Raw genomic sequence first — 56,669 nt, 5'->3', positions numbered from 1 at the left:
GCTGCTAAGAAGTAATTCTTACTGCTGATACTAAGCCCCGCGCGTCGGGGCTTTTTTGTGCCTTTCGATCCCGGTAACCCGTGCGAATGGGCGCAAAAAAACAACGCCACCTTACGGTGGCGTTGTCGTTTTTCAGAACTGGTCTCTGTCTAACCAGTTACCGCTTTCAATCAGCGTTAACCCGTCGACCGAACGTTGGTACACGTACATCCATGCACTGCCGTAAGGCGTCTGGATCAACTGGCGAGCGTATTCACCGCCCCTGGTGCGCAAGGCATCAAGTTCGGCCAGCGTGGCATTATCAATACGATAAACCTCACCCTGTACCGTTCCGTTCCCCGGAACTGCGCCTGGATAGTGGCCCAGACTGTACAACTGGTAGTTTTCGATTGTGTAATTTCCCAGCAACTGGGCGTTGGTCATCCAGTGGCTGTTGCCTTGCCTGGTTCGTAAACTGCCGTAAACAAATATTCGCATTGCTAAAACTCAAACTGATAGAGCAGATCAAGTGCCTGGTCTACGCCGGACACTGCTTCCAGATATAGCTTAGGCATCAGGCGATAACGTAACGTGAGTGTAGCCAGTGAGTCAAAGATCCCCACGCCATATTTTACCTGTAGACCCGGCAGTACATAGCCGCTGACCACTACCTGCGAAGAGTCACCCACGCCCTGAGTGTCCAGCGCCAGATTGCTTACGCCAAACGTCTCGCCGATTTTACCCACAACCTGACCACTTTGTGCAACCCCCAGACCGACTAACATTGATGTCATTGCCGCACCATCGCCCTGTTGGCTATCCAGACCCTGGCCGCGCAGCAGGTAAGAGAGCGCTTCCTGTTGCGACATGGCCGGGTCAGAGAAGATCTCTGCCTTAGGTTCATCGGCGGAGCCCGTCACGCGCACGCCCGCAATCACATCATCTTCGGTGGCTTCCGGGTTACGTATCGCTTCGATATTGAGTACCGGCTGATCCGGTGGACCGGAGAACAGCAGCTCGCCTTTACGCACAATCAAATCCTGACCGTAGGCATGGAAGCGCCCTTCAGGAATATTGATTTGTCCATTGAGGCCAAGCCCCTGTTGATCCTGCGCCACTTTCAGGTCACCCGTGAGTCTCGCCTTCAGCCCAAACGCGTCCAAACGCACGTTATTCCCCACGTGCACGATAAGATTACTATTGATCGGTATGCCCGCGCTCTTCTGTTCAACAGGTTTCAGATTTTCATTGAGCATAACTTCATCACTGGAGACGCCAACCGCGCTTTCCGGCACTTCGTGAACCACGATGCGCGCCCACGGTACGTCAACACGGCCGTCCAGGGTGAAGAGACTCGGCGTTGCCTCAAAGACCACGTCTGGCGACACGTCCAGGCGCACCATCGGCGGTACCGTGATACGCACCCTGCTGCCCTTGGCCGCAATACGGGCGCGCCAGTTGTCGAGCTGGCTCCAGTCTGCGTCACCGCTCAGGTTGATTTGTCCCTGCTGCGTCAGCACTGAGCCACTGAGGGTTGAGCTTTGGCCGTTAAAGTTCATCGTCAGCTGGCTTGGCTGCATATCGAACGGCATAAAGTTACCGTCAATGTCCACGCCGTTTAACCGCATCTGGCCAAACAGCTGCGGGCTTTGCGCATCCCCCGCCAGACGCAGGTTGGCGCTGAGCATCCCCGCCGCCTTTTCTCCCCGCGAGAAGATCGGATTCACCATCGCCAGGTTGAAGTTGCGAATATTGACGTTGCCGCCGAGATTGCGCCGCCCTTGCGGATCGGTAATTTGCACCTGTCCGTCAAACTGACCGTTGTTGGTCAGGCGGATCAGCCATCCCAGTTCAGCACGATTGTTACGCAGGTCAGCGTTCACATTCAGGGTGTCGAACGCTACCGGCAGCGGCGCGTCATTGACCTCCTGCGTCACCTTCACGTTACGCCCGGAGAGCGTAACGCTGCCCTGCGGCAGCCCCTCTTTGGTGGTGTCCCACGCGACGTCCGCTTTACCGCTGAAGACCCCGCTGGCCTGGGTGGTTTCCGGCATAAACGGTTTCAGCATTGCCAGGTCGAAACGGTTGAGGTTGATCTGCGCGCGTCCTTCCGCGCCCGCATCAATGGTCTGCGGCACGCACAGCTCAGCATTCGGGTTGGTCCAGCAGTGTGGCCCAATGCTTAACTTTTGCTCCGCATTGCGGTAGTCCAGCGCGATGGATCGGGACAGCACCAGCGGGCCGACCGGCGTGCTGAAGCGGGTGTTATCCAGTACGCCCTTCCAGCGCGTTGCCTGGCGGTCAAAACTGCCCGTCAGGTGCAGCTGCCCGGAGACCGGCTCGCCCTGCACGCGCAGCTGGAGATCGTGCTGCTTTTCGTTACCTTTTGCCGCCAGCGTGACCAGACTGATGTTCACGTCCGGCTGGGAGATACGCTCCACGCGCAGATCCAGGTTTCCGCCGATCTGATCGGTCGATTTCACGTCCCCTTCGACGCGCACGCGGGCAATGGAAAGTTCCTGCCAGCGCAGGTTATTAGCGGTGATGTCCGCCAGCAGCTGCGGTGCCTCCACCGTACCGCGAACCTTCACTAACCCCTTCGCCGTGCCGCCAAGACCCGGCAGGGCGTTATCGAGATTTGGCGCGTCGATGGTGGCATCCAGATCGAGATCTTTCACCCCCAGCTCGCCTTTGATATCTGCCGTGTTGCGGCCCAGCGCCACGTGCAGGCCCGGGATCACCCACTGGAGATAGCTGTTGCCCTTAAGCGAGCCCTCTACGTTGACTTTGTTCTGCTTCACGTTGCCGGTGAGCTTGAGTTCCGGCACGTCCATCTGCCAGGTGCCACCGTACAGGCTACCGCGGGTTTTGATCAGGCCATCCAGTTTTGACGGCCAGTCCGGGACCTCTTTAGCGGTGTTGATCCCGGTCAGCTTCAGCTCGCCGCGCCAGCTGATCGCCTGCTGCCAGTCGAGCAGCGCGGTCAGCTCTGTTTTTCCTTCCAGCGCCGCCACGGTCAGCTTGTCGAGGTTAACCTGCAACTCGTTACCCTTCGCATCCAGGGTGATATCGGCGGGCGGTACCCCCTGCCCCTTCACTGCCGTGCGGAACGACAGCGTGTAGTCGGTCATTTTGCCACTCAGCTTCAGCTTCAGATCGTCAGCCTGGAACTGTTTTTCGCCGGTGAACGGCCAGTAAAGCTGCTTGCTGACAACCTCAAGGTTGAGCGGTAAACCGGCCTCTGCCAGCTGGGTTTGCCCGCGCAGCACCATATCCACCGGTCCGGAAAGGTTCACGCCGAACTCCAGCTTCTCACGCAGCGCGCCGCCGACCTTCACCTTCACCTTTTCGCCCTTCAGCGGATCGATGTTCAGGGCGCTGTTCAGCGTAATATCAACCGGCCAGTTGTCGCGCAGCTGCGCGTTGCCTGAGGCGTTCACCGAGCCCTGACTGGAGTCGATATCCAGCGCGTCGAGCTTCATGTTGCCGTCGATGCTGCTGACTTTAAGCAGCATGTTGAAGACTGTCAGATCGGTATCACCCGTCAGACGCAGCTGCTCGCCCTTAAACTCTTCGATATTGAGGTTCAGCGGCAGATGCACGTCGGTCATCTCCGGCAGAACCGGTTTCGAGAAGAGATCTTTCAGCGTTTCGCCCAGCGGTTTTTCTTCCGGCTGCGGGTTCTGGATCTTCGGCTCGACGATCTCTTCCTGCGCCACGTCGGCCACCTTCGGCAGCGCAATCAGCAGCCCTTGCAGGGAGGTTGGGGTCAGGGTGAGGTTTTTCTCCTGCCAGCGCAGACCGGAGGTGAAATCCATCACGGATACCGTCGTATCGTCGATTTTGATATTGACGTTATCCAGCGCAACCCGGTAGAGCGCAATCGGGTACGGCGTGGAGAGATTCAGCGGGCCGCTGTCCTCTTCTTCGACAGGCTCAGACTTCGGCATTTTTTTGGAATCTATCGCCACGTTAACGTCTTTTAGCGACAGATCGTTTACGCACAGCTGGCTGTCACGCAGGCAGCCGAGCTTGACCGCCAGATGAAACTCGCCCGCGTTCACCGCCACGCCGGGCTGTTCGTAACGGATATTTTTCAGGCGCAGATCGCGCCAGCCGCCCGTCACCTGGCCGATTTCCAGCCCCGGCACCCAGCGGTTCGCGGCGTTAAACAGCAGATGCAGGCCCGTGGTGGTGCCCACCAGAAACGCCACCGTACCGAGCAGTAATACGATAAAAATCAGCACCCCGAGGCTTATCTTCTTCCATAAACTCATAATTCAGGCCCCAGACCGATGTAAAACTGTAAACCGTGTTCGTCTTTGTCGCCCACCGGAACGGCGAAATCGAGCTTGATTGGCCCGACCGGTGACTGCCAGCGCACGCCTACGCCCGCGCCGGTTTTGAAATCGCTGCGGCGGATATCGTTCACCGCTTCACCGCCGTCAACGAACATCGCCCCCCACCACTTGCCGCTGACGTTGTACTGGTACTCCAGCGAGCCGGTCGCCAGTTTTGACGCCCCGGTCAACTGGCCTTTGTCGTTTTCAGGTGAGATCGATTTGTACTTATACCCGCGAATGCTGCGGTCGCCCCCGGCGAAGAAGCGCAGATCCGGCGGGACGCGTTCGAAATCACCGGTTTCGATCCAGCCGAGATTACCGCGCATAACAAAGCGGTGTTTGTCGTACAGCGTGCGGATCCAGACGTTTTGCGCCTGAAAGACGGAGAAGTCTACGTCGGAGCCCCACGCAGTGTTGGAGTAATCGATGGAGTAGCGCTGAGAGTCGCCCCAGGTCGGCATCAGGCCACCGCGCGAGCGGGTACGGCTGATCATCACGCCCGGATAAAGCAGCATGGTGGTGTTGGTAACGTTTGCCTGGGTAAAGTGGTCGAGGCTCCAGCGCAGGTTAATGGCGCGCTGCCAGCCGCTGGAGAGATCCCAGAAGCGTGATACCGCAAGCGTCGTCGAGTCCTGCTCGGTATCGTTCAAATCGGTACGCTTAAAGCCGCCCTGCACGAGGTAGTATTGCTCAAGCGGATTTTTCAGCAGCGGCATTTTATAGCTGAAGTCCAGCTGCTGTTCAGGCGCAGACAGGCTCACGCTGGTGGTCAGGCTGTGGCCGTAGGAGTTCATCCACGGTTTTTTCCACGAGGCTTTCACGCGCGGGCCGACGTCCGTGGAGTAGCCGACACCGGTCTCAATGGTGTTTTCGGTGCGCGGAGAGACCACGCCATGCAGCGGTAACACTTTCGTTTTACGGGATTTTTCAAATTCCGGTGCTACCACCACGGAGTTAAACCAGCCCGTCGCGGACAAACGACGGTTCAGCTCGCCCAGATCGCTGGACTGGTAGTAGTCGCCCTTTTTAAACGGCACCAGGTTTTGCAGATACTCATCACGGATTTGCGATCCTTCGAAGGTCACATCGCCAAACCGGTAGCGCTCGCCGCTGTCGTAATCGATATCCCAGAATGCCTGACGTCGCTCAAGCGCAACGCCTAGCTGGCTTTTGTTGAACTGGCTGTCGAAGTAGCCTTTGCGCAGCGAAACGCTGGTTAATGATTTTTTAAAACGATCGTAATCCCCGTGATTGAGCACAGTGCCCACTTTCGGACGGGTGCTGAGCAGATCCAGGTAGTCACGATCCGTGCGCGCGCCGCCGCGCAGCACCACGTTCGTGCCGCCAATCAGGACGGGTTCGCCCGGCGAGACGCGGGCAATCAACACCTGACGTCCTTTTGCCGGCGGCGGGCGTAAATCGAAATCGATGGTGGGTTCGTAGTACCCCAACGCCTTTAAGCCTTCGCGAATGGCGTCATCCACGCGCGCGCGAAAACGCCGATCCGGCGTGACCTCATCGCTCTGGATAGTAGAAAGCTGCGCACGCACGTTTTTTTCCAGCGCCCCGGATAACCCCTCAACCTGCAAACGGACATTCGCCGCGCTGGCAATCCCGCTGGTCAGCAGTAAGCTGAATAAACATAACTGGCGGATCTTTGTCACGTTTTCTCCTGAATATCCCTGTTTCCACCCTGGAAGCAAATGCAGTGCCGCTCCGCGGCAAAATACGGCCTGAAAGCCAAAAACCCAAATTACGGGTTGAAAAAGGGTGTAACACCCAAATATTTCTTATGATTAAATCTAGACTCATTCATCGCATTTATTGTGTTCAATTAAACGCTTCGTGACAACCTTAACCGAAACAACGCTACCCCGGAGGCCCCACCGTGAGTTTATTTGATAAAAAGCATCTGGTATCACAAGCCGATGCGTTACCGGGACGCAACACCCCTATGCCAGTGGCGACATTACACGCCGTAAACAACCATTCAATGACAAACGTTCCTGATGGAATGGAGATCGCCCTGTTTGCCATGGGCTGCTTCTGGGGCGTAGAACGCCTGTTCTGGCAACTGCCGGGCGTGTACAGCACCGCTGCGGGCTACACCGGAGGATATACGCCTAACCCAACCTACCGCGAAGTCTGTTCCGGTGAGACCGGTCATGCTGAAGCGGTGCGTGTGGTGTATGACCCGAGCGTCATTAGCTATGAACAGCTGCTCCAGGTGTTCTGGGAAAACCATGACCCGGCGCAGGGCATGCGTCAGGGTAACGATCACGGCACCCAATACCGTTCGGCCATCTACCCGCTCACCCCAGAGCAGGAGGCCGCGGCCCACGCCAGCCTGACGCGTTTCCAGGAAGCGATGCAGGCGGCCGGTGATAAACGTCAGGTCACGACGGAAATCGCTACCGCGAAACCGTTCTACTATGCCGAAGACGACCACCAGCAGTACCTGCATAAAAATCCGTACGGCTACTGCGGCATTGGCGGCATCGGCGTCTGTCTGCCTCCACAACAGGACTGATTACGGCTTCAGCGCCACGCGAGCCGCGTGGCGCACAGCCTCTCCCTCCGGCCACTTTTTGCCGAAAACGTGACCTCTGGCAGGTTTACACGTCTTTACGCTATACTACCGCTGAAATAATCGGCTCAACGCTACGAGCTGACTTCAATGTGTCTTCACACGAATGGTATCAACTCCCCTTCTGAGGATCTGGCGAGAAGCCGGATAAACTATGTTAAACAGTATTTTAGTAATACTTAGTCTTATTGCCGTCAGTGCATTTTTCTCGATATCGGAGATCTCGCTGGCTGCCTCCCGTAAAATCAAACTGAAGCTGCTTGCCGACGAGGGCAACATCAACGCATCACGCATTCTGAAAATGCAGGAAAATCCCGGCATGTTCTTTACCGTGGTGCAGATTGGCCTGAACGCGGTCGCCATTCTTGGCGGTATCGTGGGTGATGCAGCGTTTTCTCCGGCGTTTTATGGCCTCTTTGTTAAGTACATGTCCGTAGAGCTGGCCGAGCAGTTGAGCTTCATCCTCTCCTTCTCCCTGGTGACCGGCTTGTTCATTTTATTCGCGGACCTGACCCCGAAACGCATCGGTATGATTGCGCCAGAAGCTGTGGCTTTGCGTATCATCAACCCGATGCGCTTCTGCCTTTATGTCTTCCGTCCGCTGGTGTGGTTCTTTAACGGCCTGGCGAACGTCATTTTCCGCATCTTCAAGCTGCCGATGGTGCGTAAAGACGACATTACCTCCGATGATATTTATGCCGTGGTGGAAGCCGGGGCGCTGGCAGGCGTGCTGCGCAAGCAGGAGCACGAGCTGATTGAGAACGTTTTCGAACTGGAATCCCGTACCGTGCCGTCCTCCATGACCGGCCGTGAAAACATCATCTGGTTCGATCTGCATGAAGACGAGCAGAGCCTGAAGACCAAAGTGGCGCAGCATCCGCACTCCAAGTTCCTGGTCTGTAACGAAGATATCGACCATATCATCGGCTATGTGGACTCCAAAGACCTGCTGAACCGCGTGCTGGCAAACCAGAGCCTGGCGCTGAACAGCGGCGTGCAGATCCGCAACACCCTGATAGTCCCGGACACCCTGACGCTCTCCGAAGCGCTGGAAAGTTTCAAAACCGCCGGGGAAGACTTCGCGGTGATCATGAACGAATACGCGCTGGTGGTGGGCATTATCACCCTCAACGACGTTATGACGACCCTGATGGGCGACCTGGTCGGCCAGGGGCTGGAAGAGCAGATTGTTCAGCGTGACGAAAATTCATGGCTCATTGATGGCGGTACGCCGATTGAAGACGTCATGCGCGTGCTCGACATCGACGAGTTCCCGCAGTCCGGAAACTACGAGACCATCGGCGGCTTTATGATGTTTATGCTGCGTAAAATCCCGAAACGTACCGACTCGGTGAAGTTCTCCGGCTTCAAGTTTGAAGTGGTGGATATTGATAACTACCGCATCGATCAGCTGCTGGTAACGCGTATTGATAGCAAACCGACCGTGCTGGTGCCGAAACTGCCGGATGCGGAAGAGAAGGTGTCGGCGTAATTTATGAAGGGCAGCGTTGAGCTGCCCTTTTTGTTTTAAAACGGAAGCTGCCGTTTATGTAATTTAAATAATTTTTTAAGTCCTTAGAAGGGGGACGAATTGAGATAAATAAAGGCAGAGCCTACGATATTATTAAATTTAAAAATATCCCCGCTTACTTTAAGAAAAATCGTTCTGTCTTCAATGCTAACTTTCACGCCAGGATCGGTGGTGACAAGGAAAGGTTCATAACCATTTTTAATGTCTTCTAAAAAAACTTCATCGGTCTTTTGTGCCGTGTAAAGATAATATTTATATACGAAAGAAGTCGTCGCACCCGCGCTGTTTTCCGTGATATACAACATAGACTTATCAGCTACGGCATGCCGATAAACTATAGTCTGTTCAAGGTAAAAAAAGTCACCAAGCATGCGCCAAATCCCATATCCTATGGTAGCTAACATAAATAACACAAATATATTCTTATTTTTAAAAACCAGATCTCGATGCATAATTATTCCATTTATTTTCCATGCGTAACGGCTTCCCTTCTCAGCCAACAGTTAAAGCTGACCTCTTTACAACTCGCTTATAAAAAGTATAGGGGTATTGTTTATGCCATGGATAATAAGTCCAATAGTGATCCAAGTTTTTAATGTTTTATATCAATATTTAGCACTGAAAAAGATTTTAAGAAAAACTTCATCAATTCATGGTTATACCCGTTAATACAAATAACGCCAAGTCAAAACTATCTGCTTCAGGGTATGTCTCTGGACTGGCCCTACAAACATCAACGGCTCCCATTGGGAGCCGTCTTTTTAACAACTACTGCATAGCACGTTGGTTAAGCCATCTCAGTTTGCAGACGCATAACCTGACGGTTGACTTCGGACATCACAGACAAGTGCTGTTTGTCCTTCACTTTCGGGATAAGGATTTTGCCCTTATCGAACTCAAAAGCGCCAACATCCTTGATGTACAACCGTCCACGGAACAGGATCTTCACGTACTTCGCCACCTGAAGCGGGTTGTAGCGTTGGAAAATTTTCATTCTTGTATCTCCTGCGAATCATACGCTCTTGCGGTGCCACAATCGGCCCGACTGTCCTGAGCGCAAATTTTGATGCCCAATGACTATAGACCAGAACCTCGTACTTACCCAGTGTGCATAAGTTTATTTACCGTTTGATTACAATTATTCAGAATAATCTTTGCAAAGCGTGATACAGCGCAGTATATGCCGTCGTTTTTGCATAGATATGTGCGTTCGCCCGCAAACTGGCATCGGGATTGCGGGAAAAGCCTATTGATCGCACTTATGATTAAAAGCGCATGACCAAGTGGTCGGATCACCTGCTAACAATAAGGAAACACCATGACCCTACGTAACCTCCTGGCAGCAGCTTGCCTGTTGCTGCCGCTGATGGCTTCCGCACACAACATTGAAAAAGGACAACGTGTCCCGCCGGTCGGGATTGCTGACCGGGGAGAATTGATTCTCGACAATGATAAGTTTAGCTATAAAGTCTGGAATAGCGCGCAGCTTGCGGGCAAAGTGAGAGTTGTACAACATATTGCCGGACGTACATCCGCTAAAGAGAAAAACGCTACCCTCGTGGAGGCGATCAAGGCCGCAAAACTCCCGCACGATCGCTACCAGACCACTACCATCGTGAACACCGACGACGCCATTCCCGGCTCCGGCATGTTTGTGCGCTCAAGCCTTGAGAGCAACAAGAAGCTCTATCCCTGGTCGCAGTTTATTGTCGACAGCAACGGCGTGACGCGTAAGGCGTGGCAGCTGGAAGAGGAGAGTTCAGCGATTGTCGTGCTGGACAAAAACGGTCGCGTAGAGTGGGTTAAAGACGGCGCGCTGACGCAGGATGAGGTGCAGCAGGTGGTTGCCCTGCTGCATAAGCTGCTGACTCAGTAAAGTGACACCCGGAAGCCCGGATTCAGGAATGACTCGCGCGGGGTGTAGTCCAGTGGCTTACCCTGCCAGTCATGCACATGCGCGCCAGCGGCCGCCGCCACCGCATGCCCTGCCGCCGTATCCCAGACGTTCGTCGGCCCGAAACGTGGGTACAGCTGCGCCTGCCCTTCCGCCACCAGACAGAACTTCAGCGACGAGCCAATCGACGTCGTCTGGTGTTCACCCAGCTGTTGCAGATACTCCTCCAGCTCGCTGTCACTGTGCGAGCGGCTGATCACCACCAGCGGAGGACGGGCATCACGCACCTGGATCTGCTTACGCACGCCGCACTCTTCCTTCCAGGCTTTACCTTCCGCCGCGCTGTACATCACCTTCATCACCGGGGCATAAACCACGCCCAGTACCGCTTTCCCTTTTTCAATCAGAGCGATGTTGACGGTGAATTCACCGTTACGCTTGATAAACTCTTTCGTGCCGTCCAGCGGGTCGACAAGCCAGTAACGCTGCCAGTGCTGACGTTCATCCCAGCTCTGGGGCGCTTCTTCAGAAAGGACCGGAATATCCGGCGTCAGGGCCTGCAAACCTTTCAGGATCACCGCATGCGCCGCGATATCCGCCGCCGTCACCGGGGAGTCATCCGCTTTGCTGACAACATCCATCGGTTTCGCACCGTCGTACACCTGCATAATGGCATCACCCGCATCCCGTGCGAGCTGACAAATTTTATCTAACATTCTCCACCTCTTCGTTAACGCAGTGGGCATAACTTATTGTTTTAGTTATATCGTAATGTGAACAATTCCGCTATCTGTGAAGCAATTCTGGTTTCAGCGCCCTTTTTTCTGGCAGCATTCACACTTCTGTAAGCAACAAATACTACATACATATTCTTTTGTGGCTTGGATCGAAAAAAGGACTCCTCAGATGATTAAGTTTAGCGCAACGCTCCTGGCAACGCTGATTGCGGCAAGCGTTCAGGCAGCGACGGTGGATCTCCGTATTCTGGAAACCACCGATCTGCACAGCAATATGATGGACTTCGATTACTACAAAGATACCCCTACGGAAAAATTCGGACTGGTACGCACGGCAAGTTTGATCAACGCCGCCCGCGGTGAAGTGAAAAACAGCGTGCTGGTCGATAACGGGGACTTAATTCAGGGCAGCCCGCTCGGAGACTACATGGCGGCGAAGGGGCTGAAAAAAGGCGAGATCCACCCTGTCTATAAAGCGATGAACACCCTGGATTATGCGGTTGGCAACCTGGGCAACCACGAATTTAACTACGGCCTGAAATACCTGCACGACGCGCTGGCAGGGGCAAAATTCCCGTACGTTAACGCCAATATCATCGACGTTAAGACGAAGAAGCCGCGCTTCACCCCTTATCTGATTAAAGAGACCGAGGTTGTCGACCAGGACGGTAAAAAACAGACGCTGAAAATCGGCTATATCGGTTTTGTACCGCCGCAGATCATGACGTGGGATAAAGCCAACCTCGACGGGAAAGTAACCGTCAACGACATTACCGAAACCGCGCGCAAATACGTGCCGGAGATGCGGGCGAAAGGGGCGGATGTGGTGGTCGTCGTGGCCCACTCCGGCCTCTCGGCCGACCCGTATCAGGTGATGGCTGAGAACTCCGTGTACTATCTCAGCCAGGTGCCGGGCGTGGATGCGATCCTGTTTGGTCACGCCCATGCCGTCTTCCCGGGCAAAGATTTCGCTGATATCAAAGGCGCGGACATCGAAAAAGGGACGCTCAACGGTGTGCCATCGGTGATGCCGGGCATGTGGGGTGACCACCTTGGCGTGGTGGATCTGGTGCTGAATAACGACAGCGGAAGCTGGAAAGTCACGCAGTCGAAAGCGGAAGCGCGTCCGATCTACGACGCAGCGGCCAAAAAATCTCTGGCAGGGGAAGATAAAAAGCTGGTCGACGTCCTGAAGCATGACCACGACGCGACGCGTGAATTTGTCAGCAAGCCGATCGGTAAATCGGCTGATAACATGTACAGCTTCCTCGCGCTGGTACAGGATGACCCGACCGTGCAGGTAGTCAACATGGCGCAGAAAGCCTATGCGGAGCACTATATTCAGGGCGATCCGGATCTGGCAAATCTGCCGGTACTGTCTGCCGCGGCGCCATTCAAAGTGGGCGGACGTAAGAACGATCCGGCCAGCTACGTTGAGGTGGAAAAAGGCCAGCTGACCTTCCGTAATGCCGCCGATCTCTACCTCTATCCCAACACACTCGTGGTGGTGAAAGCCACCGGGAAAGAGGTGAAGGAGTGGCTGGAGTGCTCTGCCGGACAGTTCAACCAGATCGATCCGCACAGCAGCAAACCGCAGTCGCTGATTAACTGGGACGGTTTCCGCACCTACAACTTCGACGTGATCGACGGCGTGGATTATCAGATTGACGTTACCCAGCCCGCGAAATATGACGGCGAATGTCAGGCCATTAATCCGCAGGCAGAACGCATCAAAAACCTGACCTTCAACGGCAAAGCGATTGATCCTAATGCCACTTTCCTGGTGGTGACCAACAACTACCGCGCCTATGGCGGTAAGTTTGCCGGTACGGGTGACAGCCATATCGCCTTTGCCTCACCGGATGAGAACCGTTCGGTGCTGGCGGCGTGGATCAGCGCGGAGTCGAAAAAGGCGGGTGAAATTCATCCGGCGGTGGATAACAACTGGCGACTTGCGCCGATCCACAGCGACACTAAGCTGGATATTCGCTTTGAGACATCTCCGTCCGATAAAGCAGCCGCGTTTATCAAGGATAAGGCGCAGTATCCGATGCAAAAGGTCGCGACGGATGATATTGGGTTCGCGATTTATCAGGTGGATTTGAGCAGGTAGCGATGATTGTGCCGGGTGGCGGCTTCGCCTTACCCGGCCTACCCGCAATCCTCGATCCCGTAGGCCGGGTAAGCGCAAGCGCCACCCGGCATTTCATGCCGCACGCTCGTCCCTATTCGCCATCACCTGCGGCGTATTGACCTCAATCCAGTCGGCCAGCGCGGCCACCTTCTCGCTTACCTCCCGCCCCAGCGGCGTCAGGCTATACTCCACATGCGGCGGCACGACCGGATACGACACGCGATCGACAAACCCGTCATGTTCCAGCGCCTGTAAAGACTGAGCCAGCATCTTCTCGCTGACGCCGCCCATCTTGCGGCGCAGATCGCTGAAGCGATGCGTCCCCTGACGTAACGCCACCAGGATCAGCACGCCCCAGCGGCTGGTTACGTGTTTGAGCACCTCCCGTGACGGGCACTGTTCCGCAAAGAGGTTGCCATCGCGCATTTGCTCGCTGAGCGTTGGTATTGTTGTTTTCATACTTACCTTTTTGTACGTACTTACTAAAAGTTAGTTATGGTGATAGTGTGCCACAACACCAGACAAACACGAAGGAGATTCATCATGATCGCGATTACCGGCGCAACCGGCCAGCTTGGCCAACACGTTATTGAAGAACTGCTGAAAACCGTTCCGGCCAGCCAGATCGTGGCTATTGTGCGTAACCTGGCGAAAGCCGAAGCGTTGCGTCAGCAAGGGGTCGTTGTGCGTCAGGCGGATTACACCGATGAAGCCGCATTTACCACCGCGCTGAACGGCGTGGATAAACTACTGCTCATCTCCTCCAGCGAAGTGGGCCAGCGCGCCGTACAGCACCAGAACGTGATAAACGCCGCCAAAGCCGCCGGGGTGAAATTCATCGCCTATACCAGCCTGCTGCATGCTGACAAATCCCCGCTGGGTCTGCACGTTGAGCACGTCGAAACCGAAAATGCCCTGGCGGCCTCCGGCGTGCCTTACGCCCTGCTGCGCAACGGCTGGTACACCGAAAACTACCTGGCAAGCGCGCCGCCAGCGCTGGAACACGGCGTATTTATGGGGGCCGCAGGCGAAGGCAAAATTGCCTCTGCGACCCGTGCGGATTACGCGGCGGCGGCAGCGAAAGTGATTTCTGAAGAGGTTCATGCCGGCAAGGTGTATGAACTGGCGGGTGATAATGCCTGGACGCTGAGCGAACTGGCTGCGGAACTGAGCAAGCAGAGCGGTAAGCCGGTAACGTATCAGAACCTCAGCGAAGCCGATTTCGCCGCTGCGCTGAAGGGCGTTGGTCTGCCTGCCGGGCTGGCGGAAATGCTGGCGGACTCCGACACCGGCGCGTCCAAAGGCGGCCTGTTCGACGACAGCCATACCCTGAGCAAGCTCATTGGCCGCCCAACCACACCGCTGGCGGAAAGCGTCAAAGCCATCCTGTAGTTGTTAAAAATTGGTTATTTTTTGTGGCGTCCCCTCGGGTCATCTCTGATAATGAAGCGATGACCCACAAGGAGGCTCACTGTGCAAGGCGTACCGGAACAGTTCACTGATGAGAGAGACAGCGCGCGCTTTCGCCATCTGGCGCAGCTGCCGGGCCTGGAGCTTTATCACGCCCATATCTCTGACTACGCCTTCGAGCCGCACACTCATGAAGCCTTCGGTATCGGCACCATCGAAACCGGTGCCGAACGCTTCCGCTATCGCGGTACCCAGCATCTTGCCGCGGAAAAATCCGTCGTGACCATGAACCCGGACGAGATCCACACCGGGGAATCCGCCACTGAAGGCGGCTGGCGCTACCGGATGGTCTACATCGAACCCGACCTGCTGAAAGAGGTCACTGGCCTGCGTCACTGGTGGTTTAGCGACGTCACGCGTCACGATCCGCTGCGCTCGCAACAGATAGGCCAGTTGATTTATGGCCTGTGGCACACGGACGATCCGCTGGCGCAGAAGGGGCTGCTACTGGATTTGATTCAGACTTTTCAGCCGCTGGCCCACCATGCGCCGGTGGTGCAGGAGGCCACGCACCGCTTCGAACGCGTTCGCGACTACCTGCACGACAACTATATGCGCTCGCTGACCCTGGACGAGCTGGCTAACGTTGTCTCGCTCAGCCCGTACCATTTTCAGCGCCAGTTCAAAGCCCATTTCCACGTTACGCCCCACCAGATGCTGATGGCCATCCGGCTGTGGCGCGCCAAAGCATTCCTCACCCATGGCATGCCTGCCGCCGAGGTGGCCGCCGCGACCGGGCTGACCGATCAGTCGCACCTGACCCGCGCCTTCACCCGTCGCTACGGCATCACGCCCGTGCGCTACCAGAAACAGGTTATGCCGCGCTAATGCGCAACCTCATACAATACGCGCCCGTTTTGCCCTCCTACACTGAGCGCAAAGTGAATCAAGATGGATGGAAAAATGATTAGCGGCGTGTTGTATGCCCTGCTTGCGGGTTTGATGTGGGGGCTGATTTTTGTCGGCCCGCTGATTGTGCCGGAGTACCCGGCAATATTGCAGTCGACCGGACGTTACCTGGCGCTGGGGCTGATTGCCGTGCCGCTGGCGTGGCTGGGGCGCACGCGTCTGCGTCAGCTGGGCCGCCAGGACTGGCTCACCGCGCTGGCGCTGACCATGATGGGTAATCTGATCTACTACGTCTGTCTGGCGAGCGCCATTCAGCGCACCGGTGCGCCGGTGTCGACCATGATTATCGGCACGCTGCCGGTGGTCATCCCGGTTTTCGCGAACCTGCTTTACAGCCAGCGTGACGGCAAACTGGCGTGGTCAAAAATGGCGCCGGCGCTGGTCTGCATTGCCGTGGGGCTGGTGTGCGTGAATATTGCCGAGCTTCGCCATGGTCTGGAAAATTTCAGCGTGTGGCGTTACGGTTCAGGGATCTTTCTGGCGTTTATTTCGGTTGTCTGTTGGGCCTGGTATGCCCTGCGCAACGCACGCTGGCTGCGGGAAAACCCGGATAAGCATCCGATGATGTGGGCCACGGCGCAGGCGCTGGTCACCCTCCCTGTCTCGTTGCTGGGCTATGTGGGCGCGTGTGTCTGGCTGGGTAGCCAGCAACCGGCATTTACCCTGCCCTTCGGACCGCGCCCGTGGGTATTCGTCGGGTTAATGGTCGCCATTGCCGTGCTCTGTTCGTGGGTGGGCGCGCTGTGCTGGAACATTGCCAGCCAGAAGCTGCCGACGGTGATATTAGGGCCGCTGATTGTCTTTGAGACACTGGCCGGGCTGCTCTATACCTTCCTGATGCGCCAGAGCGTGCCGCCGTTGCTAACGGCCTGCGGGATCGCGCTGCTGGTCGTTGGGGTGGTGATTGCGGTGAGAGCGAAGCCGGAAAAACCGATGGTCGTTCCGGCGTCGGAGGGGTGAGCTTTTCGCCCGGCGGCGCTTCGCTTGCAGGGCCTACAAAACCGTAGGCCGGGTAAGCGTCAGCGCCACCCGGCACAGTATCAGAACGTTTCCCAGTTCGCTTCAGACGCCGCCGCGACGGGCTGCGCTTTAGGTGCATAGGTCTTTACCGGCGCGGCTTTCACCGCCTGATTGCGGGTGATCTTAAACACTGCCACCGCGTCGTTCAGGCGTGCAGCCTGATCTTCCAGCGCCGCCGCCGCCGCCGCAGACTCTTCCACCAGCGAGGCATTCTGCTGGGTGACGCGATCCATCTCCGCCACCGCCTGACCCACCTGGTCGATACCGCGGCTCTGTTCGTCGGAGGCCGACGCAATCTCACCCATGATGTCCGTCACGCGCGTAACCGCATTGACGATCTCCGCCATCGTCGCGCCCGCCTCATTCACCAGCTGAGAGCCCGCGTTAACACGCTCGCCGGAATCATCGATCAGCGCTTTGATCTCTTTCGCCGCCTGCGCGCTGCGCTGGGCAAGGGTACGCACCTCGCCCGCGACAACCGCGAAGCCACGTCCCTGCTCGCCCGCGCGCGCCGCTTCTACCGCCGCGTTCAGCGCCAGAATATTGGTCTGGAAAGCAATGCCGTCGATCACGTTAGTAATTTGCGCGATTTTGCTGGAACTGGTGGCGATTTCGTCCATCGTCCGCACCACGCCTTCCACCACGTTACCGCCCTTCTTCGCGGTGGAGGAGGCGTCCAGCGCCAGGCGTGACGCCTGACGCGCGTTATCGGCGTTTTGCTTCACGGTAGCGGTTAACTGTTCCATGCTGGCTGCCGTCTCTTCCAGAGAAGCGGCCTGCTGCTCGGTACGGGAGGAGAGATCGTTGCTGCCCGCCGAGATTTCACCCGCGCCGGTGTAGATGGTATCTGCGCCTTCACGCACCACGCCCACCGTGTTGGCCAGCGCAGTCTGCATCTCCTGAACGTTGCGCGCCAGGATCGCCATTTCATTTTTACCCTCAGCCTGAATCGGCTGGGTTAAATCCCCTGCGGCAATGGCGCGGATATGGTTGATCACCTCTTCCAGCGGCAGCAGCAGCACGCGGCGCATCGCAATCCAGCTGGAAATAATCACCGCGATCACCAGCAGCATCACCGCAGAAAGGATCCACAGAATGCGTTTGTAGTCGCTTTCATTGTCCTGGATACCTTTGGCGGTCAGCGCGGCCTGCGCCTCACGCCACTCGCGATAAACCTTTTGCATCGCGGTCTGCTTCTGTTCGGCATGTTGTTTGAACATATCTTCCAGATTGCCCTGCCCCAGCAGAACGTTCATTTGCGTCAGCGTGGCGGAGTAGACGCGGTACTGCTCTTCCAGGCGATCGGCCAGGTGCTCGTCCATACCCGGCGTTTCCGGCAGCGCATAGTATTTATCGTAATGGGTCTGGGCATCGGCCAGCAGGTTTTTCGCGGTATTGACCAGCTCGTTCAGCTGCCCGCCATTAATCTGCGACGCCATGCTGCTTTGCAGGCGCAGCATGCCGCGGTTGAGGGTGACGCGCGCCTGGTTCAGGCTGATCCAGGCGTCGGTAAACTCCGCAACGTTCTGGCTAGAAAGCTGAGAAACGGTGAAGTTCTCTTTATCGTTATTGAGTGCATTAATGAAAATGCCAGCGGAGATCAGCTGCATGATGCCGAGCACAAGCAGCACCGAAATCAAAAGAGTAATGACTTTTATACGTTTAAACATGCGTTGCCTTATTTATATACAGGTATTGTCTGACCTGTATCTATCGGCACGCGCGGCAGGTTGTTTACTGTTTCTCCACCTTTAAAAACTTTCGAAAGCCCTTTTCTGCATTCAATCAGCAAGTTAAAAGCATGCTTTTTTTGTGATCCCTTTCTCGTTTTCACCCTTGCCTCTAAAGGGTTATAGTATCCACTTAAAGATGCATTTAAAATGCATCTTATATTTCTGATGATGAGGTAACTGCTATGGCCTTCCGCGACCAACCCTTAGGCGAGCTGGCGCTCTCCATCCCTCGCGCTTCTGCGCTGTTCCGTAAATATGATATGGATTACTGCTGCGGTGGTAAGCAAACGCTGGCGCGCGCAGCGTCGCGTAAAGAGCTGGATGTAGAGGCTATCGAAGCGGAGCTGGCTCAGCTGGCTGAACAGCCCGTCGACAAAGACTGGCGCACTGCGCCGCTGGCTGAAATCATCGACCATATCATTGTGCGTTACCACGATCGTCACCGCGAGCAGCTGCCGGAGCTGATTTTACAGGCGACCAAAGTTGAACGCGTTCATGCCGATAAACCTTCCGTACCGCGCGGCCTGGCGAAATACCTGACCATGCTGCACGAAGAACTTTCCAGCCACATGATGAAAGAGGAGCAGATCCTCTTCCCGATGATCAAACAGGGCATGGGCAGCCAGGCCATGGGGCCCATCAGCGTGATGGAAAGCGAACATGATGACGCCGGCGAACTGCTGGAAGTGATTAAACACACCACCGACAACGTCACACCGCCGCCAGAGGCGTGCACCACCTGGAAAGCCATGTACAACGGCATTAACGAGATGATCGACGATCTGATGGAACACATCAGTCTTGAGAATAACGTTCTGTTCCCGCGTGCATTAGCGGGGGAATAAAAAAGCCCGGCGGCGCTAGCGCTTACCGGGCCTACAACGTCCGCGAACGTAGGCCGGGTAAGCGTCAGCGCCACCCGGCAACATGCTTAACGCATGCTCGCCATACGTTTCTTACCAATAAACAGCCAGCCCAGCCCCAGCGCAATAAACCACAGCGGCGTGACGATCAGCGCCTGGCGGGTATCTTCTTCCAGCGTCAGCAGCACCAGCACGAAGACGAAGAACGCCATGCACACCCAGCACATCAGCTTGCCCAGCGGCATCTTGTAGATCGACTTCTCATGCAGGTGTGGACGCTGTTTGCGGTACACCAGGTATGAGCAGAGGATAATGGTCCAGACGAACATGAACAGGATCGCCGACACCGTAGTGATCATGGTGAACGCGCCGATTACGCTCGGGTTGACGTAGAGCATTACCACACCGCCCAGCAGACAGATGCAGGAGAAGGTCAGCCCTTTCGCCGGTACCGCGCGTTTAGACAGTTTGGCAAACGCGCTCGGAGCAACGCCCTCCTGCGCCAGACCGAACAGCATACGGCTGGTGGAGAAGACGCCGCTGTTCGCGGAAGAGGCCGCAGAGGTCAGCACCACGAAGTTAATCAGGCTCGCGGCAGCAGGCAGCCCCACCAGCACGAACAGCTCGACGAACGGGCTCTTGGTTGGCACCACCGAGCTCCATGGCGTCACGGACATAATGACGATCAGCGCGAACACGTAGAACATGATGATACGCAGCGGAATGGAGTTGATCGCGCGCGGCAGGGATTTCTCCGGATCTTTGGTTTCCGCCGCCGTGGTACCGACCAGCTCAATCCCGACAAACGCGAACACCGCAATCTGGAAGCCGGCAAAGAAGCCGCTGATCCCTTTCGGGAACCAGCCGCCGTCATTCCACAGATGGGCAAACGACGCCTGTACGCCGGTTGGCGACTGGAAGTGCGTCAGCACCATCACCAGCCCGACGACAATCAGCGCGATGATGGCGACGATTTTGATCATCGCGAACCAGAACTCCATCTCACCGAACATTTTAACGGTGGCGAGGTTCAGGCTCAGCAGCAGGACAATCACCGCCAGCGAAGCCACCCAGTCCGATAGCCCTGGGAACCAGAATTGCGCGTACGCCGTGATGGCCACAACGTCAGCCATGCCGGTGACCACCCAGCAGAACCAGTAGGTCCAGCCGGTAAAATAGCCCGCCCACGGGCCGAGCAGGTCTGACGCGAAGTCGCTGAAGGATTTGTATTCAAGATTCGAGAGCAGCAATTCACCCATTGCACGCATCACGAAAAAGAGCATAAAACCGATGATCATATAAACGAAGATGATCGACGGGCCGGCAAGACTGATGGTTTTGCCCGAGCCCATAAACAGCCCTGTGCCGATGGCTCCGCCAATGGCAATAAGCTGAATGTGACGGTTCGTGAGATTTCGCCGTAGCGACTGTTCAGACGTCGCCTCTTCTGCGGCGGCGACTTTGACCTGATCTACCATGTGATATTTTCCTGTTTATGCCTGTCTGTGTTGTTAAGGCTCTTCTGGCCTTTATTTACGTCAAATAAATGACGGCCCCTGTGTAAGGACTAATCGATAGTAGGTAAGAATCGGCGGGATGAATACTATGATTTGAATATTATGTTAATAATATGTTGAAAGTGAGTGTCATATCACTCATACAGCGCGAAACAGCTCACAAAAATACACGTAACAGTTTCGTTTGCAATACAAAATGTTGATTCCGTCGTAACTCCGGGTTTTATCGCTATTTTCCTCTCCCCGATCGGAGAGAGGAAAATAAGAAAAACCGATTACAGGATTTCCAGCAGCTCGACTTCAAACACCAGGGTGCTGAATGGCGGAATGGACGCGCCAGCGCCACGCTCGCCGTAAGCCAGGTTGTGCGGGATAGTCAGTTCCCATTTGGAACCTACTGGCATCAGGGTCAGGGCTTCGATCCAGCCTGCGATAACGCCGTTGACCGGGAACTCAGCCGGTTCGCCACGCGCGACGGAGCTGTCGAACACGGTACCGTCGATCAGCTTACCGGTGTAGTGTACGCGAACGTGGTCGGTACGCGCCGGGATTGCGCCATCACCCTGATTGATTACGCGGAACTGCAAGCCGGACTCGGTGCTGTTCACGCCTTCACGCTCACGGTTCTCTTCCAGATATTTCACGCCTTCTGCCGCCATCTCTTCGAAACGCGCGCGACGTACGGCGTCAGCACGTTCGTGGATTTCACGCAGCGCACGGTGCACAACGTCAACCGGCACAGCGGGCTGCTTGCCTTCCAGCGCGTCAGCGATACCCGCCACCAGCGCTTCCGGTAACAGACCTTCCAGGCCGGATTCGCTCAGCTGCTGTCCTACCTGCAAGCCGATGCCGTAGCTTGCCTGCGCTTCGATAGTGTCAAAAGTCGGGGTGGTCATGGGTTTTCCTTCCATCACATTTAAAGTAGCGGGCAGCATATCAGCCATGCCCTTATGGGTAAAACTTTGTCTTAAGTAAAGGTGACAAACTGCGACGAAACGGAAACAATAGTAGCCGTCAGGATTTTCCCTAATATATGTCACGAAAGCTGGCTTTGTTACGCCCATCAGGCAGTTAGCAAACTACACTTCTCAGGACAGGATAAAAAGACGCGGAGCAGGAGGAGAGCCATGCCCGGGCGATTTGAACTGAAACCTACCCTGGCGAAAATCTGGCATGCGCCGGATAACTTTCGCATCATGGACCCGCTGCCGCCTTTGCATCGCAGAGGCATTATCATCGGCGCGTTGCTGATCGTCATCGGCTTCCTGCTTCCTTCCGGCAGTGACAACGTTGATACCGCGCCGGTCAGCCGGAATGCTGAGCTGGATATCCAGTCGCAAAGCCAGCCGCAGCCTGGTTCACAGCCGATGCAGACGCAGCTGGTCACACCGTCTAACGATCCGGGCCAGGTTGCGCCGGTTGAACCTGAACCGGTTCAGGAAGATCAGGAGCTGGCCGCCACCCCTTCAGAGCCACAGGCGCAACAGCCCACCGGCATTGAGCAGCAGTGGCGTTCGTATCGCGTAGAGCCTGGGAAAACTCTTGCCCAGCTGTTCCGCGACCACAATTTGCCCGCAACGGATGTGTATGCCATGGCGCAAGTCGAGGGGGCAGGCAAGCCGCTCAGCAACCTGCAAAATGGTCAGATGGTGCAGATCCGTCAGAACGCCAGCGGCGTGGTGACCGGGTTAACGATCGATACCGGAAACGGGCAGCAGGTACTGTTTACCCGCCAGCCGGACGGCAGTTTCATCAGAGCACGTTAATGGCCCAGGCCGGGTAAGGCGATGCCGCCACCCGGCACTTTTGTTCTCAGGCACGCCGTTTATTCACCCACCAGATCCCCGAGCAGACCAGCACCAGCGCAATCGCGTATTTGATGTCCAGAATGTTTTCGCCGAGGAAGATGGCGGAGAGCACCGTCCCTGCTACAGGTATGACAAAGTTGAACGGGGCAATCATACTCACGCGGTTTACTTTCAGCAGCGCGCTCCACAGGGCGAACGCCACGGATGAGAGCAGCGTCAGATACCCCAGCACGGCGACGGCTTTCATGCTGTGCACCTCCAGCGTCCCGCCCGTGGCATAGCCTCCCGCAACCAGTGCCGCCCCGCCTATCCCCAGCTGCCATCCCGTCATCACCGTCGGGTCAACGGTCTGGGAAATGCGTTTCCCGTAAAGCGTGGCCGCAGAGAGAATAAAGGCGGCCAGCACCACAAATCCGTCACCTTTCCACACAAACTGGAACTCACTTAACCCGCTGTGGAAGTTCACCAGCATCACCCCGGCAAAGCCCAGAACACACCCCAGCGTTTTGTTATAGCTGAGTTTGTCGTTGTGGTAGATAAAGTGCGCCAGCAGCACGCTGAAGAAGGTCCCGGTGGCATTCATGATGGAGCCGTTCACCCCGGTCGTGTAGGCCAGGCCGATATAAAAGAAGGTGTACTGGAGGGAGGTCTGGGTCAGTCCGAGGATCGTGAGCTGGCCAAACTGCGTGGGCGTGAGCCTGCCAATCGGTTTTCGCTGGGCCAGGGCAAAAAGCAGCAGCAACGCGCCGGCAAACAGAAAACGGTATCCGGCAAAGACGACTTTGGAGGGGATATCATCGGTCGCGATCTGAAAGAGTTCGTAGCCACTTTTAATGGCCGGGTACGAGCTTCCCCAAAGCAGACAGCAGAGCGTGGCGCAGGCATAGGCCACATTTCGACGGGCAAAGACGGGCGTGGGCAGAGCAGTATCCATGACAAATCTCATAAATAAAATTGCGTTTCAATTTATTATCAGAGAATGCGTCAGGAATAGCGACCTTACAAGAGCAAAAGATGACGCAGGGTCACGCTAAAAAGCAAAACGCCGGCACAAGGCCGGCGCTTCGACGCGAGCAGAGTAAAAAATTACTCAGCTACTACGTTAACAACCAGTTTAGCGAACACTTCGCTGTGAACCTGGAAGTCAACTTCGTGCTCACCAGTGGTACGCAGAACGCCGTTCGGCAGACGAACTTCGCTCTTAGCCACTTTAACGCCTGCCGCAGTAACTGCATCAGCGATATCGCGGGTACCGATGGAACCGAACAGTTTACCTTCGTCGCCAGCTTTGGACGCGATGGTAACGGTGCCCAGTGCGTTGATTGCTTCAGCGCGAGCGTTAGCAGCCGCCAGAACGTCAGCCAGTTTGGCTTCCAGTTCAGCACGACGTGCTTCGAAAAACTCTACGTTTTTCTTAGTAGCTGGAACAGCTTTACCCTGTGGAACCAGGAAGTTACGAGCGTAACCCGCTTTAACGTTTACCTGATCACCCAGGCTGCCCAGGTTTGCTACTTTATCAAGCAGAATAACTTGCATTACCTTATCCTCTTAAAGTCGTATTAATGGACCGTGCCCGATTACTGATGACGATCAGTGTACGGCAGCAGAGACAGGTAGCGAGCGCGTTTGATAGCGCGAGCCAGCTGACGCTGATATTTTGCACGAGTACCGGTGATACGGCTTGGGACAATCTTACCGCTTTCGGTGATGTAGTTTTTCAGCGTTGCGATATCTTTATAGTCGATCTCTTGAACGCCTTCCGCGGTGAAACGGCAGAACTTGCGACGACGGAAATAACGTGCCATATGGCTAGTCTCCAGAATCTATCAAATCAATCTGCTCGGCATGCAGAACCATTTTGCTCAGGCCGTTCTTTGCCTTGTGGCAAGAAATGAACCCCTGAACGATTACTGCGCTACCGACCGTTAAACTGTGAGTAATGGCCTGGTTTTCGTGTCCGCTAATAATTACGGGCATTTGGCACCACGCCTGCCGGTGAAACCCGGCTTCCTCTTGCACAGAACGATGCTCAAGCACGAACTGGCAATGCGGAATTCCTGATGGGCTGACCTTTCGAAGGGGGGTCCTGCACACGGTGCCGGACAACACCAGACGGTTGGTCATCAGAAATTACTCTTCAGAATCCCCAGCATCAGAATCATCTGCGGTTTCGTTTGCGAAATCATCGCGACGCTCACGGCGCTCGTCTTTCGCTTTAACCATCGGAGATGCTTCGGTCACTGCGTGTTTGGTACGCATAACCATGCTGCGGATAACGGCATCGTTGAAGCGGAAGGTAGTTTCCAGCTCATCGATCACTTCCTGCGGAGCTTCAACGTTCATCAGAACGTAGTGTGCTTTGTGCAGTTTGTTGATCGGGTAAGCCAGCTGACGGCGGCCCCAGTCTTCCAGACGGTGGATCGTGCCTTCTGCACCAGTGATGGCAGCAGAGTAACGCTCGATCATGCCCGGAACCTGTTCGCTCTGGTCAGGGTGGACCATAAAAACGATTTCGTAATGACGCATCGAATTGCTCCTTACGGATTATTCAGCCTCCTGTCTGGGTCAGCCGAGGCCCGGGGAGGCAAGGAACGTGTTAAAGGTCGGCTGAAAAATTGACGCGTCATAATACTTGCGCCCCCCAGGAAACTCAAGCTGATTGCACAAATAATTCGCACAAAGGGTAAAGCTGTTCTAAGTGGGTGATTTAAAATCGCACTCATCAGAAGCGCTGTTTTTTTGAACAACATCATCAGAAATGGTCACCCATCCCAACCCGGGTAGCGATTACACTTTAATCAGAAACCCTGAACAGAGAAGGAGAGCATTCCCCCGTATCACAGCACGCAGTCGTGGAGCGCATATCATGAAAAGAATCGCAATCGCCATTTTGGCTGCGCTTTTGCTCAGTGCAAACGCGATGGCAGCCATCAGAATAGACAGCCAACAGGCCAGAAACATGGATGATGTGCAGAGCTTAGGCGTTATTTACATCAATCATAACTTCGCCACTGAAAGTGAAGCAGATCAGGCGCTTAATGAAGAAACCGATGCGCATGGCGCAAAATACTATCACGTCATGCTGACACGTGAGCCCGGCAGCAACGGTAATATGCACGCCAGTGCAGATATTTACCAGTAACGCTTTATCGCTAGCACCAGGAAAGCCAAAGAAAATCAAAGCCATATATATAATTTGCCCCCTGCCCGGGGGCTTTTTTATGAATGGCTCCGGAATACCACCGGTTACAACTGTTTCGGTATTCCAGAGCACTTATTCACTTCTGCCCGTAATAAGCATTCGGGCCGTGCTTACGCATGAAATGCTTGTTCATCAGATAATCATCAATGCCCTGAAGCTGTGGGTTAATGCCGCGCGCAATCCACGCCATTCTGGCCACCTCTTCCATCACCACCGCGTTATGCACGGCGTCATGCGCATCTTTACCCCAGGAGAATGGACCATGCTGGTACACCACAATACCCGGCGTATGCAGTGGTTCCGTCTCACCCAGCGTTTCGATAATGACCCTGCCGGTGTTAAGTTCGTACTCGCCTTCGACCTCAGTCTGCGTTAACGCCCGCGTGCAGGGAATATCACCGAAGAAGTAGTCCGCGTGCGTTGTACCCAAAGCAGGGATCGCCAGCCCGGCCTGTGCCCAGGCGGTGGCGTGCGTGGAATGGGTATGTACAATCCCCCCCAAGGACGGGTAACGCTGGTACAGCGCCAGATGGGTTGCCGTATCAGAAGAGGGACGCCATTTGCCTTCAACGACCTGACCTTCCAGGTCAACCACCACCATATCGTCCGCTTTCATGGCGTCATAGGCCACGCCGCTCGGCTTAATCACCACCAGCCCCTGCTCGCGATCGATGGCGCTTACGTTGCCCCAGGTAAACGTCACCAGTCCATAGCGCGGGAGATCCATATTGGCTTCAAAGACCTGCTGTTTCAGCTTAAGCATGTTCCGCCTCCATCAGTCCTGCCCGCGCCATGCGCTCGCACACCCAGTCCCGGGCTTTCGCCACTTCTGCCGCCGGATCGTCCGCGGTTTCGCTCCACATCTCAATCAGGTAAGGCCCGCAATAACCTGTCTGTTTGAGCGTCTGGAAGCACCGCTCGAAATCCACCACCCCGGTGCCGAACGGTACGTTTTTAAACACGCCGGGACGGGTATCTTTAACGTGCACCGCCACGATATGCCCGATGCCCGCCTGAAGCTCCATCTGTACGTCGTTATCCCATGCCGACAGGTTGCCGATATCCGGATAAAGCTGGAACCACGGGTTATTCAGATAGTGCGCGTAGCCCAGCGCCTTGCTGATGGAGTTCATCAACGGATAATCCATGATCTCCATCGCCAGCGTCACCTGCGCACGGCTGGCCATCTCAACGCTCTCTTTCAGACCATCACGGAAACGACGGCGCGTTTCATCGTTAGCTTCCTGATAGTAAACGTCATAACCCGCCAGCTGGATCACGCGGATACCCACGTCCTGCGCAAAGCGGATGGCTTTACGCATGATCTCCAGCCCCTGCGCGCGCACGGCATCATCTTCGCTGCCGAGCGGAAAACGACGATGAGCGCTCAGGCACATGGACGGCACGCGCACGCCCGTTTCCGCGATGGCGCTTACCAGTGCCAGGCGCTGGTCGCGGCTCCAGTCGAGGCGAGAAAGACGCTCGTCCGTCTCATCCACCGACATTTCGACAAAATCGAAGCCCAGCTGCTTCGCCAGCTGTAACCGCTCCAGCCAGCACTCCCCCGCAGGGAGTGCCTTTTCATAGATGCCAAGCGGGACCTGTTTTGACAACATACCCGCTCCTTAACCCCAAAGCTGAGCGATTGAGCGTTTAAACTGACGCGCAGCTTCCACCGGAGATTCCGCATCGCGAATGCTACGACCGGCAATAAAGACGTGAATTGGAATCCCCTTGAACAGCGGCAGATCTTCCAGCGCCAGGCCACCGGTTACGGTCACTTTGAAGCCCATATCGGCCAGACGTTTGATCGCGCTGATATCGGCTTCACCCCACGCCACGCCTGCGGCCTGCGCATCACGGCTGCGGTGATAAACCACCTGCTGGATACCTGCTTCGCGCCACTCCTGCGCCTGCTCCCAGGTCCAGAAACCGGTCAGTTCAATCTGCACGTCGCCATTGAACTCCTTCGCCACGTCCAGCGCGCCTTTCGCAGTGTTGATATCCGCACAGCAGATCACGGTGACCCAGTCGGCGTTGGCTTCAAAGCACATGCGAGAGAGAATTTTGCCCGCATCGGCGATTTTGGCATCCGCCAGCACGATTTTATGCGGATAGAGCGCCTTCAGGTCACGAACCGCACGAACGCCTTCGCCCACGCACAGAATGGTGCCGACTTCGATGATGTCCACTTCTTCCGCAATCAGACGGGTGGTTTCGTAAGCGTGAGACAGAGTCTGGTTATCCAGCGCGACCTGCAACATTGGTAATGACATTTTAAATTCCTCTTAAACGGCCGCCGCAGTGGCGTTATCAATTAAATCCAGCACGTCCTGCGCGGTACGGCAGGCGCGTAAACGGTCAAAATTAGCTTCATCATCAAACAGATTGACGATCTGCATGATGCCCACCTCCTGGTGGGTATTGGCATCGACAGCCGCCATAGTGATAAGGATGTCGACCGGGTCGTTATCTTCGTGGTTGAACACCAGCGGGGTTTTCAGCGTCACCAGCGCGAAGCCGGTTTTCTTGACGCCCTCTTCCGGGCGGCCATGCGGCATCGCCAGGCCTGGCGCAATCACAAAGTAAGGGCCATGCTGCGCCACGCCATCCAGAATCGCCTGGTAGTAACGCGGCTCGACAACGTCAGCCTTAACCAGCAGATCCACGCTCAGCTTCACCGCTTCCTGCCAGGTGCTTGCTTCGGCCTGTAAAAGGATGGAGTTATTCTCTGCCAGCGAATCACGTAGTTTCATGTGGCATCCTTACTTCACGTCTTGTGGGAAGTGTTCTTTGATCACTTCCAGCAGCTTTGGTCCGAAATCCGCAGGCGACAGCATGTTGCGTACGCCTACCACGTATTTGTTGCCCGACACGCTAATCTCGCCGGCAATGTGCGTTGAGGCGATGATGATGTCCGCGCCGTTCAGTTCACTTTTGTATTCACCCACTGCGCAGCTGTTCACCGTGTGGTCAATGTTTGACTGGGTTAAAAACTGGTCCACTTTCATCTTCATGATCATGGAGCTACCTTGCCCATTGCCACACACAGCCAGGATACGTACGGTCATAATCGAAACTCCTTAATGAGCAGACACTTCTGCTGTTTGTTTTTCCGCATCTTCTTCAGCCCGCAGCGAACGGCCAGCGAAGAACATATAAGCCAGGGCAATCAGGATGATGACGGCCATAAAGACCAGCCCGACGGACGCAAAGCCCTGCATCATCGGCGGCGCCAGAATTGACCAGTCCGCCATGCCCATCCAGGCGCTCATGCCGGTGAGCTTGACCGCCCACACGCACCCGAAGATTTCAACCATGCCCATCACCAGGCAGATCTTGAGCGCTGCGCGCCATCCGCCGAAGTGGTTAGCAAACACGCCGATAGTGGCGTTGGAGAAGAACATCGGGATAAAGCCAGGAATAATCAGGATTGAGGAGCCACAGCCCACCAGGATGCCGACCGCAATCAGCTGGCCGATGGTGCCCCACATAAAGCCCCAGACGACGGCGTTTGGCGCAAAGCTATAGATAGCCGCACAGTCAATCGCCAGCACCGCGCCAGGGATCAGGCGCTGGGAGATGCCGTTAAACGCTTCCGACAGTTCGGCGACGAACATACGCACGCCCTGGGTGATGATGAAAATAGCAACAGCGAAGGAGAAACCGGTTTGCAGGATATAGACCGTCCAGTGGGTTTTACCCGCCATCGCCTGCACCACGTCAATGCCAAAGGAGAGCAGGATGGCGCCGAAGAAGATGGTCATCACAATTGCCGTGGAGACGATGTTGTCGTGGAAGATATTCAGCCAGCCAGGCAATTTGAGATCTTCAACACTCTCCTCTTTTTTGCCCAGGTACGGCGCGACTTTGTAAGCAATCCAGGAGGCGAACTGCTGCTGGTGACCGATGGAGAAACCGCAGCCGTCCGTAACGTCCTGCGTTGGCTTATACATCATGTTGGAGGTGATGCCCCAGTAAAGTGAGACCAGCACTGCCGTGCAGATGACCGTGGTCCACATTGGGTAGCCGAAGATATAGAGAGAAACGGCAATCAGACCCGCCTGCTGGAACATGATGTGCCCGGTGAGCATGATGGTGCGAATACCGGTGATACGGCGCAGGAGCACGTAAATGATGTTCAGCGCCAGCGCGAGCAGTACCGCATACCCAACCCAGCTGTATGCATCTCCCATGCGATCGATGGTGGCCATCATGGACGCGTAAGTGTCAGAGATGGCGCCGTTAATGCCGTACACCTCTGACATTTTGGCAACAACCGGCTTAAACGTGCTGGTCAGAATGCCAGACCCCGCCTGCAACAGCATAAAACCAATGATGGTTTTGATGGTGCCTTTGATAATCACGCTGACGCTTTTGCGCAGCAGGATGTACCCCAGGCACGTCACGATACCCAGCAACAGCGGGGCGTTGGTCATTACCTGATTAAAGAAAACGGTAAAGACGTTGTAGAGGATCTCCATAACTCTCTCCAGAAAATGAGAACACGAGGGGCAATCCCTGTGTGGTTGGTGTCATCACTCTATTAATCACAAATAATCATCACAAGATTGCATTTGATTATTTGTGACGGATCACGCAATTTATTTCCATGGCGTTAGTAATGATTTTCACTACCAAACCAATCCAATAAATAAATTCTTAATTTTCAGTATATTAATCATTTATAGCGGTTATCTTATCAACGTCATGATGTCTTTTCTGTGATGTGGCGAGGGGAATTTTCCGTAAATAAGCCATTGCAAATCGGTTTAAACAGTGCCAGCATTAATCACAACAAGTCACAGTATGATTACTTTTGATTAAAACCAGGAGTCAAACGATGAGTAAAGTGAAAACCATCACCCGTGAATCATGGATTCTGAGTACCTTTCCGGAGTGGGGTAGCTGGCTGAACGAAGAGATCGAGCAGGAACAGGTTGCTCCTGGCACATTTGCGATGTGGTGGCTGGGCTGCACCGGGATCTGGCTGAAATCAGAAGGCGGCGCCAACATTTGTGTTGATTTCTGGTGCGGCACCGGCAAACAGAGCCACGGCAATCCACTGATGAAAAAAGGCCACCAGATGCAGCGTATGGCCGGCGTTGAAAAGCTCCAGCCGAACCTGCGCACCACGCCTTTTGTGCTTGATCCTTTTGCCATTCGCCAGATCGACGCCGTTCTCTCTACCCACGATCACAACGATCATATCGACGTGAACGTGGCGGCAGCGGTAATGCAAAACTGCGCGGACGACGTACCGTTTATCGGGCCGCAGACCTGCGTGGATTTGTGGATTGGCTGGGGCGTGCCAAAAGAGCGCTGCATCGTGATGAAGCCGGGCGACGTGGTGAAAATCAAAGACATTGAGATTCACGCGCTGGATGCCTTTGACCGCACCGCGCTGATCACCCTGCCTGCCGATCAGAAAGCCGCAGGCGTACTGCCAGACGGGATGGATGAGCGCGCGGTGAACTATCTGTTCAAAACGCCTGGCGGTTCCCTGTATCACAGCGGTGACTCCCACTACTCCAACTACTACGCGAAGCACGGTAACGAGCACCAGATTGACGTGGCGCTTGGCTCTTACGGTGAAAACCCGCGCGGGATCACCGACAAAATGACCAGCGCGGATATGCTGCGTATGGCCGAAGCGCTGAAAACCAAAGTGGTGATCCCGTTCCACCATGATATCTGGTCAAACTTCCAGGCCGATCCGCAAGAGATCCGCGTCCTGTGGGAGATGAAAAAAGACCGCCTCAAGTATGGCTTCAAGCCGTTCATCTGGCAGGTTGGCGGCAAGTTCACCTGGCCGCTGGATAAAGACAATCTTGAGTATCACTACCCGCGTGGTTTCGATGATTGCTTTACGATTGAACCCGATCTGCCGTTCAAGTCCTTCCTCTGATACCGAGGCCCAATCGCCAGACCCTGCGTCTGGCGATGTCATTTTTATTTTAGTAATTTCACGCTATTTCAAATATCATCTTTTCAAATCAATTCTTATCGGAATAGCTCATGACGGAAGCGCAACGGCATCAAATTTTACTGGAACTCCTGGCGCAAACAGGGTTTATCACCGTCGAGAAAGTGATCGAACGTTTAGGGATCTCCCCCGCTACCGCGCGACGGGATATCAACAAGCTGGATGAGAGCGGCAAGCTGAAAAAAGTCCGCAATGGCGCAGAGGCCATCAGCCAGCAGCGTCCACGCTGGACGCCGATGAACATCCACCAGGCGCAGAATCACGATGAAAAGGTGCGGATTGCCAGAGCGGCGTCACAGCTGGTGAATCCCGGGGAGAGCGTGGTGATCAACTGCGGTTCGACGGCGTTTCTGCTGGGCCGTGAAATGTGCGGCAAGCCGGTGCAAATCATTACCAACTATCTGCCGCTGGCCAATTATCTCATTGACCAGGAACATGAAAGCGTGGTGATCATGGGCGGCCAGTATAACAAGAGCCAGTCCATCACCCTGAGCCCGCAGGACAGTGAAAACAGCCTCTACGCCGGGCACTGGATGTTTACCAGCGGCAAAGGCCTGACGGCGGATGGACTGTATAAAACCGATATGCTCACCGCAATGGCAGAGCAGAACATGCTTAACGTGGTGGGCAAGCTGGTGGTGCTGGTCGACAGCAGCAAGGTCGGTGAACGCGCCGGCATGCTTTTCAGCCGCGCCGAGCAAATCAGCATGGTGATCACCGGCAAAAACGCCAACCCCGAGATCCTCAGCAAGCTGGAGGATCAGGGTGTCACGGTGCTGCGCGTTTAAAGGTGCTGGCGGAAGAATTCCACGGTTGCTTCCAGCGCGGCCGGGGTAATACGGTGCCGGACACCCGCTCCCCACAGGCAGGTCAGATTACTGTCCAGCCCTTCGCGCTGTAGCGCCTGTTGCAGGCGGAACGTTTCACCGGGCGGTACGACGTCGTCGGCATCCCCATGCCACAGCAGCAGCGGACGATCGGCCAGCTGCGAAAGCGCATGGCTGACGTCCCATTCAGACAACAGGGTCTCAATCTCCTGAGGGGCCTGCGGCGGGAATAGCGTCTTTGCCAGCGACGTAAAGTAGCCCGATCCCATCAGGCAAGCCACGGACGTCACCTCCGGATGCCTGGCCATGATCCCCAGCGCCGTCATTCCGCCCATTGATGCGCCTGCGACCGCCAGCCGTTTCCCCTCCACCAGCCCGGCCTGCAAGAGCGCGTCACGCAGCCCGGCGAACTCGGTCAGATTGCCGTGCAGCGTTTGCCAGAACAGCCCCAGCCGCGCCTGCTCATCGCCCGTAAAGCGTGCCCCATGATTCGGCGCATCAGGCATGACCACCCGGAAACCGGCCTGCGCCAGCGCGACGGCAAAATAGCTGTAGACCAGCTTCGAGGAGAGAAAGCCATGATAGAAAACTACCGTCGGCAGCGGCTGTTCACCTTTACCAGCCGGAAAAGCATGGATGATTTCATGCTCACTCAGCTGGCGAGTTTCAATTTCAATCATTGTCGATCCTGTGCTGATGAATGATTCATAATGTTGAGAGCTGGATTACGGTTTCACGATATTTTCATTCGAAATCTACGTCCCAGATAACACTTCGGGAACATTCCCCCAAAACTAAATTCGCAGACAACTACACTATGGCTATCAGGAAAAGAGACAGGTTTATGCGCAGGCTTACCGCTTTATTGCTGGTCTCGCTGCTCAGCGGATGTTCCGTATTGCAGGGTACGCCAGAACCGGCGCCGCCGGTTACCGATCATCCTCAGGAAATTCGTCGTAATCAGACGGAAGGATTACAACGCCTGGGTACCGTATCCGCGATGGTTCGTGGTTCCCCGGATGATGCAGAAGACGCAATTGAAGCGCAGGCCGTTGCCGCAAAAGCAGATTATTACGTCATCACGATGATTGATGAAACCATTATTACGGGACAGTGGTACGCCCAGGGCATTTTGTACCGTAAGTAAGCATCATCATTTGAACGACTTTTACACTGCTTTGCGTCCGTAGACATTTTCCTGTCCACAATAAACTCCATGCCAGCAACAATGGAAATGAGTTTATTCGCGAAGGATTGCCCGGCGGATACCGGAGACACGTGAAAAGGAGCTGACGATGAAACGAACCCTTGCTTTAACGACGCTATTGCTTTCAGCGGGCCTGCTGAGCACCACGGCGCAGTCGGCCGAATTTGCCAGCGCGGATTGCGTCACGGGCCTGAACGAGATTGGTCAGATCTCCGTCAATAATATCACGGGGAGTCCGCAAGACGTTGAACGTGTCGTCGCTCTGAAGGCCGATGAACAGGGCGCATCCTGGTATCGCATCGTCCAGATGCAGGAAGATCACCATGTTAATCACTGGCGCGTGCAGGCCATTCTTTATGCCTAATCCCTTCCGATAAAAGCCACTTAATTTTAGTGGCTTTTCACTTTTGCAAATTTTTTATCTTTCCCAAAACCTAACGAAAACAAACATGTAACATTAGGTTACATTAAAAAGGTAAACGTTATCTCTACTCTGCCGTTGAACAGCCATCACTTTTCAATAATGAGCAATTTATGATCACCTTTTTCCGCCGGGCAGGTCTGGGCACGAAGCTATCGCTGCTAACAGGTGCCAGTGTCGCCACGCTTTTTTTGCTGTTCACTTTTCTGTTGAGCCACAACGCCAGCCAGCAGCTTGAAGATCTTGCGGTTGAAGACCTGCATAACCAGTCTACCGGCATGGTGGATATGGTAGAGATGTTCAACACCAGCCTGAGCGAAGAGGTCGAGAGCTATACCCGCCTGTTCACCACCTTTTTGCCACAGCCATTGAACAGCGACAGCAGCCAGAGCCGCACCATTAACGGCCTTACCGTTCCTCTGCTGAAGGGCGGTGAAACGGAGTTGCATGAAAACAATACGCTTTCTGATGACTTCCTGAGCCGAACGGGGGCCATCTCGACGCTGTTTGTCCGCAGCGGTAACGATTTTATCCGCGTGGCCACGTCGCTGCGCAAAGAGAATGGCGACCGCGCCATCGGAACCGTTCTTGATAGCACCAGCCCGGCATTTGCGGCTGTCACCAAAGGGGAGGTCTATCGCGGCCTCGCGCTGCTGTTCGGCAAGCGCTATATCACGCAGTACCAGCCTGTTAAAAATGCGGAAGGCCAAGTTATCGGGATTATCTTTGTTGGCGTCGACATCACCCATTCCTGGAACGTCATGCGCGAGAAAATCCTTAACCGTCGTCTGGGCGAGAGCGGTCACTTCTTTGTACTGGATCGCAGCAGCGGTAAAACGCGCGGACAGTATCTGTTCCATGCCAGCGAAGAGGGCAAACTGCCCAACTGGGACACGGCGACACAGCAGCAGCTTCTGAGTGATAAAGCCGGCACGCTGGAACGCGTGAGCGCGGATGGCCGTACGCTCAAAGTCGCCTACACGCCGCTGCCGGGCTGGAACTGGACCATCGTGGGTGAAGTGGATAAAGCCGTACTGCTTTCAAGCGTCACCACGCTGCGCGATCGCTTCCTGATGGCGGGCGTGGTGCTATCCGCGCTCTTCGCGGGCCTGTTCGTTATCCTCATTCGCCGGATGCTAACCCGCCCACTGCGCGCAGTGATCGCGCTTGCCCGGCAGTATGCCGCAGGCGATCTGCGCGCCAGCCTGCCGGTAACCCGCCAGGATGAAGTCGGCCAGCTGATTGATGCCATCAATGGGATCGGGGGCGGCCTGCAAAAAATTGTGTTGCAGGTCCGCGAGGCCGCAAGCGAAATCCATCTGGGGACTAACGCGCTGGCTTCAGATACCGGCGAGATCTCTGAACAGATCAACAAACAGGCCAGCAGCGTTGAGGAGACCTCCGCCAGTATGGAGCAATTAGCCGCCACCGTGCAGCAAAATGCCGCCAACATGGAGCAAACTCAGCAGCTGGTGGGGGAAACCTCGCGCGCGGTGCATCAGGGTGGAGAGACGGTGACCCACGCAGTTTCCACCATGGATGATATTCGTGATGCATCGAAACGCATTGAAGTCATCACCCGCGTGATTGAGTCCATCGCTTTCCAGACCAATATTCTGGCGCTCAATGCGGCGGTTGAAGCGGCGCGGGCGGGCGAGCACGGGAAAGGTTTCGCAGTGGTGGCGCAAGAGGTGCGCGCCCTGGCCGCACGCAGCGCCAACGCGGTAAAAGAGATTGAGCAGCTGATTGGCGACACGCTGAACAAGGTGAGCGAAGGCCATGCGCTTTCTGAGCAGACGCGTCTGGCGATGGATGCCATCATTGTTCATATCGATAACATCAGCCAGCTTGTTACCGAGATCAACCACGCCTCCCGCGAGCAGTCTGCGGGGATTGGTCAGGTGAATCTGGCGATGACGCACATCGGTGAGGCATCGCACATCAATGCTGATCGTATCTCACGCAGCGAGCAGACGGCGCAGACGCTGCGCGAGAAGGGTTCACATCTCACCCGGCTGGTGAGCCTGTTCCAGCTTAAAGCTTAACCGACCCGGCCCGTGGCGCGCAGCAGCAGGTCGTTTTGCACCTGTTCGCTCATCAGCGTGCCGCCCCGGGTATCCAGCATCATGCGGCACCACGCCTGCGCCACGGGCGGCGTTGCGTGCCGCAGCATCTGGCTTCCGGCCCCGAGTAAAAAGAGCTGCCGCGCGATCTCCCTGCCCTGCGCTTCCTGCGGTTTACGCAGCTTCTGCTGTAGCTGCCGCCAGCTGCGATCGAAGTGCCTGTCCTGGCCTTTTACCTGCGCGAAATCATCGGCGAGCAGGTCGAGAATGCCCGACTGCTTCGCCAGCACGCGCAGGACATCCAGGCACATAATATTGCCAGAGCCTTCCCAGATGCTGTTAACGGGCATTTCACGGTACAACCGCGGAAGCTCACTCTCTTCGCAATAGCCTGCGCCACCCAGCACCTCCATTGCCTCTGCCACAAACGGTATGCCCGCTTTGCAGACGCTGTATTTTGCCGCCGGCGTGAAAAGCCGCGCCCATGCGGCTTCCTGCGGGTCGGTGCGGTTATCCCACGCCCGGGCGAGTCGGAACAGCAGTGCCGTGTGTCCCTCCAGCACCAGCGCCATACGGCTTAGCACGTCGCGCATTAACGGCTGGTCGATCAGATTTTTGCCGAAGGTCTGCCGCTGATGGGCATGATAAAGCGCCACCGAGAGCGCACGGCGCATCAGTCCGTGGCTGCCAAGCGCGCAGTCAAAGCGCGTCAGCCCACCCATCTTAAGAATTTGCCGGACACCTTCACCCTCTTCGCCCAGCAGCCAGCCGTAAGCATCAAGGAACTCAGCCTCACTGCTGGCATTTGAACGGTTACCGAGCTTGTCCTTCAGACGCTCAAGGCGCACGGCATTGCGTTGCCCGTCGGGTAAGAAACGCGGAACAAAAAAGCAGGAAAGCCCGCCCTTCGCCTGCGCCAGCACCAGATGCGCATCGCTCTGCGGCACGGAGAAAAACCATTTGTGCCCCACCAGCCGGTAACTGCCATCACTGCATTTCTCTGCTTTGGTGGTATTACTGAGTACGTCCGAACCGCCCTGCTTTTCCGTCATCCCCATGCCGATCAGCAGGCCGCGCTTTTGCGCCCCCGGTGCGAGATGGGGATCGTAGCGATCGCTCATCAGCGGCGTTAACCAGTCGTGAAACGGTTTGGGTAGCGACTGTAGCAACAGCGGCGTGGCCGCAAAGGTCATGGTCACCGGGCATAGCGTTCCCGCCTCCACCTGAGCATGCAGCACAAAACGCGCGGCCCTGGCGACGAACGATCCTTTCCGCGCCTCCTCCTCCCACGCCAGGTTGTGCACCCGGTTGGCGCAAAGCCCCTGCATCAGAAGATGCCATGCTGGATGAAAGCGGACGTCGTCCAGCCGCTCTCCCGTGGCGTCATAACGCAGCAGCTCCGGCGGATTAACGTTCGCCAGCCTGCCCAGCTCCAGCGACTCCGCCGTACCCAACTGCTGTCCGATGCTGGCAAGAAGATCCACATCCCACTCAGCCCCTTCGCGCGCTACCGCATCGCGCAGGGCGCAATCAGAGAGAAAAAGGTTGCTGTTCGATAGCGGTGCAGGTTGATTAAAAACGGTATGAGTCTGCCAGTGCATGCTGTCTCCCTCCTTTCATTGGCAATAAAGGTAAGTATGGACAGAGGGCATGCACGCTGCATGGGAGGGGGGTCACACGATGACAATCGTGTTGATATCATTCGTGAAATAGCTCACAGAACATAAGAATAAACTATTTCATTACTTCACTAATGCTGAATAATTTATTCTTACCCTGTTTTTGTGAGGATCGTTATGCAACAGGATGCGCACAAGCGTGCATTAATTGCAGGCTCCATCGGTAATTTCATCGAGTGGTATGAATTTGCGGTCTACGGTTTTCTGGCAACGGTGATTGCCAGAAACTTCTTCCAGCTTGAGGGGGAAGCGGAGCTCACCAGCCTGATCCTTACCTGGGCCTCGTTCGCCATCGCTTTCTTCTTCCGTCCGCTGGGCGCGGTGGTCTTTGGCCGCATTGGCGACAGGATTGGCCGCAAACCGACGCTGATTATCGTGCTGGTATTGATGACGCTCGCCACCGCTGCCATCGGTATTGTGCCGGTCTACGCCAGTATCGGGATTGCCGCGCCGCTGATCGTTACGCTCCTGCGTATTCTGCAAGGACTGTTCGCGGGCGGTGAATATGGCGGTGCGGTCTCATTGATGACGGAGTTCGCCCCGCGCGGCAAGCGCGGTCTTTACGGGGCATGGCAGTCCTTCACCGTGGCGCTCGGGCTGTTAGCGGGAGCAGGCATTGTCGCGTTGCTCTCTGCCCTGCTCTCCCCTGAAGCCTTGCACGACTGGGGCTGGCGCATTCCGTTCTTCCTGGCGTTGCCGATGGGTGCGGTCGCGCTATGGCTGCGGGTGAGCATGGAAGAGACGCCGAGCTTTGTGCAGCAACGGGAAAAACCGGTTGTTACTCAGGCCACCACCGCCGCCACGTTCAAAACCATCCTGATGGGCATTGGCCGCGTGATGGTCTGGTCTGCGGCGGGCTATACCTATCTGGTGATTATGCCGACCTATCTGCAATCTGCGCTGCACACCAGTTTTAACCAGGCGCTGCTGATTGCGGTGATTTCTAACATTGGATTTGCGCTCACGATCATTCCGTCGGGCATGCTGAGCGACAGGATCGGGCGGCGGACGGTGATGATTATCTCCACCGTGCTCCTGCTGATCCTCGCCCTGCCGCTGCTGAAAATTTTGCAGGCGGAAACCAGTACGCTGGCGGTCAAAGCGATTGTGGTGCTGATTGCGGGAGGTCTGGTTGGGATGCTGGCAGGGCCGGGGCCGGCAATGCTGTCTGAGATGTTCCCGACGCGCGTGCGTTATACCGGGCTGGGGCTGGCCTATTCTCTGTCGAATGCGATCTTCTCGGGCTGCGCGGGGCTGATCATTACCGGGCTGATTAAAGAGACGGGCAATCTGGATATTCCGGCGTACTACGTGATGGCAACGGCGGTGGTGAGTATTTTCGCGCTGATGACGCTGAGGAAGGATGACCATTTACGGTCGTTAGAGGAGTGAGATTGTTGCCCGGTGGCGCTGCGCTTAGCGGGCCTACGTTACCATGCTTTTGTAGGCCGGGTAAGGCGAAGCCGCCACCCGGCACAACAGGCTACCCGCGCTGACGCACCGCTTCGAACAGGCAGATACCCGTCGCAACAGAAACGTTCAGGGACGACACGCTGCCTGCCATCGGGATGCTGATCAGCTCGTCGCAGTGCTCGCGCGTCAGACGACGCATGCCTTCACCTTCTGCCCCCATCACCAGCGCCATGCGGCCGGTCATTTTGCTCTGATACAGGGTGTGATCCGCTTCACCGGCTGTGCCGACGATCCAGATATTCTCTTCCTGCAACAGACGCATGGTGCGCGCCAGGTTAGTCACGCGGATCAGCGGAACGTTTTCCGCCGCGCCACAGGCAACTTTTTTAGCGGTAGCGTTAAGCTGCGCGGAACGATCTCTTGGCACAATCACCGCATGCACGCCTGCTGCATCGGCGCTACGCAGGCACGCGCCCAGGTTATGCGGGTCGGTTACGCCATCAAGGATCAGGAAGAACGGGTTATCCAGCTCAGCGATCAGATCCGGCAGATCGTTCTCCTGATACTGACGGCCTGGCTTCACGCGCGCGATAATGCCCTGGTGTACAGCTCCTTCGCTTTTCTCATCCAGATACTGGCGGTTCGCCAGTTGGATCACTACGCCCTGCGCTTCCAGCGCGTGGATCAGCGGCATCAGACGTTTATCTTCTCGCCCTTTCAGAATAAAAACTTCCTGAAAACGCTCCGGCGCGCGCTCCAGCAGGGCCTGCACCGCGTGGATGCCGTAAATCATTTCACTCATTGATGGTTCTCGTAATAAATATTTTCCCTCTCCCGTTGGGGAGAGGGTCAGGGTGAGGGGAAATTACTCCGCCTGCTGTTTCTTCGCCGCGCGCTTCGCTTTGGTCGCGGCCGCTATTTTTTGGGTCTTGGTCGACGGTTTTTTCGCTTTACGAGCGTCTTTTTTTGCCGCCTTGGGCTTCTGTTTCTTCTCGCCACGGAAAGCGCTGTCTGGCTCAAAGTTTACTCTTTTACCTGCCTGACGTCGCTTGCCGCCCGCTTTACCGTTGCCACCTTTTTTCGCTTTCTCACGCTCGGTTTTCCCGACGTTACGCGGAGCACGCTCGCTGGAGATGAGGCTGAAGTCGATTTTACGGTCGTCCATATTCACGGCTTCAACCTTCACTTCCACCCGATCGCCCAGACGGTAGGTCTGGCCGCCGGATTCGCCGATCAGACGTTGTCCGACCTGGTCGAAGCGGTAGTAATCGTTATCGAGGCTGGAAACGTGCACCAGACCGTCGATAAACAGCTCATCCAGACGCACGAAGAAGCCAAAGCCGGTGACGCTGGCAATCACGCCTTTAAAGATATTACCCACCTGATCCAGCATAAAGTCACACTTCAGCCAGTCCGCCACGTCGCGCGTTGCTTCATCCGCACGACGCTCGGTCATGGAACAGTGCTGGCCCAGTTGCAGCATCTCTTCCATGGAGTAGTGATACCCTCCGGTTTCGGTCGTATTGCCTTTATGACCCTGCTCGTGCGCCAGCAGATACTTGATCGCACGGTGCAGGGACAGATCCGGATAACGGCGGATCGGCGAGGTAAAGTGCGCGTACGACTGTAAGGCCAGACCAAAGTGGCCCCGGTTTTCTGGATCGTAAATCGCCTGCTTCATGGAGCGCAGCAGCATGGTTTGCAGCATTTCCGCGTCAGGACGATCGCTGATGGATTCCAGCAGCTCGGCGTAATCGCGTGGCTCAGGCTTATTACCGCCAGGAAGCTCCAGACCGAGTTCAGCCAGCACGGAGCGGAACGAGGTTACGGCTTCCGTGGTTGGCTTGTCGTGAATACGGAACAGCGCAGGCTCTTTGGCTTTCTCAACGAAACGTGCCGCCGAGATGTTCGCCAGGATCATACACTCTTCAATCAGCTTGTGCGCATCGTTACGCTGGGTCTGCTCGATACGCTCGATACGACGCTCAGCGTTAAAGATAAACTTCGCCTCTTCACTCTCAAACGAGATCCCACCGCGCTCTTCGCGCGCCTGATCCAGCGTTTTGTAGAGGTTGTGCAGCTCTTCGATGTGTTTGACCAGCGGCGCGTACTGTTCGCGCAGATCCTGATCGCCCTGCAACATATGCCAGACCTTGGTATAGGTCAGGCGCGCATGAGAACTCATCACTGCTTCGTAGAACTTATAGCCCGTCAGACGTCCCTTGCTGGAGATGGTCATTTCGCAGACCATACACAGGCGGTCCACCTGCGGATTGAGGGAACACAGGCCGTTGGAGAGCACTTCTGGCAGCATCGGTACAACCTGAGACGGGAAGTAGACCGACGTACCACGGCTGCGCGCTTCGTTATCCAGCGGCGTGTGTGGACGTACGTAATAACTCACATCCGCGATGGCCACCCACAGACGCCAGCCACCACCACGTTTTTTCTCACAATATACGGCATCATCGAAGTCACGGGCGTCTTCACCATCAATGGTGACCAGCGGCAGATCGCGCAGATCCACGCGGCCTGCTTTGGACTCTTCCGGCACTTCTTCACGCAGGTTTTCGATCTGGTCTTCAACCGCTTTCGGCCAGACGTACGGAATTTCATGGGTGCGCAGCGCCATATCAACGGCCATGCCGGTGCCCATGTTATCGCCCAGCACTTCGACGATTTTACCTACCGCTTTTGTGCGACGAGTTGGGCGCTGGGTGAGTTCAACCACCACCACAAAGCCCATGCGTGCGCCCATCACCTCTTCAGGCGGGATGAGAATGTCGAAGCTCAGACGGCTGTCGTCCGGCACCACAAAACCTACGCCCGCATCGGTAAAGTAACGGCCAACGATCTGGCTGGTTTTCGGCACCAGCACGCGGACCACGCGCGCTTCGCGGCGGCCTTTACGGTCTGCACCCAGCGGCTGCGCCAGGATCTGGTCGCCGTGAATACACATCTTCATCTGTTCGGATGAGAGGTACAGATCGTCTTTACGGCCTTCCACGCGCAGGAAGCCGAAGCCATCGCGGTGACCAATAACGGTGCCTTTCAGCAGGTCGAGGCGTTCTGGCAGCGCGTAGCACTGGCGACGAGTAAAGACCAGCTGCCCGTCACGCTCCATGGCGCGCAGGCGGCGGCGAAGGGCTTCAATTTGCTCTTCACCTTCAATATTTAATTCAACGGCAAGTTCTTCACGATTGGCGGGTTTTTCGCGTTTTGTTAAGTGTTCAATGATGAACTCGCGGCTGGGGATAGGATTCGCGTATTTTTCGGCTTCGCGTTCCTGGAAAGGATCTTGTGACATGTCGGTTCCTCCGTTGTCAGCTCCGGTGGAAATTTTCTTCATTCCACCAGCAATAATTTATAAAGCGGTTGATTCTCTTCAACCAAATCGGCCAGCGTGTAGTTATCCAGTTCCTTGAGAAAACTTTGCACGGCCTTTGAAAGCGCCTGTTTCAGGCGGCAAGCGGGCGTAATGTGGCAGAACGCGCTGCTACAGTTCACCAGAGAGAGCGGCTCCAGTTCACGTACCACATCGCCAATACGGATACTCTGTGCCGGTTTACCGAGACGGATCCCTCCATTCTTCCCGCGGACGGCAGCAACGTATCCGGCACGACTAAGTTGATTGATTATTTTGACCATATGATTACGGGACACACCGTACACCTCTGTGACTTCAGAGATGCTGGTCATCTTCCCATCGGGTAACGACGCCATGTAAATCAGCGCGCGTAAGCCGTAATCGGTGAAACTTGTTAACTGCACATCAACCTCAGGAAAAAGGGAAAACGCGGTTAAACCGCAGAGATATTCATTAATGATGATAAACCAGCCAGATAGTTAGCGGCTAATTTATTTGACAGACGGGGCGAAAAAGCGGAGATCCAGGAGCGGTCGCCGGATGGCGCTGCGCTTATCCGGCCTACGGGTTTCCCCGCAGGCCAGCAGTCACGAAGATTATGCGTCGAACGGGTCGCGCAGGATCATCGTTTCAGTACGATCCGGGCCGGTAGAAATAATATCGATCGGCACTTCGGTCAGTTCTTCAATGCGCTTGATGTAGTCCAGCGCGGCTTTTGGCAGGCCACTACGCTCTTTCACACCGAAGGTGGTCTCAGACCAGCCCGGCATGGTTTCGTAGATTGGCTCAATGCCTTCCCAGTCGTCAGCAGCCAGCGGAGTGGTGGTCACTTCGCGGCCATCTGGCATGCGGTAGCCAACGCAGATTTTCACTTCTTTCAGGCCGTCCAGTACGTCCAGCTTGGTCAGGCAGAAGCCAGACAGGGAGTTGATCTGCACTGCGCGACGTACGGCAACGGCGTCCAGCCAGCCGGTACGACGACGACGACCGGTGGTCGCGCCAAACTCGTTACCCTGCTTGCAGAGGAACTCGCCGGTTTCATCAAACAGTTCGGTCGGGAATGGACCCGCACCCACGCGTGTGGAGTACGCTTTGATGATGCCCAGAACGTAATCCACATAACGTGGACCCAGACCAGAGCCGGTCGCCACGCCACCCGCGGTGGTGTTAGAGGACGTAACGTACGGATAGGTACCGTGGTCGATGTCCAGCAGGGTACCCTGCGCACCTTCGAACATGACGAAATCGCCACGCTTGCGCGCCTGGTCCAGCAGATCGGACACATCAACAACCATACCGGTCAGAATGTCTGCAATCGCCATGACGTCATCCAGCACTTTCTGGTAGTCAACAGCGTCAGCTTTGTAGAAGTTCACCAGCTGGAAGTTGTGATATTCCATCACTTCTTTCAGTTTTTCAGCGAAGGTCGCTTTGTCGAAGAGGTCACCGACGCGCAGACCGCGACGAGCCACTTTATCTTCGTATGCCGGGCCGATGCCACGACCGGTAGTGCCGATCGCTTTCGCGCCACGCGCTTTTTCACGCGCCACGTCCAGCGCCACGTGATAGTCCAGGATCAGCGGGCAGGCTTCGGAGAGCAGCAGACGCTCACGAACAGGGATACCACGGTCTTCCAGACCTTTCATCTCTTTCATCAGCGCAGCAGGAGACAGCACAACGCCGTTACCGATGATGCTGGTGACGTTTTCGCGAAGAATGCCTGATGGAATAAGATGGAGGACGGTTTTTTCACCGTTGATTACGAGAGTATGGCCTGCGTTGTGACCGCCCTGGTAGCGTACAACATATTTAGCCCGTTCAGTCAGAAGATCAACAATCTTCCCTTTACCTTCGTCACCCCATTGGGTGCCCAGTACGACGACGTTGTTACCCATTTTTTTCAAAATCACCGTTTGCTTAAAAATGGATTCTACCATCGCTTTTTCAGATATACAGCACTTTTTGACCCTAAAATATGCCAATTGCGGTTAGTTTTTGATCAGCCAATCGTTTTCCTCAACATGTAGTAGATAACGATACCAGCAACCACAAGACCACCGCCAAAACGACGCAAAATATTATCCGGCAGTTGGCTCATGGTGGCGATCATCCGGCGCCATGCGCGCGGATAAAGCATCGGGCCGAGGCCTTCCAGCACCAAAACCAGGGCCAGCGCGAGCCAGATCGTTGAATTCATTTTTGTTCCTTATAAAAGAAAACCACCGCTCCGTGAAGAGCGGTGGTTTGAATACTCAAACGAGCCTGAGTTTATCGCGTTGCGTTGGTCGGCGTCTTCATATAACGGAAGAAATCGCTGTCCGGGCTGAGCACCATCACATCCTGGTTGCTCTTGAAGCTATTCTCGTAAGCGCGCAGGCTACGAATGAAGGCATAGAAGTCCGGATCCTGGCTGAATGCATCAGCAAACAGTTTCGCGGCTTCGGCATCACCTTCACCGCGCAGGATACGACCCTGGCGCTCAGATTCCGCCAGCGTCTTGGTGACTTCATAGTCCGCTGCCGCGCGCAGTTTTTCCGCTTCTTCCTGACCCTGTGAACGGTGACGACGGGCTACCGCTTCACGCTCGGCGCGCATACGGTTGTAGATCGCCTCGGACACTTCCGCTGGCAGGTTGATCTGCTTGATGCGCACATCAACCACTTCGATGCCCAGCGCCGCCATACTGTTCGGGTTGATCACCGGCACTTTACCGTTGGTTTCAGCCTGAACACGTTCAGCCGCTTTGGCAATCGCATCGTCTGCCGCCGGGGTTTCAACTTCATCCTCGGTGCCCGCAGAGCCGGAGTTCAGCGCATCACGCACTTCCAGCGTCAGACGACCACGGGAGTCGGTCACAATGTCTTTCACATCCAGACGACCAATTTCAGAACGCAGACGGTCAGAGAACTTACGTTTCAGCAGCACTTCTGCCTGAGAAACGTCGCCACCCCCGGTTGCCAGGAAGTAGCGGCTGAAATCGCTGATGCGCCATTTGATATAGGAATCAACGATCAGGTCTTTCTTCTCTTTGGTCACGAAACGATCGGCCTGGTTATCCATGGTCTGGATACGCGCATCGAGCGTTTTCACTGACTGAATGAACGGGATCTTAAAGTGCAGACCCGGCTCATAAATCACCGGACGCTTGTCGCCGTCACGCACGACGCTGCTGAACTGGAACTTGATCCCACGCTCGCCCTCTTTCACCACAAAGATGGAGGTGTAGAGCACGACCAGTACAATGATGATGATCGCAATAACTGACTTACGCATCCTTATTCCCCCTGACGCTGGTAGTCGTTACGCTGCGCGTTGGCACGGCGTTGGTCCATAATGTCACCATCGTTCGAAGAAGGCGTTGTGTTCGCGCTGGCGCTGCCAGACGAGGCCGGTGGCAGACGCAGCAGGTTGTTCGCACCGCTGTTGTCTTTTGCTGCCGGTGCAGAACCGCCTTTCAGCATCTGATCCAGCGGCAGGACCATCAGGTTTCCGCCTTTGTTGTCGTTAACCAGCACTTTACGCGTATGGCTCAGCACTTTTTCCATGGTCTCGATATAGAGACGCTCACGGGTAATTTCCGGCGCGGCTTTATATTCCGGCAGGATCTTCGCGAAGCGAGCCACTTCACCCTGTGCTTCCAGGATGGTCTGGGTCTTATACGCACGCGCTTCTTCCAGAATACGCTGCGCCTGACCGTTTGCACGCGGCTGAACTTCGTTGGTGTACGCTTCCGCTTCACGGATGTACTGCTGTTCGTTTTCACGCGCGGCAATCGCATCGTCAAAGGCGGCTTTCACCTCTTCCGGCGGACGTGCAGCCTGGAAGTTGACGTCCAGCAGGGTGATACCCATGTTGTACGGACGGATGGTCTCTTCCAGCTCACGCTGGGTATCGCTACGAATAACGGTACGACCTTCGGTCAGGATACGGTCCATGGTGTATTTACCGATCACGCCACGCAGGGCGCTGTCGGTCGCCTGACGCAGGCTGTCATCGGCGCTGGTCACGCTAAACAGATAACGTTCCGGATCGGTCACGCGGTACTGTACGTTCATCTCAACGCGCACCACGTTCTCGTCAGAGGTCAACATCACGCCAGAGGCGGCCAGTTCACGGACGGACTCCACGTTAACCGCGGTCACGTCATCAATGAAGGTCGGCTTCCAGTTCAGGCCCGGTTCAACCAGATGGCTGAACTTACCGAAACGGGTGACCACGCCGCGTTCTGCTTCTTTAATGGTGTAGAACCCGCTGGCTGCCCAGATGATTACTACCGCAGCGGCGACAATGCCCACCACGCGGCCACCCATTGGCGGGCGCGGACTCTGAGTGGAATTGCCACCCGAGCCAGAACCTTTTCCTCCGCCAAGGCCACCAAGCTTTTTGCTCAGTTTGCGGAAGATATCATCCAGATCCGGCGGCCCCTGCTCGCGACCACCTTTGTTGCCATTTCCCCCAGAGTTGCCGCCTTGATTATTGCTGCTTCCCCACGGGTCGCGGTCTTGTCCGTTATTACCGGGCTGATTCCACGCCATGTATATGCTCCATATTTGTTATGCAAGGGCGAATTTTTCAGGCTTCCCCTTTCTGATCAGACGATATAGTCCGCCAGCGCAGGTTCTTGTTTACAGAGGCGACGCCAGTCAACGATCGGCATACGCACCTGCATCCCCACGCTGCCGTCATCCTCCATCCACTCTTTTTCTATCGCCTGAAGCTGATAAAACCGGCTGCGCAGCCTGCCTTCCTGTGGCGGCAGTCGCAGCGTGTGCTGAGCTACCTCACCGGAAAGACGTTCTGTCAAAGCCTGGAAAAGCAGTGGCACACCAATCCCGGCCTGAGCAGACAGCCAGACCCGAATCGGTTTGTTCTCTTCGTCTCGGTCAATACGCGGTTCAAAATCGTCCAGCATATCGATCTTGTTCATCACCAACAGGGTGGGAATTTCGTGGGCGTCGATCTCTTCGAGCACCACGTTCACCGCGTCGATGTTCTCCTGCACGCGTACGTCAGCCGCATCAATCACATGCAGTAGCAGGGTCGCCTGACGCGTCTCCTGCAACGTCGCTTTAAACGCCGCGACCAGATCGTGCGGCAGATGGCGAATAAACCCTACGGTATCCGCCAGCACCGTTTCACCGACGTCTGCGACGTCAATACGGCGCAGGGTTGGGTCCAGGGTCGCAAACAGCTGGTCTGCGGCATATACCTGGGCCTCGGTTATCTGGTTAAACAGGGTGGATTTACCGGCGTTGGTATAGCCCACCAGCGACACCGTTGGGATGTCAGCTTTCGTTCGCGCCCGACGCCCCTGTTCGCGCTGTTTCTCTACACGTTCCAGACGTGAAAGGATCTGGGTTATACGCCCACGCAGCAAACGGCGGTCGGTTTCGAGCTGGGTTTCACCCGGGCCGCGCAAACCAATCCCGCCTTTTTGTCTTTCAAGGTGTGTCCAGCCACGCACCAGACGCGTCGCCAGATGGCGCAACTGCGCCAGCTCAACCTGCAACTTACCCTCGTGGGTACGCGCACGCTGAGCAAAAATATCTAAGATCAACCCCGTGCGATCGATAACACGGCATTCGCAGAGAGCTTCCAGGTTACGTTCCTGAGCCGGAGACAGCGCATGATCAAACAGCACAACAGATGCGCCGGTTGCTTTTACGGCATCCGCAATTTCTACTGCTTTACCTTCACCTACAAAATACTTCGGGTGCGGCGCTTTACGGCTACCGGTAATCACCTGCATTGCTTCGACACCGGCGGAAGAGACCAGAGATTCAAACTCCTGGAGGTCTTCCATATCTTTGTCTTGCGAAAAATAGATGTGTACCAGCACCGCCTGCTCACCGGCGTCATAACGGTCAAACAAGCGTAAACCTCTCTAAAAAGATCAGCGGGGAACGCAGGATCCCTGGCTCCCCGTGTGGAAAACAGCCCAAAACCTTATTCGGTTTCTTCGCTGTCCTGCGCTGGTGTTGAAGAACCCTGCGCGTTGCTGCCATGATGGTAGTTACTGCCAGTGCCGCCGCCAGCGTTATTGCTGTGATGAGATACCGGACGGGACGGAACAACAGTAGAAATCGCGTGCTTATAGACCATCTGGCTGACCGTGTTTTTCAACAGGATCACGAACTGATCGAAAGACTCAATCTGACCTTGCAGCTTAATACCATTCACCAAATAAATAGAAACTGGAACACGCTCCCGACGCAATGCGTTCAGGAACGGATCTTGTAAAGATTGCCCCTTAGCCATTCTATCTTTTCCTTATATGCTTGTTTTGTACTTAGAACCTTGCGATTCTGAAAAATTGCGCACGATACGGCTTAATTGTACACATTCAGTCAGCGATATCACCAATAACCTCAATCACTTCGTTTAACGCCTGTTGTGGTTTTTCACTGTCTAACCAGTGAACCCCCTTCCAACCGCGTAACCAGGTGATCTGGCGCTTCGCTAACTGTCTCGTGGCGCAAACACCTCGATAAACCATTTCATCGTATGAAATCTCGCCTTCAAGATACGACCACATCTGGCGGTACCCCACACAACGAATGGAAGGCATGTCCGTATGCAAATCTCCACGGGCAAAAAGCGCCCGCACTTCTGCTTCAAAATCTGAAGCCAACATCTGATGAAAACGCTGCTCAATTCGTTGATGGAGCAGTTCACGGCTCGCCGGGGCGATGGCGAACTGATGCACCTGATACGGCAGAGCGTCTCCTGACGTTTGCGTCAGTTCCGTTAAAGTTTTACCCGAAATGAAAAAAACTTCCAGTGCCCGGGAAAGCCTTTGCGGATCGTTTGGGTGGATCCGCGCTGCGGCAACCGGGTCAATCTCTTCCAGTTGCCTGTGCAAAACGTCCCACCCCTGCTCTGCCGCCTGCCGCTCAATCTTCGCTCTCACTTCCGGATCGGCCGATGGCAGAGGCGATAACCCCTCCAGCAGCGCCTTAAAGTAGAGCATCGTGCCGCCAACTAACAGCGGTATGCGTCCCGCGGCGGTAATCTCGGCCATCTCGGCTAAGGCGTCGCGGCGAAAATCTGCCGCGGAGTAAGCCTGTGCCGGGTCGAGAATATCCAGTAAACGGTGCGGTGCCGCACGCAGTTCGTCTGCGTTGGGCTTCGCCGTGCCGATGTCCATCCCTCGGTAGATGAGGGCTGAATCAACGCTAATCAACTCTACTGGCAAAACTTTACGTAACTCAATGGCTAACGCCGTTTTGCCGGAGGCCGTTGGCCCCATTAGAAAAATCGCCTTTGGCAGGCTCGCCTTACTTACATCAGTCATGTTTCAGGGCGGTCATCGCCGTTTGTAAATCAACAGGTTGTAACAAACCACCTGGAGGCGCTTTCACCAGCTGTGGACAGAGGCGCTCCACCTCCGCCAGAACGGTAATCGCCTGCGCCATACTCCACGGCGAATGCTCGCTGGCCAGATGGCGGGCGATCCACTGCGCGGTATCGGCGGCATCAAACGTCGTTTGCTGCGCCAGGTAGCCTATCAGTTCAGGAATCAAGTTTTGTAAATTTTGTTGGCGTAAGGGTAAAGGCACTGCGCGAATTGTCACATGCTGCGCGTCCAGTACGATTTCAATCCCCATTTCGGCCAGTTGCGTCTGCACGCGCCGCAAAACCCCTGTTTCTTCAGGGGTTATTTTCAGGCGAACGGGGATCAACAGCGGCTGCGCGCAGGCGGCATTCACCCCCGGGGTTAACTGCGCCTGTTTGAGCCAGCGCTCCGCCACGGAAAGCGCCAGCAACAGCAGTTTACCTTCGCGTTCAAGCAACGCCATGTCGGGAGCAATAATGGTCAATACCCGACCAAAACTCTGGCTATGCCCATCCAGAGAGGGGGTTGAAACCGTGATGTGCTCTTTATGCTCCACCGCCGGCGTATCCAGCAGTTTGCGGTACAGCGCCCCCTGCTGTTTGTGGTAGCCCGGCTGAGCGTTGGGATAGTTGGCACCGGTTGGTCGCGGCGCGTTGCCCGCCGGGGATAAACGTGGAGCAGCCGGCTCGCGCGCGACCGCCGGTTCGGCAAAATGGTTACGCCCGGCCGCCACGCGGTTTTCCGGCAGTGGGCGCGGCGCGGGCTCTTCTTTTGCCAGCGGCAACTCTGGCTCTGCCTGCTGCTGCAATACAGCGGCAACGCCCTGGTAGATGAAATCATGCACCAGGCGCGACTGGTGGAAACGCACCTCGTGCTTGGCGGGGTGCACGTTAACGTCAACCTGGTGCGGGTCGATCTCCAGATAAAGCACAAAGGCGGGCTGTTGATCGGCGCCGAGCTTATCTTCGCAGGCCTGTCGAATAGCGTGGTTAATCAGGCGGTCGCGCATCATGCGGCCGTTGACGTAGCAATACTGAATTTCTGCGAACGCGGCGCTGCTGGCGTTCGGATCGGCAACCCAGCCACGCAGGGCCAGATCGCCATGCTGCCACTCAATGGCCAGCGCCTTTTCCAGAAACGGTGTGCCGCAGATGGCGCCCAACCGACGCTCCTTTTGTCCACCCTCCGCCACCGCGCGATACTGGCGCATCACCTTACCGTTATGGCTGAGGTTGAGGGTGACATCAAAGCGCGCCAGCGCGATGCGGCGGATGATCTCGTCGATATGTCCGAATTCGGTCTTCTCGGTTCGCATAAACTTGCGCCGGGCGGGCGTGTTATAGAAGAGATCCAGCACTTCAAGCGTGGTGCCTACCGGGTGCGCCGCAGGTTTAACCGTGACGTCCATATCGCGCCCTTCGGCGTAGGCCTGCCAGGCTTCCTGCTGGTCGGCCGTGCGGGAGGTCAACGTTAAGCGGGAAACGGAGCTGATACTGGCCAGCGCTTCGCCGCGAAAACCCAGGCTTATAATCGCTTCCAGATCGTCAAGTGAGGCAATTTTACTGGTGGCATGACGCGCCAGCGCCAGCGCCAGTTCGTCCTTTTTGATGCCACAGCCGTTATCACGAATGCGAATAAGCTTTGCGCCCCCGCGTTCGATATCGATATCAATGCGGGTCGCCCCTGCATCGAGGCTGTTTTCCACCAGTTCCTTCACCACCGACGCAGGGCGTTCCACCACCTCACCGGCGGCGATTTGGTTCGCGAGCTGCGGCGGTAGAACCTGAATCGGCATGAACTCTCCTTAATTAGTCGCGGTCATTTCACCCGGCAGCGCGGCGCTTGCCGTCTGGGCTGCCCCGCCCTGCGGCGCAGACTGAAGCGGATGCGCGTCAAAGTATTTACGCAGACCGTTATAAATCGCTTCGGCAATTTGCTGCTGATAGCTGTCGCTTCCCAGTAAACGCTCTTCACCATGGTTACTGATAAAGCCCGTCTCTACCAGAATCGACGGGATATCCGGCGAACGCAGGACACCAAGGCTTGCATGCTCCGGGCGACGCTTATGCAGCGATCCAATGCTTTGCAGCTGGCTCAGTACGTTAGTGGCGACATCATACCCGACGCGCTGAGAATGACCGAACTGTAAATCCAGTACCGCCTGGCTGAGATACGGATCGGCCTGGCTGTTTGCCAGCACATCGCCTGCCCCGCCTAACAGTTCAGATTGCTTCTCGTGCTCTTCAAGCCAGTTCGCCATTTCACTGTTGGCTCGACGGTTCGACAGCACCCATACCGACGCGCCGGTGGCGTTACGGTTCGGCGCAGCATCCGCGTGAATCGACACCAGGAAGTTGGCGTTTTGCTTACGCGCCACATCCGAGCGTCCCATCACTGAAATAAAGTAATCTCCGTCGCGGGTCATGACCCCTTTAAACATCGGATCGTCATTCAGAAGCGCACGCAGCTTACGGGCAATGGCGATAGTGACGTTTTTCTCCCGCGTGCCGCCCGGGCCAATCGCGCCAGGATCTTGCCCGCCGTGTCCGGCGTCGATGGCGATAATCACTTTGTCGCCACTGACCGGTGTTCGCCGCGCGCTGACCGCCGGACGCGTCACCGTGTTGCTGCTGGTCACGGCGGTAAGTCGGTCATTTTGTGATTTAAACGGATTACGGGCTGGCTCAGACGGCCTTGGGGTATAAACCGGCGCTTCCACGCGTTTTGCTACAACAGGTGCAGGCGGTGGCGGCGGCGGCGGAACATCAGCATTAATGGTAAAGACCACCGTATAATTGGCGCCGTTTTGCTGCTTAACCGCCTTCGTTTTGCCCTTTTCGGTGAGATCGACCACCAGACGCAGAGACTGCGTATCCTTCGGCGTTCCCGAACGGATGCTTTTCACCAGATTGTTGCCGCTGAACTGGAGCGGCAGCCCCTGGATCACCCCGGTCTGTTTAATATCGAGCGCCACGCTGCGGCTGTCGATTTGTGAGAAAGCATATTCAGGATCGCCCATAAAGCTGAACGTAATGCGGGCCTGGCTATCGCCATTCGACACCTGAATATCCGAGAGGCTGGCCGCCCCGACCTGCGCGCACAGCAGGACCGTGGCAGCCAGCACCCAACCTTTAACGCGATTAATCATCCCGTTATCCCTACGCTCAACCGGCTAAACGCGCCAGTAAGGAACAGCCTGATGAGGAAACCGCACTGATGCGTGCCTCACGCCCTTGTGCCTGGTAATCTAAGTGAATTTCGACATCCGGGTCAGGCAGCACACCCGCACCTTGTTGCGGCCACTCCACCAGGCAGATGGCGTCGTTGGCAAAGTAATCGCGGATCCCCATAAATTCCAGCTCCTCCGGGTCCGCAAGACGATATAAATCAAAGTGGTACACCATGATATTTTCAAGCGTGTACGGTTCCACCAGCGTGTAGGTCGGGCTTTTTACGTTCCCGTTATGGCCTAACGCCTGCAAAAAGCCACGGCTGAAGGTTGTTTTACCCGCGCCTAAATCACCATACAGATAAATGACGGTCGCCCCCTGACAGGCCTGCGCCACGCGCTTGCCGAGATCTAAAGTGGCTTGTTCATCAGGTAAAGGAATCGCTCGATTAGTCATTTTCTACGTCAATCACATCCGGGTTAACAACACGCCGCAGCGTGCAAAAAAGATCGGTGGCCAGCATACCGCGCGTTCCGTAACGAGCAGCCAGCCTGTCAGCCGCCGTACCGTGGGCCACGCAGCCCGCACAGGCTGCATCATAAAGGGGAAGTTTCTGTCCGAGCAATGCGCCAATGATGCCAGAGAGCACATCGCCCATGCCGCCGCTCGCCATGCCTGCATTACCGGCATCAACGATGCCCATCGCATCATCGCTGGCGATAACGGTTCCCGCCCCTTTCAAAACGGCAACACCTCCGTAACGTTTTACCAGACGTTGGGCTGAAAGTAAGCGATCGCTTTCAATTTCTGCCACGCTACAGTTAAGCAGCCGTGCGGCTTCGCCGGGGTGCGGCGTCAGAATGCGATTGTGACGCTTATCCGGGTTTATTGCCAGAAGGTTAAGCGCGTCGGCATCCCAGAGCATCGGTTTACGAAAATTCTCGGCCTTTTGCAGGGCCTGTTTACCCCACTCCTGCTGACCCAGGCCCGGACCAATGACCACCACGTCCGCCCACTCAAGACCCTTTTCAATCGCCTGCGGGGTAAGCTCGTGGACCATCAGCTCCGGCCGCGCGGTAATAATGGGCGGAATGTTTTCGCTGCGGGTCAGCACGCGTATTAATCCGCCGCCGCTGCGCAACGCGGCCTCTCCGGTCATTCGAATCGCACCTGCCGTGCCATGATCGCCACCAATAATCAGCAGTCGGCCATGGTCACCCTTATGGGAGGTGGGACGACGCGGCGGTAGCCACTGTGCAAGCTGGGAGGCATCAAAGCGGGTGATGTGGGTATCCTGTCCGATCAGCCAGTTTTCCAGCCCCAGGGCGTTGTGGTGTAACGTGCCCACGACATCCCGCGCTTTCCCGGTAAGCAGCCCCGGCTTCAGGGCGATAAAGGTCACGGTGTGCGCCGCCTCAATCGACACGCCCGGCGTCGCGCCGGTTTGCGCCATCAGGCCGGAGGGAATATCCAGCGCTACCACCGGGGCGGGGTGCGCATTAGCGCGCGTAATCAGCGCGGCGACGTCATCGCGAGGCGCGCGCATCAGTCCCGTCCCCAGCAGACCATCAACAATCACGTCGACATCCTCGGGCCAGATAATATCAGGCGCATGAATAATGCCCCCCGCATTCAGCCAGGCCTCTCTCGCCATGCCAGCCTCTTCCGGTAGCGGCTTGTCGCTCTCCAGCGCCATCAGGGTGACGCGCAGCCCCGCCGCCACCGCAAGACGAGCCACCACATAGCCATCGCCACCGTTATTGCCGTGCCCGCACAGGATCAGATAGTGCGAGGCATCAGGATAAGCCGTGCGCGCCACGTTAAACGCCGCCTCGCCCGCGCGCTGCATCAGTTCGTAAAGGGTAATGCCGAGGCTATCTGCGGCCTCTTTCTCGGCCCGACGGAGGTCATCCGCATGCCAGATGGAATGTGGTATACTTGCGGGGTTTTTCTTCACAGTATGGTCCGTCATGTCACAGCCCCTCGATCTCAATGAATTAGCGCAAAAAATAAAACAGTGGGGTGCTGAACTGGGCTTCCAGAAGGTCGGTATTACTGACACCGACCTCTCTGCCAGTGAGCCTAAGCTCCAGGCATGGCTGGATAAACAATACCACGGCGAGATGGAGTGGATGGCGCGTCACGGTATGATGCGTGCCCGCCCCCACGAGCTGTTGCCGGGTACGCTGCGCGTTATTAGCGTACGCATGAACTATCTGCCCGCTAACGCGGCCTTTGCGCGCACGCTAAAAAATCCCTCTCTGGGTTACGTCAGCCGATACGCGCTGGGGCGTGATTACCACAAACTTCTGCGCAACCGTCTAAAAAAGCTCGGGGAAACCATTCAGCAGCACTGTGTTTCGCTGAATTTTAGACCCTTTGTCGATTCTGCGCCTATTCTTGAGCGCCCGATCGCCGAAAAAGCCGGGCTCGGCTGGACAGGTAAGCACTCACTTATCTTAAGCCGCGACGCGGGCTCATTCTTTTTCCTGGGTGAACTACTGATTGATTTACCTCTTCCGGTAGACAGTCCGGTGGAAGAAGGTTGTGGCCGCTGTGTGGCCTGTATGACCATCTGCCCGACGGGCGCGATTGTCGAACCGTATACCGTTGATGCGCGCCGCTGTATCTCTTATCTCACTATCGAGCTGGAAGGCGCTATTCCAGAGGAGTTTCGTCCGCTTATTGGCAACCGCATCTACGGCTGTGATGACTGTCAGCTGATTTGTCCGTGGAACCGTTATTCACAGTTGACGGACGAAGAAGACTTCAGTCCGCGCAAGGCGTTACATGCCCCGCAGTTGATCGAACTGTTCGCCTGGAGCGAAGCCTGGTTCCTGAAGGTGACGGAGGGTTCCGCCATACGTCGTATCGGCCACCTGCGCTGGCTGCGTAATGTGGCCGTTGCGCTGGGGAATGCCCCGTGGGATGAGGCAAATCTTCAGGCGCTCGAAAGCCGCAGAGGTGAGCACCCACTTCTTGATGAGCACATAGAATGGGCGATTGCGCAGCAAATTGAGAAGCGAAATGCAGGCATAGTTGAAGTGCAGTTACCGAAGAAACAGCGTCTGGTCAGGGTGATTGAAAAAGGGCTGCCGCGGGATGTGTGATATATTCACAGGCTGTGAGTAAAAATAAGAATTCAGGCGCCATCAGCTCTGGCAAACAGGTCAAGTGATCTCAATAACATTTTGAAATCAAATTTTCTTCATAAATTACAGGGAATTACGAAGATATTATTCACCCTGCTAACATTTCGTACAGACTGATTTTATCACGGTTTCTGTGGATAACTCTGTTCACAAGAGTATTTCAGATACAACAGAAAACGTCCCCAACGAAGCACTTCGCTGTGGATAATCTGGAGATGAAGAAGAATTTGGAGCGGGAAACGAGACTCGAACTCGCGACCCCGACCTTGGCAAGGTCGTGCTCTACCAACTGAGCTATTCCCGCTTGGGTGTTCTGGTGCT

The 56,669-nt window shown here is 55.8% G+C and carries 55 protein-coding genes and 1 tRNA gene (1 of these 56 cut by a window edge); 18 read left to right on the top strand and 38 right to left on the bottom strand.

The window, feature by feature from the left end; genetic code table 11:
• Positions 1-15, top strand: the final stretch of a protein-coding gene (gene ppa / locus L384_RS12935) for an inorganic diphosphatase (protein ID WP_006810347.1). Its footprint begins 516 nt before the window's first position; the window shows 15 of its 531 coding nt (coding positions 517-531); its start codon lies off the left edge, out of view; its stop codon occupies positions 13-15.
• A 117-nt stretch (positions 16-132) separates the two neighbouring features.
• Here ppa and L384_RS12940 read toward each other — a convergent pair whose 3' ends face one another.
• From L384_RS12940 to tamA, 3 genes are read right to left on the bottom strand one after another with little or no spacing between them, the layout of a single operon-like run.
• Positions 133-477, bottom strand: coding sequence for a gamma-glutamylcyclotransferase family protein (locus tag L384_RS12940; RefSeq protein ID WP_017383925.1), 345 nt, complete (start codon positions 475-477; stop codon positions 133-135).
• 2 nt (positions 478-479) lie between these two features.
• Positions 480-4,256, bottom strand: a complete 3,777-nt coding sequence (tamB, locus tag L384_RS12945) for an autotransporter assembly complex protein TamB (protein ID WP_023324058.1) — start codon at positions 4,254-4,256, stop codon at positions 480-482.
• Positions 4,253-5,986 (bottom strand): autotransporter assembly complex protein TamA, encoded by a 1,734-nt coding sequence (tamA, locus tag L384_RS12950; RefSeq protein ID WP_023324057.1) that lies wholly within the window; start codon positions 5,984-5,986, stop codon positions 4,253-4,255. The genes tamB and tamA overlap by 4 nt, the downstream gene beginning before the upstream one ends.
• A 224-nt stretch (positions 5,987-6,210) precedes the next feature.
• On the opposite strand from tamA, the gene msrA reads away from it, so the two are divergent.
• The gene (gene msrA / locus L384_RS12955) at positions 6,211-6,852 is read left to right on the top strand and encodes a peptide-methionine (S)-S-oxide reductase MsrA (protein WP_003856057.1); all 642 of its coding nucleotides are present in this window, start codon (positions 6,211-6,213) and stop codon (positions 6,850-6,852) included.
• Positions 6,853-7,063: 211 nt separating this feature from the next.
• Positions 7,064-8,401 (top strand): polyamine export protein PaeA, encoded by a 1,338-nt coding sequence (locus tag L384_RS12960; RefSeq protein WP_023324056.1) that lies wholly within the window; start codon positions 7,064-7,066, stop codon positions 8,399-8,401.
• An 83-nt stretch (positions 8,402-8,484) separates the two neighbouring features.
• Here L384_RS12960 and L384_RS12965 read toward each other — a convergent pair whose 3' ends face one another.
• A complete protein-coding gene (locus tag L384_RS12965) occupies positions 8,485-8,892 on the bottom strand; it encodes a hypothetical protein (RefSeq protein WP_023324055.1) in 408 nt (135 codons plus the stop codon).
• A 335-nt stretch (positions 8,893-9,227) separates the two neighbouring features.
• Positions 9,228-9,434: a DUF1107 domain-containing protein gene (locus L384_RS12970; protein WP_003856054.1), complete on the bottom strand. Its 207-nt coding sequence runs from the start codon at positions 9,432-9,434 to the stop codon at positions 9,228-9,230.
• Positions 9,435-9,758: 324 nt separating this feature from the next.
• Between L384_RS12970 and L384_RS12975 the strand changes: the two genes are divergently transcribed.
• Entirely contained in the window at positions 9,759-10,316 is a 558-nt protein-coding gene (locus L384_RS12975; RefSeq protein ID WP_023324054.1) for a YtfJ family protein, read from the top strand.
• On the opposite strand, the gene cysQ is transcribed toward L384_RS12975, so the two are convergent.
• On the bottom strand, positions 10,310-11,050 hold the full coding sequence (cysQ, locus tag L384_RS12980) for a 3'(2'),5'-bisphosphate nucleotidase CysQ (protein ID WP_015572488.1): 741 nt from the start codon (positions 11,048-11,050) through the stop codon (positions 10,310-10,312). The two genes, L384_RS12975 and cysQ, sit on opposite strands and share 7 nt — an antisense overlap.
• A 190-nt stretch (positions 11,051-11,240) precedes the next feature.
• Between cysQ and L384_RS12985 the strand changes: the two genes are divergently transcribed.
• Positions 11,241-13,184, top strand: a complete 1,944-nt coding sequence (locus L384_RS12985; protein WP_023324053.1) for a bifunctional 2',3'-cyclic-nucleotide 2'-phosphodiesterase/3'-nucleotidase — start codon at positions 11,241-11,243, stop codon at positions 13,182-13,184.
• Between the two features lie 93 nt (positions 13,185-13,277).
• Here L384_RS12985 and L384_RS12990 read toward each other — a convergent pair whose 3' ends face one another.
• A complete protein-coding gene (locus L384_RS12990) occupies positions 13,278-13,664 on the bottom strand; it encodes a winged helix-turn-helix transcriptional regulator (protein ID WP_022650268.1) in 387 nt (128 codons plus the stop codon).
• 84 nt (positions 13,665-13,748) lie between these two features.
• Between L384_RS12990 and L384_RS12995 the strand changes: the two genes are divergently transcribed.
• The 3 genes from L384_RS12995 to L384_RS13005 all read left to right on the top strand — a co-directional run bounded on the left by L384_RS12995 (position 13,749) and on the right by L384_RS13005 (position 16,544).
• Positions 13,749-14,597, top strand: coding sequence for an SDR family oxidoreductase (locus tag L384_RS12995; RefSeq protein WP_023324052.1), 849 nt, complete (start codon positions 13,749-13,751; stop codon positions 14,595-14,597).
• An 81-nt stretch (positions 14,598-14,678) separates the two neighbouring features.
• Entirely contained in the window at positions 14,679-15,503 is an 825-nt protein-coding gene (locus L384_RS13000; protein ID WP_023324051.1) for an AraC family transcriptional regulator, read from the top strand.
• A gap of 75 nt (positions 15,504-15,578) precedes the next feature.
• Positions 15,579-16,544: a DMT family transporter gene (locus L384_RS13005; protein WP_022650265.1), complete on the top strand. Its 966-nt coding sequence runs from the start codon at positions 15,579-15,581 to the stop codon at positions 16,542-16,544.
• An 80-nt stretch (positions 16,545-16,624) separates the two neighbouring features.
• On the opposite strand, the gene L384_RS13010 is transcribed toward L384_RS13005, so the two are convergent.
• Positions 16,625-18,274: a methyl-accepting chemotaxis protein gene (locus L384_RS13010; protein ID WP_023324050.1), complete on the bottom strand. Its 1,650-nt coding sequence runs from the start codon at positions 18,272-18,274 to the stop codon at positions 16,625-16,627.
• 245 nt (positions 18,275-18,519) lie between these two features.
• On the opposite strand from L384_RS13010, the gene ytfE reads away from it, so the two are divergent.
• Complete coding sequence (gene ytfE / locus L384_RS13015) at positions 18,520-19,182, top strand: iron-sulfur cluster repair protein YtfE (protein ID WP_003856046.1); 663 nt, start codon at positions 18,520-18,522, stop codon at positions 19,180-19,182.
• Between the two features lie 86 nt (positions 19,183-19,268).
• Here ytfE and cycA read toward each other — a convergent pair whose 3' ends face one another.
• Positions 19,269-20,678 carry a D-serine/D-alanine/glycine transporter gene (cycA, locus tag L384_RS13020; RefSeq protein WP_003856045.1) on the bottom strand — a complete coding sequence of 470 codons (1,410 nt, stop codon included), beginning with the start codon at positions 20,676-20,678 and terminating at the stop codon, positions 19,269-19,271.
• Between the two features lie 314 nt (positions 20,679-20,992).
• A complete protein-coding gene (gene fklB / locus L384_RS13025; protein ID WP_008502892.1) occupies positions 20,993-21,613 on the bottom strand; it encodes an FKBP-type peptidyl-prolyl cis-trans isomerase in 621 nt (206 codons plus the stop codon).
• Between the two features lie 231 nt (positions 21,614-21,844).
• Here fklB and L384_RS13030 point away from each other — a divergent pair, with 231 nt between their 5' ends.
• Positions 21,845-22,483, top strand: a complete 639-nt coding sequence (locus L384_RS13030) for an OapA family protein (protein WP_023324049.1) — start codon at positions 21,845-21,847, stop codon at positions 22,481-22,483.
• 46 nt (positions 22,484-22,529) lie between these two features.
• Here the strand turns inward: L384_RS13030 and L384_RS13035 are convergent, their stop codons facing one another.
• The 5 genes from L384_RS13035 to rpsF all read right to left on the bottom strand — a co-directional run bounded on the left by L384_RS13035 (position 22,530) and on the right by rpsF (position 25,051).
• Positions 22,530-23,459: a DMT family transporter gene (locus L384_RS13035; RefSeq protein WP_017383942.1), complete on the bottom strand. Its 930-nt coding sequence runs from the start codon at positions 23,457-23,459 to the stop codon at positions 22,530-22,532.
• A gap of 152 nt (positions 23,460-23,611) precedes the next feature.
• Positions 23,612-24,061: a 50S ribosomal protein L9 gene (rplI, locus tag L384_RS0121030; protein ID WP_003856039.1), complete on the bottom strand. Its 450-nt coding sequence runs from the start codon at positions 24,059-24,061 to the stop codon at positions 23,612-23,614.
• Between the two features lie 41 nt (positions 24,062-24,102).
• Positions 24,103-24,330 carry a 30S ribosomal protein S18 gene (gene rpsR, locus L384_RS13040; RefSeq protein ID WP_000135199.1) on the bottom strand — a complete coding sequence of 76 codons (228 nt, stop codon included), beginning with the start codon at positions 24,328-24,330 and terminating at the stop codon, positions 24,103-24,105.
• Between the two features lie 4 nt (positions 24,331-24,334).
• Positions 24,335-24,649: a primosomal replication protein N gene (gene priB / locus L384_RS13045; protein WP_003856035.1), complete on the bottom strand. Its 315-nt coding sequence runs from the start codon at positions 24,647-24,649 to the stop codon at positions 24,335-24,337.
• A gap of 6 nt (positions 24,650-24,655) precedes the next feature.
• Positions 24,656-25,051, bottom strand: a complete 396-nt coding sequence (rpsF, locus tag L384_RS13050; RefSeq protein WP_003856034.1) for a 30S ribosomal protein S6 — start codon at positions 25,049-25,051, stop codon at positions 24,656-24,658.
• A 340-nt stretch (positions 25,052-25,391) separates the two neighbouring features.
• Here rpsF and yjfY point away from each other — a divergent pair, with 340 nt between their 5' ends.
• Positions 25,392-25,667, top strand: coding sequence for a DUF1471 family protein YjfY (gene yjfY / locus L384_RS13055; protein WP_023324048.1), 276 nt, complete (start codon positions 25,392-25,394; stop codon positions 25,665-25,667).
• Positions 25,668-25,803: 136 nt separating this feature from the next.
• On the opposite strand, the gene L384_RS13060 is transcribed toward yjfY, so the two are convergent.
• The 6 genes from L384_RS13060 to ulaA are packed head-to-tail and all read right to left on the bottom strand — an operon-like array spanning position 25,804 to position 30,211.
• A complete protein-coding gene (locus L384_RS13060) occupies positions 25,804-26,490 on the bottom strand; it encodes an L-ribulose-5-phosphate 4-epimerase (protein ID WP_023324047.1) in 687 nt (228 codons plus the stop codon).
• Positions 26,483-27,343 (bottom strand): L-ribulose-5-phosphate 3-epimerase, encoded by an 861-nt coding sequence (locus L384_RS13065; protein ID WP_023324046.1) that lies wholly within the window; start codon positions 27,341-27,343, stop codon positions 26,483-26,485. The genes L384_RS13060 and L384_RS13065 overlap by 8 nt, the downstream gene beginning before the upstream one ends.
• 9 nt (positions 27,344-27,352) lie before the next feature.
• Positions 27,353-28,003, bottom strand: coding sequence for a 3-keto-L-gulonate-6-phosphate decarboxylase UlaD (gene ulaD / locus L384_RS13070; RefSeq protein ID WP_003856025.1), 651 nt, complete (start codon positions 28,001-28,003; stop codon positions 27,353-27,355).
• Between the two features lie 12 nt (positions 28,004-28,015).
• Complete coding sequence (gene ulaC / locus L384_RS13075) at positions 28,016-28,483, bottom strand: PTS ascorbate transporter subunit IIA (RefSeq protein WP_003856024.1); 468 nt, start codon at positions 28,481-28,483, stop codon at positions 28,016-28,018.
• 9 nt (positions 28,484-28,492) lie between these two features.
• The gene (gene ulaB / locus L384_RS13080) at positions 28,493-28,798 is read right to left on the bottom strand and encodes a PTS ascorbate transporter subunit IIB (protein ID WP_003856022.1); all 306 of its coding nucleotides are present in this window, start codon (positions 28,796-28,798) and stop codon (positions 28,493-28,495) included.
• Positions 28,799-28,810: 12 nt separating this feature from the next.
• Positions 28,811-30,211, bottom strand: a complete 1,401-nt coding sequence (ulaA, locus tag L384_RS13085) for a PTS ascorbate transporter subunit IIC (RefSeq protein WP_003856019.1) — start codon at positions 30,209-30,211, stop codon at positions 28,811-28,813.
• Between the two features lie 359 nt (positions 30,212-30,570).
• Between ulaA and ulaG the strand changes: the two genes are divergently transcribed.
• Both ulaG and ulaR read left to right on the top strand, forming a co-directional pair.
• Complete coding sequence (gene ulaG / locus L384_RS13090; protein WP_023315266.1) at positions 30,571-31,635, top strand: L-ascorbate 6-phosphate lactonase; 1,065 nt, start codon at positions 30,571-30,573, stop codon at positions 31,633-31,635.
• A gap of 110 nt (positions 31,636-31,745) precedes the next feature.
• The gene (gene ulaR / locus L384_RS13095) at positions 31,746-32,501 is read left to right on the top strand and encodes an HTH-type transcriptional regulator UlaR (RefSeq protein ID WP_003856014.1); all 756 of its coding nucleotides are present in this window, start codon (positions 31,746-31,748) and stop codon (positions 32,499-32,501) included.
• On the opposite strand, the gene yjfP is transcribed toward ulaR, so the two are convergent.
• Complete coding sequence (yjfP, locus tag L384_RS13100; protein WP_023315265.1) at positions 32,498-33,220, bottom strand: esterase; 723 nt, start codon at positions 33,218-33,220, stop codon at positions 32,498-32,500. The genes ulaR and yjfP overlap by 4 nt on opposite strands.
• A 137-nt stretch (positions 33,221-33,357) precedes the next feature.
• Between yjfP and bsmA the strand changes: the two genes are divergently transcribed.
• The 3 genes from bsmA (at position 33,358) to L384_RS13115 (ending at position 36,213) form a co-directional block, all read left to right on the top strand.
• Positions 33,358-33,687 carry a biofilm peroxide resistance protein BsmA gene (gene bsmA, locus L384_RS13105; protein ID WP_003856011.1) on the top strand — a complete coding sequence of 110 codons (330 nt, stop codon included), beginning with the start codon at positions 33,358-33,360 and terminating at the stop codon, positions 33,685-33,687.
• 148 nt (positions 33,688-33,835) lie between these two features.
• Positions 33,836-34,111 (top strand): DUF1471 family protease activator YjfN, encoded by a 276-nt coding sequence (gene yjfN, locus L384_RS13110; RefSeq protein ID WP_003856009.1) that lies wholly within the window; start codon positions 33,836-33,838, stop codon positions 34,109-34,111.
• Between the two features lie 170 nt (positions 34,112-34,281).
• Positions 34,282-36,213 (top strand): methyl-accepting chemotaxis protein, encoded by a 1,932-nt coding sequence (locus L384_RS13115; RefSeq protein ID WP_023324045.1) that lies wholly within the window; start codon positions 34,282-34,284, stop codon positions 36,211-36,213.
• Here L384_RS13115 and L384_RS13120 read toward each other — a convergent pair.
• The gene (locus L384_RS13120) at positions 36,210-37,832 is read right to left on the bottom strand and encodes an isovaleryl-CoA dehydrogenase (RefSeq protein ID WP_023324044.1); all 1,623 of its coding nucleotides are present in this window, start codon (positions 37,830-37,832) and stop codon (positions 36,210-36,212) included. The genes L384_RS13115 and L384_RS13120 overlap by 4 nt on opposite strands.
• Positions 37,833-38,027: 195 nt before the next feature.
• On the opposite strand from L384_RS13120, the gene L384_RS13125 reads away from it, so the two are divergent.
• Positions 38,028-39,302, top strand: coding sequence for an MFS transporter (locus L384_RS13125; RefSeq protein ID WP_023324043.1), 1,275 nt, complete (start codon positions 38,028-38,030; stop codon positions 39,300-39,302).
• 91 nt (positions 39,303-39,393) lie between these two features.
• Here L384_RS13125 and rlmB read toward each other — a convergent pair whose 3' ends face one another.
• The 14 genes from rlmB to nnr form a co-directional block, all read right to left on the bottom strand.
• The gene (gene rlmB, locus L384_RS13130; RefSeq protein WP_003856001.1) at positions 39,394-40,125 is read right to left on the bottom strand and encodes a 23S rRNA (guanosine(2251)-2'-O)-methyltransferase RlmB; all 732 of its coding nucleotides are present in this window, start codon (positions 40,123-40,125) and stop codon (positions 39,394-39,396) included.
• A gap of 63 nt (positions 40,126-40,188) precedes the next feature.
• Positions 40,189-42,630, bottom strand: coding sequence for a ribonuclease R (gene rnr / locus L384_RS13135; protein WP_023315260.1), 2,442 nt, complete (start codon positions 42,628-42,630; stop codon positions 40,189-40,191).
• A gap of 38 nt (positions 42,631-42,668) precedes the next feature.
• A complete protein-coding gene (nsrR, locus tag L384_RS13140) occupies positions 42,669-43,094 on the bottom strand; it encodes a nitric oxide-sensing transcriptional repressor NsrR (protein WP_003855998.1) in 426 nt (141 codons plus the stop codon).
• A gap of 192 nt (positions 43,095-43,286) precedes the next feature.
• Positions 43,287-44,585: an adenylosuccinate synthase gene (locus L384_RS13145; RefSeq protein ID WP_032628076.1), complete on the bottom strand. Its 1,299-nt coding sequence runs from the start codon at positions 44,583-44,585 to the stop codon at positions 43,287-43,289.
• Between the two features lie 104 nt (positions 44,586-44,689).
• Positions 44,690-44,887 carry a DUF2065 domain-containing protein gene (locus L384_RS13150; RefSeq protein ID WP_003855996.1) on the bottom strand — a complete coding sequence of 66 codons (198 nt, stop codon included), beginning with the start codon at positions 44,885-44,887 and terminating at the stop codon, positions 44,690-44,692.
• A 71-nt stretch (positions 44,888-44,958) separates the two neighbouring features.
• Positions 44,959-45,963: a protease modulator HflC gene (gene hflC / locus L384_RS13155; protein WP_003855994.1), complete on the bottom strand. Its 1,005-nt coding sequence runs from the start codon at positions 45,961-45,963 to the stop codon at positions 44,959-44,961.
• Positions 45,964-45,965: 2 nt separating this feature from the next.
• Positions 45,966-47,225: an FtsH protease activity modulator HflK gene (hflK, locus tag L384_RS13160; protein ID WP_003855992.1), complete on the bottom strand. Its 1,260-nt coding sequence runs from the start codon at positions 47,223-47,225 to the stop codon at positions 45,966-45,968.
• Positions 47,226-47,281: 56 nt separating this feature from the next.
• Positions 47,282-48,562, bottom strand: coding sequence for a ribosome rescue GTPase HflX (hflX, locus tag L384_RS13165; RefSeq protein ID WP_003855991.1), 1,281 nt, complete (start codon positions 48,560-48,562; stop codon positions 47,282-47,284).
• A 74-nt stretch (positions 48,563-48,636) separates the two neighbouring features.
• Entirely contained in the window at positions 48,637-48,948 is a 312-nt protein-coding gene (hfq, locus tag L384_RS13170) for an RNA chaperone Hfq (RefSeq protein WP_003855990.1), read from the bottom strand.
• A gap of 85 nt (positions 48,949-49,033) precedes the next feature.
• Positions 49,034-49,984, bottom strand: coding sequence for a tRNA (adenosine(37)-N6)-dimethylallyltransferase MiaA (gene miaA / locus L384_RS13175; protein WP_003855989.1), 951 nt, complete (start codon positions 49,982-49,984; stop codon positions 49,034-49,036).
• Positions 49,977-51,821: a DNA mismatch repair endonuclease MutL gene (gene mutL, locus L384_RS13180; RefSeq protein WP_023324041.1), complete on the bottom strand. Its 1,845-nt coding sequence runs from the start codon at positions 51,819-51,821 to the stop codon at positions 49,977-49,979. Before mutL ends, miaA begins: the two co-directional genes overlap by 8 nt.
• 9 nt (positions 51,822-51,830) lie before the next feature.
• Positions 51,831-53,174 carry an N-acetylmuramoyl-L-alanine amidase AmiB gene (gene amiB / locus L384_RS13185; RefSeq protein WP_023315257.1) on the bottom strand — a complete coding sequence of 448 codons (1,344 nt, stop codon included), beginning with the start codon at positions 53,172-53,174 and terminating at the stop codon, positions 51,831-51,833.
• A 16-nt stretch (positions 53,175-53,190) separates the two neighbouring features.
• Positions 53,191-53,652 (bottom strand): tRNA (adenosine(37)-N6)-threonylcarbamoyltransferase complex ATPase subunit type 1 TsaE, encoded by a 462-nt coding sequence (gene tsaE / locus L384_RS13190; RefSeq protein ID WP_003855970.1) that lies wholly within the window; start codon positions 53,650-53,652, stop codon positions 53,191-53,193.
• Positions 53,645-55,168, bottom strand: a complete 1,524-nt coding sequence (gene nnr / locus L384_RS13195) for a bifunctional ADP-dependent NAD(P)H-hydrate dehydratase/NAD(P)H-hydrate epimerase (protein ID WP_032628017.1) — start codon at positions 55,166-55,168, stop codon at positions 53,645-53,647. Before nnr ends, tsaE begins: the two co-directional genes overlap by 8 nt.
• Here nnr and queG point away from each other — a divergent pair.
• Positions 55,167-56,306 (top strand): tRNA epoxyqueuosine(34) reductase QueG, encoded by a 1,140-nt coding sequence (gene queG, locus L384_RS13200; protein ID WP_023324039.1) that lies wholly within the window; start codon positions 55,167-55,169, stop codon positions 56,304-56,306. The genes nnr and queG overlap by 2 nt on opposite strands.
• A gap of 270 nt (positions 56,307-56,576) precedes the next feature.
• On the opposite strand, the gene L384_RS13205 is transcribed toward queG, so the two are convergent.
• Positions 56,577-56,652: transfer RNA gene (locus L384_RS13205), tRNA-Gly, on the bottom strand.
• Positions 56,653-56,669: the final 17 nt, after the last annotated feature.

The sequence above is a fragment of the Enterobacter sp. MGH 38 genome, from assembly GCF_000492855.1.
GTDB classification, from domain to species: domain Bacteria; phylum Pseudomonadota; class Gammaproteobacteria; order Enterobacterales; family Enterobacteriaceae; genus Enterobacter; species Enterobacter hormaechei_C.
Note: the sequence above shows the minus strand (reverse complement) of the source record. Positions and strands in the feature narration are given on the sequence as shown.

Excerpts from the sequence above, each read along its gene's own strand:
- L384_RS12940 (WP_017383925.1), bottom strand. The coding sequence starts at position 477 with ATGCGAATATTTGTTTACGGCAGTTTACGAACCAGGCAAGGCAACAGC.
- tamB (WP_023324058.1), bottom strand. The coding sequence starts at position 4,256 with ATGAGTTTATGGAAGAAGATAAGCCTCGGGGTGCTGATTTTTATCGTA.
- L384_RS12960 (WP_023324056.1), top strand. The coding sequence starts at position 7,064 with ATGTTAAACAGTATTTTAGTAATACTTAGTCTTATTGCCGTCAGTGCA.
- L384_RS12965 (WP_023324055.1), bottom strand. The coding sequence starts at position 8,892 with ATGCATCGAGATCTGGTTTTTAAAAATAAGAATATATTTGTGTTATTT.
- L384_RS12970 (WP_003856054.1), bottom strand. The coding sequence starts at position 9,434 with ATGAAAATTTTCCAACGCTACAACCCGCTTCAGGTGGCGAAGTACGTG.
- L384_RS12975 (WP_023324054.1), top strand. The coding sequence starts at position 9,759 with ATGACCCTACGTAACCTCCTGGCAGCAGCTTGCCTGTTGCTGCCGCTG.
- cysQ (WP_015572488.1), bottom strand. The coding sequence starts at position 11,050 with ATGTTAGATAAAATTTGTCAGCTCGCACGGGATGCGGGTGATGCCATT.
- L384_RS12985 (WP_023324053.1), top strand. The coding sequence starts at position 11,241 with ATGATTAAGTTTAGCGCAACGCTCCTGGCAACGCTGATTGCGGCAAGC.
- L384_RS12990 (WP_022650268.1), bottom strand. The coding sequence starts at position 13,664 with ATGAAAACAACAATACCAACGCTCAGCGAGCAAATGCGCGATGGCAAC.
- L384_RS12995 (WP_023324052.1), top strand. The coding sequence starts at position 13,749 with ATGATCGCGATTACCGGCGCAACCGGCCAGCTTGGCCAACACGTTATT.
- L384_RS13005 (WP_022650265.1), top strand. The coding sequence starts at position 15,579 with ATGATTAGCGGCGTGTTGTATGCCCTGCTTGCGGGTTTGATGTGGGGG.
- L384_RS13010 (WP_023324050.1), bottom strand. The coding sequence starts at position 18,274 with ATGTTTAAACGTATAAAAGTCATTACTCTTTTGATTTCGGTGCTGCTT.
- ytfE (WP_003856046.1), top strand. The coding sequence starts at position 18,520 with ATGGCCTTCCGCGACCAACCCTTAGGCGAGCTGGCGCTCTCCATCCCT.
- cycA (WP_003856045.1), bottom strand. The coding sequence starts at position 20,678 with ATGGTAGATCAGGTCAAAGTCGCCGCCGCAGAAGAGGCGACGTCTGAA.
- fklB (WP_008502892.1), bottom strand. The coding sequence starts at position 21,613 with ATGACCACCCCGACTTTTGACACTATCGAAGCGCAGGCAAGCTACGGC.
- L384_RS13030 (WP_023324049.1), top strand. The coding sequence starts at position 21,845 with ATGCCCGGGCGATTTGAACTGAAACCTACCCTGGCGAAAATCTGGCAT.
- L384_RS13035 (WP_017383942.1), bottom strand. The coding sequence starts at position 23,459 with ATGGATACTGCTCTGCCCACGCCCGTCTTTGCCCGTCGAAATGTGGCC.
- rplI (WP_003856039.1), bottom strand. The coding sequence starts at position 24,061 with ATGCAAGTTATTCTGCTTGATAAAGTAGCAAACCTGGGCAGCCTGGGT.
- rpsR (WP_000135199.1), bottom strand. The coding sequence starts at position 24,330 with ATGGCACGTTATTTCCGTCGTCGCAAGTTCTGCCGTTTCACCGCGGAA.
- priB (WP_003856035.1), bottom strand. The coding sequence starts at position 24,649 with ATGACCAACCGTCTGGTGTTGTCCGGCACCGTGTGCAGGACCCCCCTT.
- rpsF (WP_003856034.1), bottom strand. The coding sequence starts at position 25,051 with ATGCGTCATTACGAAATCGTTTTTATGGTCCACCCTGACCAGAGCGAA.
- yjfY (WP_023324048.1), top strand. The coding sequence starts at position 25,392 with ATGAAAAGAATCGCAATCGCCATTTTGGCTGCGCTTTTGCTCAGTGCA.
- L384_RS13060 (WP_023324047.1), bottom strand. The coding sequence starts at position 26,490 with ATGCTTAAGCTGAAACAGCAGGTCTTTGAAGCCAATATGGATCTCCCG.
- L384_RS13065 (WP_023324046.1), bottom strand. The coding sequence starts at position 27,343 with ATGTTGTCAAAACAGGTCCCGCTTGGCATCTATGAAAAGGCACTCCCT.
- ulaD (WP_003856025.1), bottom strand. The coding sequence starts at position 28,003 with ATGTCATTACCAATGTTGCAGGTCGCGCTGGATAACCAGACTCTGTCT.
- ulaC (WP_003856024.1), bottom strand. The coding sequence starts at position 28,483 with ATGAAACTACGTGATTCGCTGGCAGAGAATAACTCCATCCTTTTACAG.
- ulaB (WP_003856022.1), bottom strand. The coding sequence starts at position 28,798 with ATGACCGTACGTATCCTGGCTGTGTGTGGCAATGGGCAAGGTAGCTCC.
- ulaA (WP_003856019.1), bottom strand. The coding sequence starts at position 30,211 with ATGGAGATCCTCTACAACGTCTTTACCGTTTTCTTTAATCAGGTAATG.
- ulaG (WP_023315266.1), top strand. The coding sequence starts at position 30,571 with ATGAGTAAAGTGAAAACCATCACCCGTGAATCATGGATTCTGAGTACC.
- ulaR (WP_003856014.1), top strand. The coding sequence starts at position 31,746 with ATGACGGAAGCGCAACGGCATCAAATTTTACTGGAACTCCTGGCGCAA.
- yjfP (WP_023315265.1), bottom strand. The coding sequence starts at position 33,220 with ATGATTGAAATTGAAACTCGCCAGCTGAGTGAGCATGAAATCATCCAT.
- bsmA (WP_003856011.1), top strand. The coding sequence starts at position 33,358 with ATGGCTATCAGGAAAAGAGACAGGTTTATGCGCAGGCTTACCGCTTTA.
- yjfN (WP_003856009.1), top strand. The coding sequence starts at position 33,836 with ATGAAACGAACCCTTGCTTTAACGACGCTATTGCTTTCAGCGGGCCTG.
- L384_RS13115 (WP_023324045.1), top strand. The coding sequence starts at position 34,282 with ATGATCACCTTTTTCCGCCGGGCAGGTCTGGGCACGAAGCTATCGCTG.
- L384_RS13120 (WP_023324044.1), bottom strand. The coding sequence starts at position 37,832 with ATGCACTGGCAGACTCATACCGTTTTTAATCAACCTGCACCGCTATCG.
- L384_RS13125 (WP_023324043.1), top strand. The coding sequence starts at position 38,028 with ATGCAACAGGATGCGCACAAGCGTGCATTAATTGCAGGCTCCATCGGT.
- rlmB (WP_003856001.1), bottom strand. The coding sequence starts at position 40,125 with ATGAGTGAAATGATTTACGGCATCCACGCGGTGCAGGCCCTGCTGGAG.
- rnr (WP_023315260.1), bottom strand. The coding sequence starts at position 42,630 with ATGTCACAAGATCCTTTCCAGGAACGCGAAGCCGAAAAATACGCGAAT.
- L384_RS13145 (WP_032628076.1), bottom strand. The coding sequence starts at position 44,585 with ATGGGTAACAACGTCGTCGTACTGGGCACCCAATGGGGTGACGAAGGT.
- L384_RS13150 (WP_003855996.1), bottom strand. The coding sequence starts at position 44,887 with ATGAATTCAACGATCTGGCTCGCGCTGGCCCTGGTTTTGGTGCTGGAA.
- hflC (WP_003855994.1), bottom strand. The coding sequence starts at position 45,963 with ATGCGTAAGTCAGTTATTGCGATCATCATCATTGTACTGGTCGTGCTC.
- hflK (WP_003855992.1), bottom strand. The coding sequence starts at position 47,225 with ATGGCGTGGAATCAGCCCGGTAATAACGGACAAGACCGCGACCCGTGG.
- hfq (WP_003855990.1), bottom strand. The coding sequence starts at position 48,948 with ATGGCTAAGGGGCAATCTTTACAAGATCCGTTCCTGAACGCATTGCGT.
- miaA (WP_003855989.1), bottom strand. The coding sequence starts at position 49,984 with ATGACTGATGTAAGTAAGGCGAGCCTGCCAAAGGCGATTTTTCTAATG.
- mutL (WP_023324041.1), bottom strand. The coding sequence starts at position 51,821 with ATGCCGATTCAGGTTCTACCGCCGCAGCTCGCGAACCAAATCGCCGCC.
- amiB (WP_023315257.1), bottom strand. The coding sequence starts at position 53,174 with ATGATTAATCGCGTTAAAGGTTGGGTGCTGGCTGCCACGGTCCTGCTG.
- tsaE (WP_003855970.1), bottom strand. The coding sequence starts at position 53,652 with ATGACTAATCGAGCGATTCCTTTACCTGATGAACAAGCCACTTTAGAT.
- queG (WP_023324039.1), top strand. The coding sequence starts at position 55,167 with ATGTCACAGCCCCTCGATCTCAATGAATTAGCGCAAAAAATAAAACAG.
- nnr (WP_032628017.1), bottom strand. The coding sequence starts at position 55,168 with ATGACGGACCATACTGTGAAGAAAAACCCCGCAAGTATACCACATTCC.